Origin of the sequence: Rhodococcus sp. NPDC056506, assembly GCF_042794945.1 — a bacterium.
Classification (GTDB): Bacteria; Actinomycetota; Actinomycetes; order Mycobacteriales; family Mycobacteriaceae; genus Rhodococcus_F.
On record NZ_JBHTSW010000036.1, the window covers coordinates 8,791 to 60,948 of the forward strand.

Sequence of the window (52,158 nt, forward strand, 5' to 3'; positions counted from 1 at the left end):
CACCCCCGCCGGGTGGGTTTCCGGCGCCGCACCTCCCCCGCCCCCCCACCACCCCCCCCCACCCCCCGGCGGGGGGGGCCGCTTCTTTTCAGAGCTGGTACTTCTTCAGGGCTGGTGAAGGCGATCAGCTGTGGTAAGGCTCCGCGCTCAGCAGCGTGACCTTCATGGTGCTGCCGTTGGGCAGGTTGTACTCACGCGTGTCGCCGACCTTGGCTTCGAGCAATGCGCCGCCCAGCGGTGAGTTCGGGGAGTAAACCTCGAGCTTGGCGTCACGTGCGCCTTCTTCGCGAGTAGCGATGAGGAACGTCTCGGTGTCACTCTCGTCGCCGTCGTAGTAGACCTTGACTACGGATCCGGGCAGTGCAACACCGGACTGCGTGGGGGCTTCGCCGACCTTGGCGCTGTTCAGCAGCTCCTGGAGCTGGCGAATGCGGGCTTCCTGCTGACCCTGCTCTTCGCGGGCAGCGTGGTAGCCGCCGTTCTCTTTCAGGTCGCCCTCTTCGCGACGCTCGTTGATCTCGGCGGCGATGACAGGGCGATTGGCGATGAGCTGGTCGAGTTCGTTCTTGAGCCTGTCATGTGATTCCTGGGTAAGCCAGGTCACCTGGGTCTCGGTCATCTCGATCACTCCCTAGTAGTTGGAGCCGGGGGCTCCCTCGACGATCGCTGCAACAGCAGCGAACAACGACGCAGAAGCACCACCAGGGGTGCAGCCTTGCCGTCAAACCTTGCGTCAATGCAGCAATACACGGTTCCACCCGGAACCGTGTATCGGGCAATTCTATCACGCATGACTACCCGCCCTGTCCGGCGCCAAACGTCCGGCAGGGTGGGTGCGTCCGAGGTCAGCTCTTGGTCAGGTACTCCGGAACGTCGAAGCTGCAGCCGTAGACATCGGCCATGCCTGGCGGCTGGGACGTCTTGACCTCGGTGTTGAACTCGAGGGTCTGATGTTCCGAAGGCGGGACGTAGACCTCGCGTCGACCGGTTTCGGAGCCGTCCTTCGAGCGGGCGCGCACGATGCACATCGCTTCACGTGACGAATCGTCACGGGTGACGGTGAAGCGGATCTTCACCGTGGCGTCGTTGGCGATGTCGAACGAGATGGTCTCGGTCTCGATTTCCTTGACTGCGAATTTTCCGTACGCGTAGTACGCGATTCCGCCGCCGACGACGATGACGAGAGCGGTCAGAGCCCACACCATCCACTTGCGGGGACTGCCCGTGCGAGTAGTGCTCGGGTACCGATCTTGGGGAAGCGGTTTGCTCATCACTCTGCTCTCGAAGACTCGAGTTCACGTGTCGTGCAGCAACTGACTGCGCCCCACCGAACTACTGAAGGGGTCACGGCTGCGCCAGGAACTCTCGGGTGGAACTATAGAGGACGTGTCCCGTCGCGCCGTCGGTAGGTTTGACGGCAGTCGGTACGTTTGACGGCAAAGGCTCGGAGCAATTCGAGCGGTACAAAGCGTGTTGGTCGAAGACTGCCGGCGACGGCAATAGGTGAAGTTGAGGTGAACGAACACGTGAGCGGATTCCGGCTCATGGCCGTCCATGCCCATCCCGACGACGAGTCGAGCAAGGGTGCGGCCACCACCGCCCGTTATGCAGCCGAAGGCCACGAAGTGATGGTCCTGACGCTCACCGGGGGTGAGCGTGGCGACATTCTCAACCCGGCCATGGACGTTCCCGGCGTCCGCGATCGAATCAGCGAAGTCCGCCAGGAGGAGATGGCCGAGGCCGCTCGCATCCTGGGCGTGAAGCAGCGCTGGCTCGGTTTCGTCGATTCCGGACTCCCCGAGGGTGACCCTCTTCCGCCGTTGCCCGAAGGATGCTTCGCCCTCGTTCCGCTCGAAGAGTCCACGCGCGCTCTGGTCAAGGTGATTCGCGAATTCCGTCCCCACGTCGTCACGACGTACGACGAGAACGGCGGATACCCACATCCGGACCACATCCGGTGCCACGAGGTGTCGATGGCTGCGTACGAAGCCGCCGCCGATCCCGAGTACTTCCCCGAGGACGGTCAGCCGTGGGAGATCAAGAAGCTCTACTACTCGCACGGATTCATCCGTAAGCGCCTCGAACTCTTCCAGGAGGAGTACGAGCGCCGGGGTGAGCCGTTCCCGATGGCGGACTGGCTCAAGAAGTGGAAGACCGAGCGTGGCGACATGATGGTTCGGGTGACCACTCAGGTCACGTGCGGCGATTACTTTCCTCAGCGTGACGACGCTCTGCGTGCGCACGCGACGCAGATCGATCCCAACGGTTCGTTCTTCGCTGTGCCGCTCGACATTCAGCAGAAGATCTGGCCCACCGAGGAATTCGAGCTCGCCAAGACGCGGGTCACCACGTCCATTCCGGAAACCGACCTGTTCGCAGGTCTCGAAGAGGACGCTCAGAAGTGAATGCTCTGTCCGCCGAGGTAGTTCTCGGCACCACACAATTTCTTGCTCAGACCCCGAGTAATCCATCGGGTCCGGAGTTCGGAAAGTCGTCTCCGGTCGGATTGCTGGTCATTCTGGCGCTGCTCATCGGTGTGATCCTGTTGGTTCGGTCGATGAATCGCCAGCTCAAGAAGCTGCCGGAAACCTTCGAACCGGATCATCCCGAACTCGATCAGCAGGCGGACGAAGGCACCGATCGGGGAGCGATCACAGCTCCGAGCCCGGCGGAACCGAACGTCTCTACCGAGAAGAAGCCGAAGCAAGAATCCTGAGACGGACGAGGTAGCGACGATGGACCCACGGATGCGGAACAACCTGGGTGGGTCCTCGAGTCCTTACCTGCGTCAGCACGCCGACAATCCGGTCCACTGGCAACAGTGGGGCGAAGAGGCGATGGAGTGGGCGCGCGAGCGCAACGTGCCGATCCTCCTCTCGATCGGGTACTCGGCGTGCCACTGGTGCCACGTCATGGCGCACGAGTCGTTCGAGAACGACGAGATCGCGGCGATCATGAACGCGAACTTCGTCTGTGTGAAGGTGGACCGCGAAGAACGTCCGGACATCGACGCCGTCTACATGAATGCGACGGTTGCGATGACCGGCCAGGGCGGCTGGCCGATGACCTGTTTCCTGACTCCCGACGGTTCACCGTTCTACTGCGGTACGTATTACCCGCCGACGCCTCGCGGCGGAATGCCCTCGTTTACACAGCTTCTCGAAGCGATAGCCGACACCTTCACGAATCGGCGCGACGAGGTCGACAACGCGGCACAGTCGATCGTCACGGAACTTCAGCGCGCGTCCGGCGGAATCCCGTACGGCGGCGCGCCCGTCGATGCGGAGCTGCTGGATGCGGCGGGTCTGTCGATCCTCGGCGACGAGGACATTCCGCGCGGGGGATTCGGCGGGGCACCGAAGTTTCCGCCGTCGGCACTTCTGGAGGGAATGCTCCGACAGTTCGAGCGCACAGGTTCGAACGAGATTCTCGGAGGCATCGAGCGCACCGCCGAAGCAATGGCACGTGGCGGCATCTACGACCAGTTGGGTGGCGGTTTCTCGCGGTACTCGGTCGATGCCGAGTGGGTGGTTCCGCACTTCGAGAAGATGCTCTACGACAATGCGCTGCTCCTGCGGTTCTACGCGCATTGGGCGCGGCGAACCGGATCGGACCTGGCCACTCGCGTCACCGCGGAGACCGCAGGGTTCCTGCTTGCCGATCTGGTGACCGAGAACGGTTGCTTCGCTTCGGCTCTCGATGCCGACACCGACGGCGTCGAAGGCCTCACGTACGTATGGACGCCGGCGCAACTGGTCGAGATTCTCGGCGAGGACGACGGGCAGTGGGCGTCGGAGTTGTTCCGGGTCACCGATACCGGAACCTTCGAAGAGGGTGCGTCGGTATTGCAGTTGCTCCATGACCCCGACGACTGGTCGCGCTGGCAGAAGGTCTCCGACGCTCTCCGTGCCGTCCGGGCTCAGCGTCCACAGCCTGGCCGCGACGACAAAGTGGTGACTGCCTGGAACGGGCTGACCGTCACGGCTTTGACGGAAGCGGGCCTTGCCCTGGACCGGCCCGACTGGATCGACGCGGCAGCCGAGTGCGCCGGCGCTCTTCTCGACCTTCACCTGGTAGACGGTCATCTGCGCCGTGCTTCCCTCGGCGGGACCGTCGGCACCCCGACGGCAGTGCTCGAGGATTACGCAGCGTTTGCGACGGGCCTCCTGGCTCTCTACCAGGCAACGGGAACTGCGCGATGGCTTGATGCGGCGCAGCAGTTGCTCGACGTCACTCTCGATCATTTCGCCGATCCGGCCGAGCCGGGAAGCTGGTTCGACACAGCCGATTTCGCGGAGTCTCTCGTCACCCGGCCCCGAGACCCGTTGGACGGCGCGACGCCTTCCGGTGCGTCGAGCGTCGCCGAGGCACTGTTGACCGCAGCGGCGTTGACCGACGCCGAGCGCTCCTCTCGTTACGCCCAGGCCGCGGCGGACGCGATGGCGAGGGCCACGCTGGCGCTCGAGCGTGCGCCGCGCTCGGCGGGACACTGGCTCGCGGTGGCGGAAGCGTCGTTGCGTGGTCCGATACAGGTGGCCGTCGTCGGTGAAGGATCCCTGTTGGCCGCTGCCCGCCGGCTTGCCCCGGGTGGTGCAGTGGTGGTGGGCGGATCGCCGGATTCTTCACCGCTGCTTGCCGATCGACCCCTTGTCGACGGTGGTGAAGCCGCGTACATCTGCCGGGGATTCGTGTGCGATCGGCCGGTGACGACGGTGGTGGAGTTGGCGAGTCAGTTGAACACGACGAGCCATACCGCGATGTAGTGGCAGATCGCCGCGACGACCGTCGCGGCATGGAAGAACTCGTGGTGACCGAACGTCGTGGGCCACGGGTTGGGCCATTTCGTCGCGTACAGAATTGCGCCGACGCTGTAGAAGATTCCGCCGACTAGCAGCAGGACCATCGGGGCGACGCCGACCTGGTGTGTCAGTTCGCCGACCACTGGGACGATCGCCCAGCCGAGGAGCAGGTAGAGGGGAACTCCCACCCATTTCGGGGCGGTGGGCCAGAGCATCTTGAGCGCGACGCCGGCGAGCGCGCCCGTCCACACGATCGCAAGAATGATCTTGCCGGTGTGGGTGGGGAGTCCGAGCATGGCGAACGGTGTGTAGCTGCCGGCTATGAAGAGAAAGATCATCGAATGGTCCGCACGCTTCATCCACGTACGGCCCTTGACGGTCTGCCACTGAATGCGGTGATACGTCGCGCTGATGCCGAAGAGGCCGCAGATCGTGATGCTGTAGATCGCGGTCGCCCAGGCCGCCTTGGCGCCTACCTGAGCGCCGGCCACGGACACGAGAACGATGCCCGCCACGACGGAGACACCGAGCGCCCACAGGTGGATCCAACCGCGCATGCGTGGTTTGACCGGAAGCTCGTCGAGCCCGAATGCCGTCATGTGCAACCCCTCTCGTTCCGTGCTGTTGCGAACAAGGTAACCTACGGTACCGTAGGTTACGCACCAGTAGCATAACCTACCTGCGGGTTTTCGACGTGTACAAAAAGCGTGACGGCGCTCGCATGTGGCTGTCACTGCCGGGCGTAGTCTTTGACACCATGGTGATGTCACGGTGAATCTGCGCGGACTGCTGTACAGCATCTACGAGCGACGGCTCCTCAGTCATCTCGACGGTCTCGCGCACCCCCGGCACGTAGCCGTGATGTGTGACGGAAACCGGCGATGGGCTCGCGAGAACGGCTTCACCGATGTCAGTCACGGGCACCGCATGGGCGCACTCAAGATCGCCGAATTGTTGGAATGGTGCGACGCCGCCGGAATCGAGATGGCAACTATCTATCTGCTCTCGACCGAGAACCTGCGCCGCGAACCGGAAGAGTTGGACACACTCCTCGAGATCATCACCGACGTCGTCGAAGAGATCTCCGGGCCCGGCAAGAACTGGAGCGTGCAGATCGTCGGTGCCCTCGATCTTCTGCCCCCCGAGCAGTCCAGGCGATTGCGGGAAGCTGCAGCCGGAACAAGTGGCCGAACCGGAACGCATGTCAACGTCGCGATCGGATACGGCGGGCGGCAGGAGATCGCCGACGCCGTCCAATCGCTCCTACGCGACAAGATCGGTGAAGGTCTGAGCGGAGACGAACTGATCCAGGCCGTCACGGTCGACGGCATCGACGGTCACCTCTACACGTCGGGGCAGCCCGATCCGGATCTGGTGATCCGCACCTCCGGCGAGCAGCGGCTCTCCGGATTCCTGTTGTGGCAGAGCGCCTATTCGGAGATCTGGTTCACCGAGGCGTACTGGCCCGAGTTCCGCCGAGTCGACTTTCTGCGGGCCCTGCGTGACTACGCGGCGCGCCACCGCCGGTTCGGCGCCTGAGTCGTCTCAGAGCTTGCGCAGTCGTAGCCGGTTGATCGTGTGATCGGCGTCCTTGCGCAGCACCAGGGTTGCGCGAGGGCGGGTGGGGAGAATGTTCTCCACCAGGTTCGGGTGATTGATCGAGTTCCAGATCTCCTTCGCCGCGATGGTCGCGTCACGGTCGGAGAGGCCGGAGTAGTGGTGAAAGTGAGCGTTCGGATCGGCGAACGACGTCTTGCGTAGTGCGAGGAACCGCTCGATGTACCAGGCTTCGATGTCCTCGATGCGGGCGTCGACGTAGATCGAGAAGTCGAACAGATCGGAGACCATCAGACGTGGGCCGGTCTGCAGGACGTTGAGGCCCTCGATGATGAGGATGTCCGGCTGGCGGATCAGATGGTACTGGCCCGGGATGATGTCGTACGACGTGTGCGAATACACCGGCGCCGCTACTTCTTCCGCGCCGGACTTGACTTCCGTGACGAAGCGCAACAGCTTGCGGCGATCGTAGCTTTCGGGAAAACCCTTGCGGTGCATGATGCCTCGACGCTGGAGTTCCTTGGTCGGATACAGGAATCCGTCCGTGGTGACGAGGTCGACGCGTGGGTGGTGATCCCAGCGGGCCAGGAGAGCTTGCAGCACACGAGCTGTCGTGGATTTTCCGACCGCAACCGAACCGGCGACACCGATGACGAAGGGCACCTGGCGATCGGGATGCTTCTCACCGAGGAACGTGGCGGTGGCCGCGAACAGTCGTTGGCGCGCCGCCACCTGCAGGTGGATCAGACGTGCGAGGGGGAGATAGACCTCGGCGACCTCTTCGAGATCGATCTGCTCGCCGAGACCGCGCAGGCCGTACAACTCGTCCTCGGTCAACACCAGCGGCGTCGACTTACGCAGTGTCCGCCACTGCTTGCGGTCGAACTCGACGTAGGGACTCGACTCGTTGGTACGCGCCATCAGCCCAGCTCACCGGCGCGTAGTGAACCCGGAGCCCGGCGGACGAAACAGCTATGCGAGCAAGCCAGGCGCGAGTGCGCACGATCCGAGTGCATAGTCGGATTGTGCTCGGTGCCACGTCCGGGACTTTCGCCGGGTGGCATTCCGGAGCGAGCGGCTAGGCTCGGTCGTTATGGATCCAGACACACTTGTTCGCCAATATCTGCTGCTCGGACTGGGTTTCGACCGTCTCGAAGACGGATTCGTCGATGCGTTCACCGGTGACCCGGCGTTGCGGAAGCAGGTCGAGAGCGCCCCGAAGCCCGATCCGCGCGAACTTGCCCGCACGGCACGTCAATTGCGGGGCGAACTGGCCGGAAGTGGTCTGAACGCCGAGCGCGCTCACTTCATCGACGTTCACTTGCGCGCCCTCGAATGCTCCGGGCGCAAGTTCGCGGGTGAGGACATCGGCTTCGTGGACGAGGTGGAGGCGTACTTCGACGTACGAATCGCCAAGGGAAACGAGGACGCCTACAGCGACGCTCACCGGTTGATGGGTGACGTTCTCCCCGGTCCGGGACCGTTGGCGCAGCGGGTGCAGGCGCATCGCAAGGCCGACGAGATCCCCCCAGCAAGACTGAACGAGTGCGTCGAGGCAATGTCGAGTGCGCTGCGCGATCTGGTCCGCGGCACGTTCGGGCTTCCCGCGTCGGAAACCGTCGAATACGAAGTGGTGGGGGACAAGCCGTGGTCCGGCTTCAACTACTACCTCGGTGACTACCGCTCCAAGGTTGCGATCAACTCGGACCTGCCGCAGTTCATGGCCAACTTGCCGCGGCTGATCGCGCACGAGTCCTACCCCGGCCATCACACCGAGCATTGCCGCAAGGAAGCCGGCCTGGTCGGGACCGGCCAACTCGAGCAGACGCTGTTCCTGGTCAACACGCCGCAGTGCATCATGGCCGAAGGACTCGCGGATCTGGCGCTCGAAGCGATAGTCGGCCCGGACTGGGGTTTGTGGGCGCAGGAGATCTACGCCGATCTCGGATTGTCTTTCGACGGGGAGAAGGCGCAACGGCTCTCCACCGCGTCGGGGCAATTGCTGAGCGTTCGTCAGGATGCTGCACTGATGTTGCACGACGAGGGCCGCAGCCTCGACGACGTGGCGCTCTTCCTCGAACGGTGGTCGCTGTCGACGCCGGAACGCGCGCGGCAGTCGCTCAAGTTCCTGTCTTCACCGCTGTGGCGGGCCTACACCAGCACGTATGTCGAGGGATACCGGTTGCTCGGGGGCTGGCTGGACGAGGTGCCGGTAGGCGCAGAGCGCACCGAACGCTTCCGCAGGCTGCTCGACGAGCCGCTGGTTCCCAGCTCTCTGCGTGCTGCCTAGTGCCGGGTGGAGACGGCGGGAGCGAACTTCGTAGACTGGACGCATTCGTTTCCGCATCCAGCTTGGAGATTCTTCGATGACCGCTGTGCCCGGCTCCGACGTCAACTCTGCATCACTCGCCGAACTCGACCCCGAAGTCGCCGAGGCGATGGCTGGTGAATTGGCTCGTCAGCGCGACACGCTCGAGATGATCGCGTCGGAGAACTTCGTTCCCCGCTCGGTTCTGCAGGCTCAGGGCAGCGTCCTGACCAACAAGTACGCCGAGGGCTACCCGGGACGTCGTTACTACGGCGGTTGCGAGCACGTCGACGTCATCGAGGATCTGGCGCGCAACCGTGCGAAGGAACTCTTCGGCGCGGAGTTCGCGAACGTTCAGCCGCACTCGGGCGCACAGGCCAATGCTGCTGTCCTGATGGCACTGATGAACCCGGGTGAGAAGCTGCTCGGCCTCGACCTTGCACACGGTGGCCACCTCACGCACGGCATGAAGCTCAACTTCTCCGGCAAGTTGTACGACGTCGCGTCCTACGGCGTCAGCAAGGAAGACCACCGCATCGACATGGACGAGGTGCGCTCGATCGCCCTCGCCGAGAAGCCGAAGGTCATTGTCGCCGGCTGGTCCGCGTACCCGCGTCAGCAGGACTTCGCGGCCTTCCGTGCGATCGCGGACGAGGTCGGGGCGTACCTGTGGGTCGACATGGCTCACTTCGCCGGATTGGTTGCAGCAGGCCTGCACCCGTCGCCCGTCCCGTACGCGGACGTCGTCTCCTCGACCGTCCACAAGACCCTCGGTGGACCGCGTTCCGGTCTGATCCTGGCGAAGAAGGAGTGGGCCAAGAAGCTCAACTCCGCTGTCTTCCCCGGTCAGCAGGGCGGACCGCTCATGCATGCCATCGCGGCCAAGGCCGTCACCTTCAAGATCGCTGCGGGAGAAGAGTTCAAGGATCGTCAGGCACGCACGCTTTCCGGTGCGCGCATTCTCGCCGAGCGTCTGGGGAACAAGGACGTCGCAGATCAGGGCATCAGCGTCCTGACCGGTGGCACCGACGTCCACCTCGTTCTCGTGGACCTGCGTAACTCGCAGCTCGACGGCCAGCAGGGTGAGGATCTTCTGCACGAAATCGGCATCACGGTCAACCGCAACGCTGTTCCGTTCGATCCCCGCCCGCCGATGACCACCTCCGGTCTGCGTATCGGTACCGCAGCGTTGGCCACCCGCGGATTCGGCGATGCCGAGTTCACCGAGGTCGCCGACATCATCGGTACCGCTCTGGCCGGCAACGCGGATCTGCCGGCGCTGCGAGCGCGCGTCGCAAAGCTCGCCCTCGACCTTCCGCTGTACGACGGTCTCGAGAACTGGGGCCTGCTCAGCAAGAACGTCTAGGAATTTCTTCACCGACGGCCCGGTCCCTTTCGAGGGGCCGGGCCGTCGGTGTTCATGGATTTGCGGTTCATGGACTTGTGGCATCGGTCACATGACCGATGGTGGCGGAGTTCGGCGCTTCCTAGCCTGAGAGCATCACCCCTCCGGCGAAGGAAATCCCATGACCGAACAGAATCTGCATTGGCTCTCCGCTACCGAGATGGCGGCGGAGGTCGCGTCGAACAGTCTCTCGCCCAACGAGATTGCCGAAGCGATGATCCAGCGCGTCGACGCCGTCAATCCGTCGATCAACGCGATAGTGCAGTTCGATCGCGAGCAGGTCACGCGCGACGCGGCCGAACTCTCCCGGCAGCAGGAATCGGGCGAGAAGCTCGGCCCGCTGCACGGTGTTCCGTTCACGATCAAGGATCTGACGGCCGTGGACGGGCTGCCGACCACGTTCGGGATGAAGCCGATGGCCGACAACATCGCGACGGGAAATGCCGTCGTGGTGGACAGGCTGCGCGGCGCGGGCGGACTGTTCCTGGGAAAGACGAACACTCCCGAAAGCGGCTACTACGGTGGCACGGACAACCACCTGTACGGGCCGACGCACAACCCGTGGAAGCTCGGCAACAGCGCGGGCGGGTCCAGTGGCGGTGCGTCGGCTGCTGTGGCTGCCGGCCTCGGGCCACTCGCCGAGGGCAGTGACGGCGCCGGATCGGTGCGAATCCCCTCGGCTCTCTGCGGGGTTGTCGGGCTCAAGCCGACCACCGGTGTCATCCCGCAGACCATCCTGGCCGGTCGGTTCTACAACTGGGCGTACCACGGTCCGATCACCAGGACGGTTGCCGACAACGCGCTCATGCTCGACATCATGGCCGGGCCGCACAATGCGGATCCGCTCTCGATCGAGCGTGCCGAGACCTCGTACGTCGAAGCGGCGAAGGGTGACGTGAAGGGACTTCGTGTTGCGTGGTCGACGAATCTCGGTCTCGGCCATGTTGATCCGGAGGTGCTGGCGGTGTGTCTCGACGCGTTGTCGGCATTCGAGGAATTGGGTGCCCGGATCACCGAGGCGACCCCGCAGTGGGGAAATCCGTCGGAGTCGATGTGGAACGGTATCTGGGTTCCGGGTTTCGCTTCGGAGTACGACTTGCTCGACTGGGAGAACCTACGAGGCGAGGTCGACGACAATCTTATCGAGATCATGCACGAGGCTGAGCGGCTCACCGGTGTCGACGTCGGGCGGGCCGACGCCTTCCGCGGCGTCATGTGGGACACGTGGACCACGTTCATGAACGACTACGACGTACTGGTTTCGCCGACCTTGGCGTCGGCCACGTTCCCGCTCAGCCAGTTCGCACCGTCGTGGCTCGAGGGAGCGTCGCTGCGTGAGCAGTTGCTCGATTGGCTCTTCACCTACCCGTACAACATGCTCAACAACCCGGCGATCACCGTGCCTGCCGGATTCACCGCCGACGGCCGACCTGTGGGGCTGCAGATCGCCGCACGCCACCGTCAGGACGCATTGGTCCTGCGGACGGCTGCGAACTTCGAGGCGGTGCGTCCGTGGGCCGACAAGAAGCCTGCCGATTCGCTGGTGGTGGCCTAGCTCACACAATTGACTAGATTGGTGTGATGACGTCTGTACTTCCCGATCGCGGCGCGCGACCAGACATGTTCGCGCCGCGATCGCCGGCGGCCGGGGCCTACGGCATTCTCGGCCTGTGCGCCGAAGAACTCCGAGCACGCGGGCTCGAGTACGCGGCAGCAGCGGTCACGTACCGAGATCCGTCCACCGGACGGCATCGGGCCCTGGCGAGTTCCGGATACAACACACGGGTGCTCGAGTTCCTTCTCGACGACTTCGTCGCCGATCGAGACCTGTTCGGCATAATTCGCGAGGCTTCGGGCGTTCCGGTGTTCTGGCAGGACGTGCCACGCTTCGAGCAGGTCGAGTTGGTCACCGATGTTCTGCGGCCGTCCGGGTATGCCGAGGGAGCATCGGTCGCGTTGGGGTTTACCGGCCGTGAGGTGACCGGAATGCTGCACATGAGCTTCGCGGATTCGGGCGTCGTCGATCGTGTGCGAGAGGTGGTGGCGGCGTCGAGTACAGCCTGCTCCCGGGTCGTAGGGGACCAGGTGGCGCTCGATCGCGTCCACCTGAGCCCGCGGGAGATTCAGGTTCTGCAATTGGTGGCCAAGGGCGCGGGCAATGTCGAGATCGCCGAAGAGCTGTTCGTCAGCCGACGCACTGTCGCCACCCATCTCGAGAACATCTTCGTCAAGACCGGAACCAATTCGCGGGTTCAGGCAGCGGTGCGCGCCGCCAAGTGGGGTCTGATCGAGTCCTGAGTGACTCCGAATCACACGTGTGGCATTTTGTTACCTGGCGTTCACCAGATGTGCGGCTCGTTCCGTGGCGCGAGTGTCCGATCCGCAGTACCGTCGGCAGTAACGAGTAACCAGAAGTTACTTGTGCGGGAGGTTCTGATCGTGACTGAAACACTCAGTACGAGAGGGCCGGCGCCCGGCCCTTGTTTCAGCTGACACTGCGTCACCTGACACCAGAGCCGTCCGGCCCAGCGAGCTGAGTTTGCGCGGGTGCCGCGTAGACCTAGGAGCCCAACGTGACTGCATCACGCTCCGTCTCTGCCCACTCGGCCCGGGCTGATCTATCAGCCGGGAATCATTCGGGAGATGCACTTCGCACGTACGTCTTGGATACCTCGGTACTACTGTCCGATCCATGGGCTGTCACTCGATTCGCCGAACACCACGTGGTGCTCCCACTGGTCGTGATCAGCGAACTCGAAGGCAAACGACACCACCACGAACTGGGATGGTTCGCCCGAGAATCGCTCCGCATGCTCGACGATCTTCGGATCGAATACAGCCGACTGGACCGTCCGGTGCCGATCGGCACCGAGAACGGGACACTGCAGGTTGAACTCAATCACACCGACCCTGCGGTCCTGCCCGTCGGATTCCGCACGGACAGTAACGATTCGAGGATTCTGGCGTGTGCGCTGAACCTTGCGGCGGAGGGCAAGGACGTAGTCCTCGTCAGCAAGGACATTCCGCTTCGTGTGAAGGCAGGCGCGGTGGGGCTACCCGCCGACGAGTACCACGCTCACGACGTCGTGCCCTCCGGATGGACGGGCATGACCGAACTGGACGTCGCCTCGACGGACATCGACGAGCTGTTCAACGAGGGATTCCTGGACCTCGACGAAGCGCGAGATCTGCCGTGCCACACGGGTCTTCGCCTGTTGGGTGGTTCGTCGAGCGCGCTCGGACGGGTGACTCCGGACAAGCGCATCCAGTTGGTGCGCGGTGAGCGCGAGGCGTTCGGGTTACACGGCCGCTCCGCCGAGCAGCGCATTGCGCTCGATCTCCTCATGGACGAGAGTATCGGCATCATCTCTCTCGGTGGTAAGGCAGGCACCGGTAAGTCGGCCTTGGCTCTGACGGCAGGTTTGGAAGCCGTTCTCGAGCGCCGCACTCAGCGGAAGGTTGTCGTCTTCCGTCCGCTGTATGCCGTTGGCGGACAAGAACTCGGCTACCTTCCCGGTAGTGAGAGCGAGAAGATGGGCCCGTGGGCTCAGGCCGTCTTCGACACTCTCGACGGGTTGGCCTCGCCCGAGGTCCTCGAGGAGGTTCTCGCCCGCGGAATGCTGGAAGTGCTGCCGCTGACGCACATTCGCGGTCGGTCGCTACACGATTCGTTCGTGATTGTCGACGAAGCGCAGTCCCTCGAACGAAATGTTCTGCTGACAGTGCTTTCTCGTCTGGGAACCGGGTCGCGAGTGGTTCTCACGCACGACGTCGCGCAGCGAGACAACCTGCGAGTAGGCAGGCACGACGGAGTTGCGGCCGTCATCGAAAAGCTCAAGGGGCACCCGCTTTTCGCGCACATCACACTCACTCGCAGTGAGCGTTCGCCGATCGCCGAGTTGGTGACCGACATGCTCGAGGAGTTCGGTCCCACTTCCTGAGAGGCGATCTCCCCGTGCGGACTTCGGTCTGCACGGGGAGTCCAGGTTTGAGTAGTTCAGTCCTGCAGCGGTCCCAGTTCGTTGTCGAGAACTTCCTGCACCACACGCATCGCCGCCAGTCCGGCCGGAGCGCCGCAGTACGCGCTCGCGTGGATCACGGTTTCGACGATCTCGGTGCGCGTCAAGCCGTTTCGCAGTGCCCCGCGTACGTGGCCTTTGAGTTCGTTCTCGGCGCGCAGTGCGATCAGCATCCCGAGATTGATCAGACTGCGACTGCGGCGATCCAGTCCCGGGCGCGTCCACACCGAACCCCAGACGTTGGCCGTCACGAAGTTCTGCAGTTCTTCGCTGTCGGTGCCGCGGGTGCGCTCGAAGGCAGCGTCGACAAAATCGGCGCCCATGACTTCGGTTCGCACAGCCAAGCCGGCATCGAAGGAGTCAGGCGTGGTGTTCTCGGGCATCGAAGGTTCGCTCGCTTTCGGCAGGTTTTTTCAGGCCGGAGCAAGCCTACTTCGTGACCCGTTCCCGACTACTGCGCGGCCGACCGCGGTCACCACACCCCACGCGACGTCTCGCAGACTGAAATAGTCTCGCCAGACGGAGATCTTGCCGTCGCGCAGTTCGAAGGTTCCGCACACCCAGAATTCGATGCGCAGCGGACCGACAGTCAGGATGTCGGTGCGTTCGGTGAGCACCGTGGACTCGTCGCCGACGATGTGGTGCATCTCCGCCTCGAATTTCAGTGAAGGCTTGGTGACCAGACGGAGCGCTCGCACGACGGTCTTCTTGCCTCGCAGTGTGGGGAGCGAGACGTTTTGCCACACGATGTCGTCTGTCATCAATTCGGCTGCGGTGTCCACGTCGAAATCGGTGAGGGCTGCGAACATTGCGTTCACCGTGGCTGTCGAACTACTCATGGGGTGTCCTTGGCTGATTTATTCGGCCGGTGTTGCCCGGATGAAGGTACCGAGATGATCGTGATCGAAGTACTCCAAGGTTAGCGAGTTTCCGTCGAAGGTGGCCTTCGAGACAGTCCCGGCCGGTGCGTTTTCGCCGCTGAGGGGGAACGTGAAGGTGTTTCCGTCCCAGTGCGTCAGCGGGTACGTCACGGACGCGGGTCCCATGGTCAAGGTCAGCGCACCGTTCTGCTGCGTCACGAGCGCGGGGCCCCAGTAGGCGTTGCCGTAGTCGCCGGTTACTTGGTCTGTCGGTGGAGCAGGAACAGGGGAGGTCGGCAGCGTCTTCCCGGCGAGTTCGCCCTCGGGATCGGCTTGTGAGGCAAACGACGCTTCGTACAGCGGGCGCCACTCACGAGTGATCTTTCCGAACTGCACCAGATCGGCGAACTCGGCGGTCAGGGTCTCCGCGACACCGGTGGGAGTGCCGTTGGTGAGAACGACGATGCCGACGTCAGCGGAAGGAATCGTCACGAAATTCGTCCCGGCCCCGACCAGGAAGGCTCCGGAGTGGCTGGCTGTGACACGGCCGGCGGCGCTGTCGGAAACGTTGAACCCGTAGCCGTAGAAGCCGGAGCGCTCACCGATTTCCTGCGCGTGCCGCGAGACGATCTCCGGGTTGACCGCAGGCACGAGCGCATCCGTCTCAACGACCTGCTGCCCCTGATACCGACCGCCGGCCAGCACCATGTCCAACCACTTGGCCATGTCGTTCACCGACGAGCTGACACCGCCGGCGGGGGATTGAGCGTCAGCGTCCCGGACCGGTCCTACCGAGTACTTCCCGTCCTCGAGGATGTGGCCGACTGTTCGATTTTCTCGGGCCTGGTAATCGGAGAACCGCGAAGACGTCGACGTCATCCCGAGCGGACCGTAGATCGTGTTCTGTGACAGCGTTTCCCAATCGGTGCCTGCCGCAGCAGCAACGGCCTCCGCGCCGGCAGTGACGCCGAAGTTCGTGTACTCGTAGGTGATTCGGAACGGATTGAGCGGCAGTTGGCGGAGCTTCTCGAGCACCTGGGCCCGGTCGTAGCCCAGGTCCTCGAGTCCGTCACCGGCGTGGTCCGGTAGTCCAGACCGATGTGTGTAGAGATCGGAGATCGTGAGGTGGTCGGTCACCCACGGATCGGCAAGCGCAAACCCCGGCAGTTTCGAGATCACCGGAGTGTCCCAGTCGACGGTCCCGATTCCGACTTCGTGGGCGACCACCGTGGCCCCCACCGATTTCGACACCGACGCCAGTTGGAACACTGTGTCGGCATCGACGGTGGCGCTCTTCCCCAACTCACGAACCCCGAATCCCTTTGCATACACAGTCTTGCCGCCGTGCACCACGGCCACCGCCATGCCGGGAACACCAGAACTTGCCATGAGATCGTTCGCGAGGCCGTCGAGCTTCCCGACGGCGTCGTCGATCTGCCCGTCCGGGATCGGGACCCCGGCATCGAGGCCCGGGCTGGCGTCGCTGACGACCGGCCCGGGCGCCGAGGTCGTGTCGGAATCGGACGAGCACCCGGCGAGCAGGGCGACTGTGAGTACGACAGGAACCGCAGCCGCTGACAGTCGAGAGCTGTTTCTGCTGGTGATGGACACGAGAATCTCCCTAGCGGGGTGTCGTCGGTACCACTCGGTTGATTCAGTATCGGGAATTGTTGGGCTGATAGTGGGACAAATCGGAAAACCGCGTGGCTACTTCGGCGCCTTGGTTGTCAGGCTGGCGAGAATCGAACCTTCGGTAACCGGTTTCCAGGGGAGCAACAACGCGACCAGCAGTGCGGTGATCAGTGCTGCTCCCACCGTGAAGTACGACGCGATGGCGAAGCCTTCCAGGCACGCGGTCTTCATCGTGAGGATCAGACTTTCCTTCTGTTGCTCGAAGAGCGGGCTGATGTCGCGGGAGCGGATCTCGATGACGCTGAGCACCGACTCGCGAGCGAAGCCCTTTTCCTGGGCGGACATCACGGCGTCGGGGATGGCGTCGACGATCGGGGCCACCTTGGATGTGTAGTACGACGCGACGATCGAGCCGATGACGGCGACGCCCAGTGTCCCGCCGAGTTCACGCGTCGTGTCGTTGACTGCCGATCCTGCGCCCGCTTCGTCGAGGGGGACCGAGGACATGATGGAGTCGGTCGCCGGGCCCTGGACAATCGCGAGGCCGAGACCCATGAGCACCATCGAGATCACGACGGGTCCGAGATAGGGGGTCTCGACCGTCGTCTGGCCCGCCAGGAACATGCCGCCGCTGAGGACGAGGAGGCCGAACACCATCACTGCTGTTGTGCCGAGTTTCTGTGCCGCCAAGGTGGCGACCGGGGCGCCCACAGCGACGGCGGCAGCGAAAGGCAAAGAGTGGATGCCGAATTCGAGCGGTGAGTACTCCCGAACGCCCTGGAAGTACTGCGTGATCAAGAACAGGAATCCGAACATGCTGAAGTAGCTGACCGCAATGGCCAAGGCGGGGAACGAGAAACGTCGGATCCGGAAGAGATTCATGTTCAGGATCGGCGCGTCGGTGCGTAGTTCCCAGAAGACGAATGCGGCCAACAGCACTGTCGCAGAAAGGTATCCCGTGATGCTGAACATCGACACCCACCCGCGGTGCGGTGCGTCGATGATGGTCCACACCAGAACTACGATGCCGAGGAGCGAGAGAATTGTTCCGACGAAGTCGAATCGGCCGACGTGGAACGCCTTCGACTCCGGAACAACCAGCAGCACGCCCACGATGACCAACAAAGCGGCCGGAACGTTCATCCAGAACACCGAGTGCCAGGAGAAGTGCTCGAGCAGCCAACCGCCTGCCGTCGGACCGATGGCAATCGCAAAGCCGGCCATTGCGGTCCAGGCTGCGATGGCGATGGCTCGTTCTCTGGCGTCGGTGAAGATGTTCGTGATCATGGCCAAGGTAGCCGGAAAGACAGCGGCGGCAAAGACACCCATGGCGGCTCGCGCCATGATCACCTGTTCGAGGTTGGAAGCCAAAGCCCCGACGAGCGACATTGCACCGACGCCGATCAGGCCGATGATCATCACTCGGCGGCGTCCGAAGCGGTCACCCAGGTGGCCGAAGGTCAGAAGGAACCCGGCGAAGGTCAACGTGTACGCGTCGACGATCCACTGCAGATCGCTGACGCTGGCGAACAGGTCGACGCTCATCGTCGGCAGCGCCACGTTGACCACCGTGTTGTCCAGCACGACAAGGAGTTCGGCGAGGCAGATGAAGATCAGCGCAGTGAAGCGACGGGATTTTGTCATCATGGGCGCCGAGGGCGCCGGTGCAAGTGTGTGAGACATGTTTGTACGCCATCTCTGCTCCTGCGCGAACGGCAGCAGCGGTTGGAAGAATGAGGGTAGGTCAGCTCGGGGCTGAGACCAGGGCCTTGAGGTGAGCGCCGATGCGATCGAGAGGCGCCGTGGTGTGCTGAGCTTTTGCCATCAGGGTTGCGCCTTCGATCGACGCGATGACGACGGTTGCCCACTGTGCTGCAGTCTCGGACGGCTGTCCCTGCTGCCAGAAGAACGATGTGAGAAGCGATTCCCACGAGGTGAAGGATTCGCCCGCAGCAGTTAGCGCCGCCGGCGTCGACGCGCCCTCCACCGCCGCGGCTGCGACAGGACAGGAAGAGGTGAAATCGCTCTCTACCAAGCTGTTTCGGAAGATGGTGACAACCGCGTCGATGATCTCCGGTGGGGAAGACTGGGCGATCATCGAACTGATTGCTGCGCTGATGCCCCGGCCGAAGTACGCGACGGCTTCACCGGCCAACTGCCCTTTGCCCTCGGGGAAGTAGTGGTACACCGACCCGCGGGGTGCGCCGGATCGTTCGACGATCTCGGTGAGCGAGGTTGTGGCGATCCCGTGTTCGCGGAAGGCGTTGATGGCGCCGACCAGCATCAGAGTGCGGGAATCGGAGTCGGCCATCCCGTCATCGTATGCAATCGCGGTGCTGCTCGATTGTTGCGGTGTCACTGATTCTTGCGGTGTCGCTGATTGTTGCGGTGTCACTGATTCCTTCGATACGCCCCACTTGCGACGCGCTGCGGTGATCGGACAACGCGTCTGCGGGCCGGTCATGGCGACGAGGCGTCTCGAGGTGCGTTCATCTCTGCCTCCCAGTATGTCGATCGGTATAGGAACGAATCTGAGACTAGATGTAACCGGCAGACACAGTCAAGTGTTGTATGCAGGTAGCGCGCACTGATGGAGATACTTGCTGGCAAAACTCTGCGAACAGTGGTTATATCGTGCGGTATAGAGCTGCTGCATGGAGTACCAGCTCCGGAGGAGAGGAAAACGACATGCCGGTTCCGACGTCCGTTGCACGAAAAAGAAGAATCGAAGTCGCAGTCGGGAAGTACTTCGCCAATCCGCTGGTCACCGGATTGAACCGGATCGGTCTGATGCCGTCGTTGATGACCGAGATCGAAACGGTCGGACGCCGAACCGGTCTGACCCGCCGAGTACCGGTCGCGATCACCTACGACGGCGACGAGGCGTGGGTCATCGCGCAGCACGGCATCGACTCGGGTTGGGGAGCCAACATCTCTGCGACGCCGGAGGTTCGGATCCGTCGTCGCGGCGAGTGGGTGGATGGTCAGGCTCAGATCATGCCGGACGACGACGTGCCGGCGCGGGTGAAGACTTTCGCGTCGGGGAAGCTCAGATCAGCACTGACTGCGTCTGCGTTCCGCGGGTTGCAGACCGATCCGGTGAGCGTTCGGATCAGGCTCTTGCCCGACCCGTCAACAGATTGAATCAACGGGAGTTGAAATGGTCGGTACGGAATGACCCGGTGCGTTGTCGTCGTTGACGAATGCAGCGGTGGTGCAATCACCCCTGCACACGACGAAGGAGCAGGATCATGCGTATCGGAATCATCGGAGCCGGTCAGATCGGTGGCACGCTCACACGCAGGCTCGCTGCGCTCGGTCACGACGTACGCGTCTCGAACTCGCGCACACCGGACACTCTTGCCGAGTTGGAAGCCGAGACGGGTGCGAAGGCAGTCCGCAGCACCGAGGCCGCCGAGGGTGCCGAACTGGTCATCGTGAGCATTCCTCAGAAAAACGTGGTCGATCTACCGGCGGGGATCCTCAGCGGCGCGGTCGCCGGTGCGCCGGTTATCGAGACCAACAACTACTACCCGCAGCAGCGTGACGGTTTGATCTCCGCCATCGAGAGCGGGCAGACCGAAAGCGCATGGGTGCAGGAGCACCTGGGTGTGCCGGTGTTCAAGGCATTCAACGGAATCTGGTGGAAGCATCTCCTCGAGAAGGGGCTTCCCGAAGGTGCTGAGGGGCGCATTGCGCTACCCATCGCCGGCGACGACGACGTGAACAAGCAGGCCGTGTTCGATCTGATCAATCAGTTGGGCTTCGATCCCGTCGATGCCGGAACGATCGAGGACTCCTGGCGTCAGCAGCCGGGAACCCCGGTGTACGGCAAGGACTTCGATCGTGAAGCGACGCTGAAGGCGTTGGCCGAGGCGAGCCCCGAGCGTACCGACGAGTGGCGGGCAACCACCACGGTGTAGGGCAAAAGAGTGGCGGTTTCCACTTCGGAAACCGCCACCCTAGGGACCATTTTCAGTCCTTGACCTTCGCCATCGCCAGAACGTCGAGACGCTTGTCGAGTTCTTCCTCGCTCAGCTTGTCCGGGACGAGTCCGCGCTCGATGACGACCTGGCGGATCGTCTTCTTCTCCTTGAGTGCCTGCTTCGCGACAGCGGCGGCTTCCTCGTAACCGATCGCCGAGTTGAGCGGCGTCACGATCGACGGCGACGATTCGGCGAGTGTCTTGAGGTGCTCCTCGTGCGCGACAAGTCCACTCACGCACTTGTCCGCGAACAGTCGAGAGACGTTGGCCAGCAAGGTGAACGACTCCAACAAGTTGCGGGCCATGACCGGGATGTAGACGTTGAGTTCGAAAGCTCCGGCAGCGCCACCCCATGCGATGGCGGCGTCGTTTCCGATCACCTGAGCCGCAACCTGTGTGGTTGCCTCCGGCAGGACAGGGTTCACCTTGCCGGGCATGATCGAGCTACCCGGCTGTAGGTCGGGTAGTGCGATCTCGCCGAGCCCGGTCAGCGGACCCGATCCCATCCACCGAATGTCGTTGGCAATCTTCGTCAGCGAGACAGCGATAGTGCGCAGCGCGCCCGACGCCTCGACCAGTCCGTCGCGCGCAGCTTGCGCTTCGAAACTGTTCTTCGCCGGAGTCAGCGCGTCGACACCCGTCGACTTGACCAGCTCGGCAACAACTTTGGGGCCGAATCCATCCGGAGCATTAAGGCCGGTACCGACTGCCGTTCCGCCGATCGGCAATTCGCCGAGGCGGGGGAGTGTTGCGTTGACGCGCTCGATGCCGGCCTCGATCTGACGCGCGTAGCCGCCGAACTCCTGACCGAGCGTGACCGGCACAGCGTCCATGAGGTGGGTGCGTCCGGACTTGACGACGGTCTTCCACTCGGTCGCCTTCGCGGCAAGTGCGGCATGCAGATGTTCCAGTGCCGGAACCAGATCGGTGACCGCCGCTTCGGTGGCGGCGACGTGCGTGGCGGTGGGGAACGTGTCGTTCGAGGACTGCGACATGTTGACGTGGTCGTTGGGATGTACGTCCACGCCGGCGGCTTTCGCGATGGACGCGATGACCTCGTTGGCGTTCATGTTCGAACTGGTTCCCGAGCCGGTCTGGAAGACGTCGATGGGGAACTGATCGTCGTGCTTGCCTTCGGCGATCTCGTTCGCGGCGGCGATGATTGCGTCGGCCTTGTCCGCGTCGAGCAGACCGAGGTCTTTGTTGACTTGCGCGCACGCTGCTTTCAGCAAGCCCATTGCGCGGATCTGGGTGCGCTCGAGGGGGCGCCCGCTGATCGGGAAGTTCTCGACCGCGCGCTGGGTCTGTGCTCGCCACAGTGCGTCGATGGGCACCCGAACTTCGCCCATGGTGTCGTGTTCGATTCGGAACTGTTGATCGTTGCTCTCCGTCATGGCTCCACATTGCCACTTTTGGAGAGCGGGCAGGGGACTACGCCCCGTGAGCGGTTGAGGAGTGCAGGGACTCCCCAACCACTCACGGGGCGGAGCCCATCAGAACGTCGGGGGAACCGCGCCCTCTTCGCCGTCGAAGTCGACGGAGCTGTACTCACGGAGCTTCTCGAGACGGTGGTACGCGTCGATCATGCGAACGGTGCCGGACTTGCTGCGCATCACGATGGACTGCGTGCTGGCGCCGCCGCCGTAGTAGCGGACGCCGCGCAGGAGGTCACCGTCGGTGACGCCGGTGGCGCAGAAGAAGACGTTCTCGCCCGAGACGAGATCTTCGGTGGTCAGGATCCGATCGAGATCGTGACCGGCGTCGATGGCCTTCTGGCGCTCTTCGTCGTCGGTGGGTGCGAGCTTGCCCTGCAGCGATCCACCCATGCAGCGCATGGCTGCTGCGGCGATGATGCCCTCAGGCGTTCCGCCGATGCCGACGAGCATGTCGGTGCCGGACTCGGGACGCGCTGCGGCGATGGCGCCGGCAACGTCACCGTCGGAGATCAGACGGATACGAGCGCCGGTGTCGCGCACGTCCTGGATCAGCTGGTTGTGACGCGGGCGGTCCAGGATGCAGATCGTGATGTCGGAGACCGACGCCTTCTTGACCTTGGCGACGCGCTTGATGTTCTCGGCGATCGGCGCGCTGATGTCGATGACATCTGCAGCGTCCGGTCCGACAGCGATCTTCTCCATGTAGAACACGGCCGACGGATCGAACATCGCGCCGCGCTCGGCAACAGCCAGAACGGAGATGGCGTTGGGCATGCCCTTGGACATCAAGGTGGTGCCATCGACCGGGTCGACGGCGAAGTCACAGTCGGGACCGTCGCCGTTTCCGACCTCTTCGCCGTTGAACAGCATCGGCGCTTCGTCCTTCTCGCCTTCGCCGATGACGACGATGCCGCGCATCGAGACGGAGGAGACGAGCTGACGCATTGCGTCGACGGCTGCTCCGTCGCCGCCTTCCTTGTCGCCGCGGCCTACCCAGCGGCCGGCAGCCATAGCACCGGCTTCGGTGACTCGGACCAGTTCGAGTGCGAGGTTACGGTCCGGGGTCTCACGATGAGTGCTGCTGGCCGTCATGTGCGGTGCCTCCTGGCGCGGTCGCGGTCGACGGGGTGTGTCGACGCAGTGGTTTCTTCAGGCGTCATTGTCCCAGATGGGAGCGGCTACGTGCGCTGTCGGGTCGCTGCACGGACGTTTTGTCGCGCTGGAGGGGGACCGGGAATCGTATCCAGAGCGGAGTACCTGGATACTGGGGGTGTGGCATCGAAGAAACCCCGCATTCTCGAAGACAACAAAGACATGGTCTGGTCTCTCGTACCGTTGGTGCTGTTCTGCATCATCATTGCGGGCATCGCCAGCCAGTGCACGTTCAGTCCTGGAGGCCCGACGCAGGGGCCGATCCCGAGCGTCGACGTGGACGCAGCTCTGAACTACGACGCGAAGGAACTCGGATTTCCCATCCGTAATCCCGGTGTTCCGGACGGGTGGACCCCGAACTCCGGCAGTCGCAAGATCATTTCCGGCGATGGCGGCGGTGATTCGAGCACTGTGGGATTCATCACGACCAGCGGTCGCTACATTCAGCTGACGCAGAGCAACGCCGAGGAATTCCCGTTGGTGTCACACGTTGCCGGTGGACAGCGATTTGCGACCGGAGTCGAGACCGTCGGTGCCGATACGTGGAATGTCTTCGGCGGCGAAGGCGTCGAGTCGATCTGGGTCACGGACGTCGGAGATGTTCGCTTGCTACTCACCGGCGCGGCAACGCCGGAAGAGTTCCGGACTCTTGCCGAGAAGGTCGGCGCAGCGCAGCCGATCACCCCTTAGGGTTTTGCGGTCGGAGCGGGCCTTACTCGTCCGCTTCGGCCAGAGCCTTTTCGACGCGGGCCCTGGCGCCGGCCAAATGCTCCTCACAGCGCTTGGCCAACGCCTCGCCGCGCTCCCACAGGGAGAGTGACGCGTCGAGGTCCAGGCCACCTTGTTCGAGAATCTTCACGACGCTCACCAGTTCGTCGCGGGCGGCTTCGTAGCCGAGTTCGTTGATGTCGGTGTCGGTGGCGTTGCTCATTTTTCTCTTCCCATCACTGCGGCGCGAACGGCGCCGTCTGCAAGTCGAACGCGAATCTGGGTTCCGGGTGGTGCATCCTCGACCGAGCGCAGAACCTCCGGATCACCGTCGGGGACAACACGTTGCACGACGGCGTACCCGCGGGCCAACGTCGCGGCAGGGCCCAGAGTGGTGAGCCGGGCACGCAGATGCTCGATAGTTCGGGACTCCGAGTCGATCAGCCGAGTTACGTCGCGTCGTCCCGCGGCTTGGAGCCTGTCGACCTCTTCGGCGCGGCGATCCACCGCCAACAGCGGTGAGGCCATGACCGGTCGAGTACGCAACTGCTCGATCAGATGAGACTCACGCTTGACCCAGCTGCGCAGCGCCGCAGCGCTGCGGTCACGCAGATCCGAAACCAGGGCAGCTTCCGCAACCGCGTCAGGTACGACGCGTTTGGCCGCGTCAGTAGGCGTGGCCGCGCGCAGGTCGGCGACGTGGTCACTGAGCGGACTGTCCGGCTCGTGGCCGATGGCACTGACGATCGGCGTCGTACAGGCCACGATGGCGCGGCACAGCGCTTCGTCGGAGAACGGCAGAAGATCTTCGACGCTACCGCCGCCGCGAGCGAGGATGATGACGTCGACTACCGGGTTGGCGTCGAGCTCCTTCAGCGCTTCGATGATCTGGGGAACAGCAGTCGGGCCCTGCACCGCGGTGTTACGCACCGCGATGGCCACTGCGGGCCAACGACGATGGGCGACCGAGACGACGTCCTTCTCGGCAGCGCTGGCTCGGCCGGTGATGAGGCCGATCGTGCCGGGCAGAAACGGAAGCGGCCGTTTGAGTCTCGGATCGAACAAGCCCTCGGCGGCGAGCAAGGCGCGCAGTCTCTCGATACGCGCCAGCAGCTCCCCGATGCCCACGGCGCGAATCTCGGTGACGCGCAACGACACAGTTCCTCGTCCGGTGTAGAACGAGAGCTTGCCGAACATCACGACACGCGAGCCTTCGGTCAACGGCACCGGCGAATTGTGCAGCAACTGTGGTGAGCACGTGATCGAGAGCGACATGTCTGCCGACGGATCGCGCAGGACGAGAAAAGCCGTTCGGGTGCCGGGGCGTGCATTGATCTGGGTGATCTGACCTTCGACCCAGATACTGCCGAGCCGATCGATCCAGCCGGCAACCTTCGCGGAAACCGTGCGGACCGGCCACGGCTGCTCAGCGCTACTGGCGCCGGACGAACGCTGCGATGAAGCGGGGGGCGTTGCGGAAGTCACTTTGCCTTGGCTGTGGTGATGCGGTTGGCGAGCATGGTCTGGAACGGTGCGCGGGCGAGCGTCGCATTCTCGTAGTCCAGGACGGCGGTCAGCTCGTCGATGCTGAGCGTCCGGATGCGCGCACGGAGCTGTGCGAGTGTGAGGTTGGGGTAGTCGAGTTCGGTGACGATCTCGGGCTCTTCGGCAGGCTTGTCCGACGTAACTGCGGTGGATTCGGACTCGGCGCCGGGTGCGGGCTCCTCGATTGGGGCGGTCGGCTCGAGCGAGTAGAGCGCGAAGCGTCCGGCGTTGGTCGGGGTGTCAGCCGAGGTCGATCCGGTGGAAGACGATCCGGTGGAAGACGCCGAGTCAGCAGGCGCGTCGGCGTCCTCGTCGAACACTGCCCACTCGGGCTGTTCGTCCTCGGAAGACCAGTTGATCAGGGCAAACGCCTGATCGCCCTTGATAGCCAACGAGGTGATCGACTGCTGCACACGCATGCTTGTCTGAAGCATCTGGCTCACGGCGGTCATCGGCAGGGCGACGGCGGTGGTGGGCAACTTCTTTGCCTCTTCCATCGCGGTGACGGCGAGTCCCGCGGCAACGCGCGCCACGAACGGTGGTCGGATCATTCCCACAGCTTGCCGCAAAGCACCGACAATCGGTAGCCGACTTGCCTGTGACGGCCGTACTCGTTCACTTCGCACCCCTCGAACGGCGCGCGAAACGAGGTGTTCATGTTTGCCGGAGTGTCTCACGTTCGAGGTGCCAGTAGGCTGGTCACATGTCTTCGGCTGTTCCTCTCAATCTCGGTATCGCGCACTCGGCTGATTCGCCGTCCACCCGCAAGGGCAGCGCCAAGCGCGTGCTCCTCGCCGAGCCTCGCGGCTACTGCGCCGGCGTCGACCGCGCGGTCGAGACCGTCGAGAAGGCGCTCGAGAAGCACGGCGCACCCATCTACGTGCGCAAGGAGATCGTCCACAATCGCCACGTCGTCGAGACGCTTGAAGATCAGGGCGTGATCTTCGTCGACGAAACCGACGAGGTTCCCGAGGGATCGTTGCTCGTGTTCTCGGCGCACGGTGTGTCGCCGGCCGTCCACGACTCGGCTGCCGAGCGGAACTTGCGCACGATCGACGCGACGTGCCCCCTGGTGACGAAGGTGCACCAGGAAGCCAAGCGATTTGCTCGCGACGACTACGACATCCTGCTCATCGGCCACGAAGGTCACGAGGAGGTCGAAGGCACCGCAGGTGAGGCTCCCGATCACGTCACCATCGTCGACGGCCCGGATTCGGTCGACGCGGTTACGGTTCGCGACGAGTCGAAGGTCATCTGGCTTTCCCAGACCACCCTGAGCGTCGACGAGACGATGCAGACCGTCGCACGCCTGCGTGAGCGTTTCCCGAATCTGCAGGACCCGCCGTCCGACGACATTTGCTACGCCACGCAGAACCGTCAGGTCGCGGTCAAGGCGATGGCTCCCGAGTGCGATCTCGTGATCGTGGTGGGTTCGCGGAACTCGTCCAACTCGGTTCGCCTGGTCGAGGTCGCACTCGGTGCGGGCGCTGCCGCGTCGTACCTGGTCGACTACGCCCGTGAGGTCGATCTCGCGTGGCTCGAGGGAGTCCAGACAGTCGGCATCACGTCGGGTGCTTCGGTGCCCGAGGTGCTCGTGCGCGGTGTGATCGAACTTCTTGCCGAGCACGGTTACAACGACGTTCAGCCCGTCACCACAGCCAACGAGACTCTGGTGTTCGCCCTTCCCCGTGAATTGCGAGCAGCGCGCACGTCGTAGAACGACAAAAATGCGGGGCACCTTCCAGATGGAAGGTGCCCCGCATTTTTTGATTCAAGGTGCAGCTGCGTTTCAGGACTCGTCGCGATCGCGGTACCGAACTCGCGGCGGCGGATAGGCCGGAAGATCGACTCCGGGTGGGCGGCGGCGAGGGGGCAGCGGCGGCGATACGTCGTCACCCGAGGCGAAGAAGGGCTCCATCCGCTCCTCACGCCGGGGCGCAGCGGAGGGCTCGGGCGCTCGGCGGCGACCGTACGACGGGTAGTCGTCGTCTGCTGCCGGTCTGCTGTCCGGCTGAGGGCGACGCGTAGGCGGTTGATGCGTGCGATCGACCCTGGGTGGCAGTGGGCTTCTCCGGGGCGGCAGCGGGCGCTCGTCCTGGATCGGCTCGCGCCTGGGGGTGCTTCGGTAAGCGGGCTGTTCGTCCACCTCGGGGGCGCGGCGACGAGGGGGCTCGGAGACGGGTGCGTCGGTCACTCGGCGACGACGCCCGGTCTCGGGCGCGGGGTCGCGAGTGGCAGCTGGGGAGGTGTCCCGAGCCGCAGACGCTGATGTTGCCGAACGGCGGGAGCGGGTCGAGCGCGCAGGCCCGGTGGGGCGCTGATTGAGCAGAAAGTATCGGAAGCCACCGATGATCAGCACGACCACGGTTGCGGCCAACATGATCGGAAAGCGGTTGACCAACGGGTACGCGATATTGATCGCGATGTCGCGCAATGCGGTGCTGTTGTCCTTACCGATGAGCGTGTGCCCGATCGGCACCGCGGCGAAGAGCAGCAGGGGCGGTTGGGCCATCGCGGTGAACAATGCCTTGTTCGAAGCGGCAACCACGGCAAAGAGACAGCCCAGGAAGTAGAACGTCGAGAACACCGCGGTGAGCTCGCCGCCACCTCCGGTGGCATCGATCAGTACGCCGACGGCGGTGACACCGGCAGCAAGCAGGATCACTCCCCACCAGGGCAGGCCGGGGACGGTCACGATGAGCGATCGCTTGTCCAGCGGTACCCCGGAGCGAGCACGTTGGGTTGCAGACACATAACGACATTAGCGGTTCTTGCGTTGTCGGCCGTGTTTGTGCGGGTCGTGGCTGGCGCATTTATCGACGCGATGGCGCGATGGTTTCGGGTTCTTCGTCAAACGAACCGGACGGATTGTGTGCAGGGTCACCGGACGCTCGTGGGTTGGGGCACACCGTCGAAACCGTCAGCGTGGGAGATCGGTGGTGTCGGTGGGCTGCTCTACCGTCGGATTCATGAAGATTCTGCACACCTCCGATTGGCACATAGGTCGCACCTTTCACGGCGTCGATCTGTTGGCCGATCAGGCGAGTGTGCTCGGTTCCATCGCAGATTCCGTCCGCGAACACGGCGTCGACGTCGTGGTCGTGCCGGGGGACATCTACGACCGCTCGATTCCCAGTTCTGATGCGGTCACCGTGTGTAATCGAGGCTTCGAGGCAATTCGGGCGGCCGGGGCGGTCATCGTCGCGACGTCCGGTAATCACGATTCCGCGGTGCGGCTCGGGGCCGGGGCATCCTTTGCCGCTGCCGGCGGATTGCACTTGATCACCCGCGTCGGCCAGATCGGTACTCCGGTGATGCTGAGCGATCAGTTCGGGCCTGTCGCGTTTTACGGGATTCCGTATCTCGAGCCGGAGATCACGCGCCTCGAGTTGGACGTGCCCCGGGCTCGTACTCATTCCGACATCCTCGGAGCGGCAATGTCGCGTGTTCGGCGAGATCTCGCCGAGCGAACGGCGGTCGACCCGTCTACTCGATCGGTATTGCTCGCTCATGCCTTTGTCGTGGGCGGTGAGGCCTCGGAATCGGAACGCTCCATTTCGGTCGGCGGAGTGGAGACCGTCGCAGTGGGCGAGTTCGACGGCGTCGACTACGTCGCCCTCGGACACCTGCATTCTCCGCAGATGCTCTCGGAGAGTGTTCGATACTCGGGTTCACCGTTGCCGTATTCGTTCGGTGAGCGCAGCCACCGCAAGGCTGCGCTCCTGATCGAGCTCGACGCAACCGGTCTGTCATCGGTGCAGCGCCTCGATCTCCCGGTGATTCGGGGTCTGAGCCAGGTGGCTGGAACGCTCGAGGAACTTCTCACCGAGTCGAGGTATGCCGATTCCGAGCAGTGCTATCTCTCCGCATTGCTTACCGACCCGGCCCGTCCCGTCGATGCCATGCGGCAGCTCCAGGCCCGTTTTCCCTTTGCCGTTCATCTCGAATGGCAAAGGCCGGAAGGACAATCGGATCTCAAGTACCGCGATGCGGTACGGGGTCGAACCGACATGGAGATCGCCCGCGGTTTTGTCTCGGCAGTGCGTAGTGACCCGTCCGAGCGCGAGGTCACGTTGATGGCCGAAGCGCTCAGCGCTGCCGCGCGCGCCGAGGAGTCCACGGTCGAACTGGGTGAAACCGCGTGAGACTGCACAAACTCGAAGTCAGCTCTTTCGGGCCATTTGCCGACACGGTCGAGGTCGACTTCGACCGTTTGGGTGCAGACGGGCTGTTCCTCCTTCACGGCGACACCGGGGCAGGCAAGACCACGATCCTCGACGCGGTTGCGTTTGCGCTGTACGGGCGAGTGCCGGGTGCGCGCAACGAGGGCAAGCGATTGCTGTCCGATCACGCGCCCGCCGGCTCGGTGCCGCGCGTGGAACTGGAGGCGACCATCAGTGGTCGCAGAATCAAACTTGTTCGCAGTCCTGAGTATTCGCGTCCGAAGAAGCGCGGGACCGGTTCGATCACCGAGAATGCCAAGGCCACACTGACGTGGTTGGACGGCCACGGCGAAAACCTCTCGCGCATCCCTGACATCGGTGACGAGATCAATCGCCTCATAGGCATGAGCGCTGATCAGTTCTTCCAGGTGGTGCTCTTGCCGCAGGGTGAGTTCGCCAAATTTCTACGTGCCGAAAGCGACGAGCGAGGCAAACTGCTCGAGCGGCTGTTCGACACCAAACGTTTCGTCTCCGTGGAGGCATGGTTCGACGCCAAACGGAAGGCAAGTGCCACCGCACTCGCGGCCAGGGAGCAATCCGTGCGACTGCTGCTTGCCAAGGTCGAGACTGCCGCTGGGCTGGAGGTAGGCGCCGAAGCACACCCACTGGAATGGTCGCGCAAACTCCTCGCCGAGGCTCAGGACACCCGCGACGCAAGTCTCGCGGAGCTGGTGACCGCGAAAGATGCAGCAGCCGAGGCCAATCGAATTTTTGCGGCGGCGCAGCGAACCGCCGACCTGGTCGCTCGCCGCAATCGTGCAACCGGTGAACTCGCGGCATTCAACACCGGCGCCGCGCACCGATCTGCGATCGCCGCCGAACTCGAGACTGCCAAGCGCGCACTGCCGGTGGCCACCATCGCCGGCGACGTAGAAGCTGCCAGCGTGGCCCTTGCCGCATCGCTCGAATCGATGAACACCGCGATGTCGACCTACACCGCACTCGGCGGGCCGGACATTTTCGAGCCGGAAGTGTGGCCGCCCACCGGCGATGAGCGTCAACGCGTCGTAGCTCGAATCCGGACGTGGCGTGACGAGATCGTTCGGCTGGACGCGCTGGCGGAGGACGCTCGCAGTGCCGATGCGACAGAAGCCGAGATCGAGAAACTCGGAGTTCGGCGAAACTCCCTGTCCGAGCGCCTCGATGCCATTGTGCGTGAACGGACTCAACTGCCAGAGCTGGTGCGCGCGGCCGGCCAACGACTGGACGAAGCGCAACGCGCGCATGCCACCCTGCCCGGCCTCGAGGCTGCACTCGCGAAGGCGTCGGATGCTGCGACAGCGGCCCATGAAAGCGTTTCTCTGCGTGCGCAAGCCGAGAAGATTCGTGTGCAGGTGTTAGATGCACGTGACGCGCATCAGGGTGCTCGTGGGCGCTGGCTCGATCTTGTGCAGAAGCGTATCGAGGGCATGGCAGCGGAGTTGGCGAGTTCACTCGCGCCCGGTGATGCATGCCAGGTGTGTGGTTCGCGTGAACACCCTGCGTTGGCGCAGTCGGATGTCGTCACGGTCACCGAGCTCGATCTCGAGACCGCGTCGGCAGCCGAGCGCGCAGCCGAGAAAGCTCTGAGCAAAATCGTCGACCGTCAGGGAACCGTCGAGCGTGACATCGATCGGGTGATTGCGCGCGGCGGCGACGGTGATGTCGAAGAACTCGACAGGCTTCGCGCTGCGGCGCAGAACTCCGTCGACGAGGCAACGCGGGCTTCCGGGCAGGTAGAAGCGCTGGCCGAAAAGCTCGCGCAACTCAACGAGCGTGACGGCGAGCTGCAACAGGAATCCGCTTCTCTGACGGCCGAATTGGCGGTACTGACCGAGCGCATCTCGGCTCTGTCGGCCACGGTCGAGCAGATTCGGGCGGCGATCGTTGCTGCGGTGGGAGACGATTCGTCCATCGCGGCTCGGCGCTCGCGGTTCGAAGGGCTGGCGTCCGCTGCCACGTCTGCGTCCGAAGCGCGGGATCATGCCGTCCGTGCGCAGGTGCGATCGGCAGAATTGTCGACCAAGCTGGCCGATGCGGCGGCCACTGCCGGATTCGATTCGGTCGACGCTGCCATCGAGGGCGTCCGCTCGCCTGCCAGAATCGCGGCGATCGAAACGGAACTCGCCAAAGCGCGTGACCTCGAGGTGGCCGCTCGGACAGTCCTCGACGATCCTGACGTCGTCGCGGTAGGCGCGGTCGAGACCGTCGACGTGGACGGTCCTCGTGAGCGCGCTCTTCAGTGCGCAGAAGTAGTGAACTTGGCTGTTGCGGCCGCATCCCTGGCAGAGAACCGTGTGTCGGATCTCGAACGGTTCAGTGGACAACTCGAGAAGGCATACGAAGCGGTTGCGCCCGAGCGGGAACTGCACGACGAACTCGCTGCCCTCGCCGACGTGATCGCCGGCAAAGGCCAGAACAGTCGCAAGATGTCGCTGCGCGCCTACGTACTTGCCTCGCGGCTGGAAGAGATTGCCGTGTCGGCATCGGTTCGGCTGCAGCGGATGTCCGGGGGACGATACGAATTCGTCCACAGTGACGAGGCCGGAACTCGGGGTCGCCGCGGCGGTCTGGGACTCGACATCCGTGACGACTTCACGGGCGTCGTGCGCTCGGCGAAGACGCTCTCCGGCGGTGAATCGTTCTTGGCATCATTGTCTTTGGCGCTCGGACTCGCCGATGTAGTTGCCGCGGAGTCCGGTGGAATCGTTCTCGACACGATGTTCATCGACGAAGGATTCGGAACGCTCGACGCGGACACCCTGGACTCGGTGATGGCTGTGCTGGACGAGCTCCGTGATGGTGGACGCGTGGTGGGAATCGTCAGTCACGTGGACGAGATGCGGCAGCGAATCCCGAGTCGCCTGCACGTCATTCGGGGACGTGCAGGCTCCTCGGTGATGGTGATCGCGGGCTGATCAGGCCTTTTCGTTCTCTACCTCTGACTCGGCTTCGTCATCCTGCTCTTCGAGGACGTCCGAGGCGTCGCCGGCAGGCATCGGCTCGTTGTCACTTGCGCGTTCGTCGATCTGCTCGCCGATGTACCGGATGACCACCGCAGCCACGGCGGCGACCGGTACTGCCAGGAAAGCGCCGACAATGCCGTACAACGAGCTACCGGCAGCCACGGCAAGCAGCACGATGACGGCGTGGAGTTTCATCGACTTGCTCTGCAGTACAGGCTGAAGGACGTTTCCTTCGATCTGCTGAACCGCCAGGATGATGATGAGCACGATGATGGCGGTGGTGAGACCGTTGGCCACCAGGGCAACCAAGACCGCGAGGGCGCCCGCGACAAACGCACCGACGATCGGGATGAAGCCACCGATGAACGTGAGAATTGCCAGCACCGGTGCCAACGGGACGCCGAGGATCAGCAATCCGGCACCGATGAAGACCGCGTCGATCAAGCTCACCAGCGCTTGAGTCCTGATGAATCCGCCGAGCGTGTCCCACATGCGAGTGAGGACCTCTTCGAGGTGCCTACCGGCACGGCCGCCGCCGACAGCGTGCAGCCACGGGATGAACCTCGGTCCGTCCTTGATGAAGAAGAACGCGAGAATCAGGACCAAACCGAGCGTGACCAACAACGAGCTTGCCGTGCTCACACCGCTGAAAACGCCTGAAGCGATAGCAGTTCCACTTTCCTGCACCTTGGTGATGACGGCGTGGACAGCGTTGTCGATCTGGTCGTCCTTGAGATTCAACGGCGGACCCTGGAGCCAGTCCTGAACCTGGTTGATACCCTCGGTGGTCTTGTTCGCGAGCTCGGGGGCCTGGCTGACCACTGACGGAACGATGCCTGCGATCACTCCGGCCAGGATGCCGATCGAGAGCACCAGGGTGATGCCGGCTGCCGCGGCCGGTGGCATACCGCGCTTGATCATGCCGCGGGTCGGTGGCCACATGACTGTCGCAACAACGATCGCCAAAGCCACCGGCAGGACGATGACCCAGAGCTTTTCGATCAGCCAACCGAAAATCCAGGCACCCAGCGAAATCGACGCCAACACCAACGACCACTTCGCGAGCCACATACCCCCTTGCCCGATGATCTCGCCGCGGTCGCGCTTTCGCACCCCTGCGGACGTCCCCTTGTCTTGCTCGCTCACTGATCGTCCTTTCCGTCGGCGCAGGGATCTCCTCGCCGATGTGAGAATCCGGTGATCTAGCTGAGCTGATCGTAACGACTGCATGCGATAACTCGTGTGTTGCGCTGCAATACTGTGTTTTGAAGCATGCCGACCGGACTAACATTTCCGTCATGAGAATCGCAGCAGCAGTCGGGGCAGCAGCAATCGTCGTTCTCGGGCTCACCGCGTGTAGCACCGAGGATCAGGACAACGCACAGAACAAGATCAGCGAGGCAGTCACGAGCGGGCAACAGGCGCTCGAGACGGCGAAGCAGTCAGCCGGCAACGCCATCGATCAGGGCAAGACGGCGCTGTTCGTCGCCACGTTCCGTGGGGCATACGCACCGTTGGCGGAGAACCGCGACGACGCGGACATCGAGGAGATCTTGACGACCACGTGCACCGAGGTCGCCAACGGCACGGACGAGGCGAAGGTCAAGGCCAAGATCACCGACCTGGCCGAGAACAACGGCAACAAGCCCACCGACGAGCAGGCTGGCCACATTTACGAACTCGCGAAGGCCACCTGCCCCTGACCGGATTCAGCAGCAGCGGGCGCCTGGATTGGCGTCGGCTGCTGCGTGTCGGCGTCGCCAGAACTCCCGTTCGCTGATCACCGGTGAGTCGGCGTGGTGGCGTCGGGTGTGCTCGACGTAGCGCTGATAGTCGAGATCACCCATCACCGAGCGAACCCACCACAGCGTTCCGCGGAACGCTGTGGTGAGTTTTGCCGTCATAGTCGCCGTCGTCATGGTCAGTGCCCACCTCCGTGCGCGGCTCCGGGCGCGCGGACCTTCCCGGCTTTGATCAGCTCGTCCCATTCCTTCTGGATTTCCTTCTCGGCGGGCGTCGGAATGAAGCTGGCGGGACCGAAGATCTTCGACGGTTCTTCCGGGGACTCGGTGGTCGGCAGACCGCCGGCTCGGATTGCCTTGGCGCATACGATGATCCCGGCGATGACGACGACAATCACCAGTGACGCGAAGACGATCGACAGCGTGCCCTGGATGAAGGTGTTGCGGATGACGGCATCGATGGCCTCCGGAGTCTTCGCGGAACCGTGCGCCGTCTCACCGGCAGCCTTCGCATCCTTGAACACGTTGTGCTGAGCCCAGTAACCGATCGCGGGGTTGTCGGAGAAGATCTTCTGGTACGACGCGGTCATGGTCACGACCAGGTCCCAGACCAGCGGCACGCCGGGAATCCAGGCCCATTTGAACAGGCCCTTCTTCATGACGATCGTCATGACCACCGTCAGTGCGATCGCGGCGAGTAGCTGGTTGGCGATGCCGAAGAGTGGGAAGAGCGTGTTGATTCCGCCGAGCGGATCGGTGACACCCATGAGCAGGATCGCGCCCCACGCAGCGACCACGATCAGCGAGCACAGCCACGCGCCGATGCGCCACGACGGGTCCTTGAACTTCTTTGCCGGACCGCCGAAGTTGCCGAGCGAGTCTGAGAGCATGAACCGAGCGACGCGCGTGCCGGCATCGATCGTGGTGAGGATGAAGAGCGCCTCGAACATGATCGCGAAGTGGTACCAGAACGATTTCAGCGAGTCACCGCCGAACACGTCGCTGAGCACTTCGGACATGCCGAATGCGAGCGTCGGGGCACCGCCGGTTCTCGAGATGATCGATTCTTCGCCGACGGCCTCGGCTGCCTGAGTCAGCACGTCCGGTGTGATGGGTGCGGTGCCGAGGGGCAGGTTGTTGACGTACTCGGCTGCGGTTTCGGGGGTACCGCCGGTCAGCGCCGCGGGAGCGTTGAGTGCGAAGTACAGATGCTGATCGAGGATGCAGGCGGTGACCAGAGCCATGATCGCAACAAATGATTCGGTCAGCATGCCGCCGTACCCGATCATCTTGGTCTGGCTTTCTTTTTCGAGCAGCTTCGGTGTCGTGCCCGAGGCGATCAGCGCGTGGAATCCCGAGAGAGCGCCACAGGCAATGGTGATGAACAGGAACGGGAACAGTGAACCGGCAAAGGCCGGGCCTTCGCCGTTGGAGGCGAACGGCGTCACTGCCGGCATGTTCAGCGCGGGTCGTGCGACCAGAATTCCGATGGCCAGCAGTGCGATGGTGCCGACCTTCATGAACGTCGACAAATAGTCACGCGGCGCCAGGAGCAGCCACACCGGCAGCACCGAAGCGGCAAATCCGTACGCGATCATCAGCCACGCGATGGTGACCTTGGAGAGCGTGAACCAGTCTGCACCCCAACCGGTATCGGCAACCCAACCACCGGAGACGATGGCCAGCAGGAGGAGGACGACGCCGATCAGGGAGACCTCGGAGACCTTGCCCGGGCGTAGATACCGTAGGTACACGCCCATGAACAGGGCGATAGGGATGGTCATCGCGATCGAGAACACTCCCCACGGGGACTCGGCGAGCGCATTGACGACGACGAGGCCCAGCACCGCGATAAGGATGATCATGATGACGAACACACCGATCAATGCGGCGACACCGCCGACGAGGCCGAGTTCCTCGCGGGCCATCTGACCGAGGCTGCGCCCGCGTCGCTTGGACGAGATCCACAGGACCATGAAGTCCTGCACCGCCCCGGCGAACACGACGCCGACGATGATCCAGATCGTTCCCGGCAGATATCCCATCTGCGCGGCCAAGACAGGCCCGACCAGTGGACCGGCACCGGCGATTGCCGCGAAGTGGTGACCGAACAGCACCCGACGATCGGTCGGCATGTAGTCGGCGCCGTTCTCCATGATCTCGGCGGGAGTGGCGACGTCGTCGCGGGGTTTGACGATTTTGCGTTCGATCAACCGGGCATAGAAACGGTAGGCAATCAGATAGGTACAGATTGCGGCCAACACGAACCACACGGCACTGATGTGTTCACTGCGGACAATCGCGATCATGTACCAGGCGCCCGCGCCGACCAGTCCGAGAACGAGAAAGACGACGCGCGCAGTCGTGGAAATGGGTGTTTTGTCGATGACACCGACAGGTGGCAGGTCAGGATCGGTTTTCAGGTACTCGACATTTGGTTCCGGCGCAGTCGTCAAGCTCATCGTCGAACTCCGTCCACTAGTGCACGTGTGGCCGCCGTCACAGCGGACCATCTGTCACTGTAGGACCAGAAGGGCGAATCCGCGCGATCTGAGGCGCGGGAGTCGACCGGCGTCAGAATCGGTGAGCGTCGGCGTCGATCCAATCGGTGAGCCAGCTCTGCGGCGGGGACTCGAGCAGTTCTCCCGGCATCAGCCAGTCGAACAGGTCGGCATAGGTTCGGGTGGTGAGACCGTCGACGCGGCGGTTGAGCATTCCCGGTTGCAGTTGGTCGAAGGAATCGATGCCCATCGACGCGATCATCTGTTGAGCGCTGGCGACAGTTGCCTTCTGGAAGCGGTAGACGCGCTCGCTCTTGTCGGGGATGTCGAGTGCGCGGGTGCGTGCCGGATCCTGAGTGGCAACGCCGACCGGGCAGCGGTTGGTGTGGCACATCTGGGCCTGAATGCAGCCCACTGCGAACATCATTGCGCGAGCCGCCATCGTGAAGTCTGCGCCCTGGATGATGCGTTTGACGATGTCGGAACCGCTCGCCACCTTTCCGGAGGCGCCGACTTTCACGAGGGGGCGCAGACCAGTTCCCACCAAGGCGTTGTGCACCAGCATCAGGCCCTCGGTCAACGGCATGCCCATGTGGTCCTCGAACTCCACCGGACCTGCGCCGGTGCCGCCTTCGGAACCGTCGACGATGATGAAGTCGGGCGTGATGCCGCGCTCGATCATCGCTTTGCAGATGCCGAGGAATTCACGACGCGAGCCGACACACAGTTTCATCCCGACCGGCTTGCCTCCCGACAGTTTTCGCAGGGTCGCGATGAAATCGACCAGTTCGACCGGGGTGTTGAACGCGGTGTGCGAGGGTGGTGAGATCACGGTCTGGCCGACGGGTACCCCTCGGGTTTCGGCGATTTCGGGGGAGACCTTGACTCCGGGAAGCACGCCACCCAAGCCGGGTTTGGCACCTTGTGAGAGCTTGACCGAAATTGCTTTCACTTGATCGGAGCCGGCGCGCTCGGCAAAACGGTCAGGATCGAATCGGCCGTCCTCGGTTCGGCATCCGAAGTATCCCGAGGCGATTTCCCAGATCAGATCGCCACCGTGTTTGCGGTGATACGGACTGATCGCGCCCTCTCCGGTGTCGTGGGCGAAGCCGCCTTTCGCGGCGCCGGCATTGAGGGCCTCGATTGCGTTGGCGGACAACGATCCAAAGCTCATCGCGGAGACGTTCAGGAGAGCGATGTCGTACGGCTTCGTGCAATCGCGTCCGCCGAGGCGAACTCGCGGAACCGTGTCGGGGGCAGTCCGTGCTCGAATCGAATGCGTCATGAACTCATAGCCGATCGCATTGACGTCACGCTCGGTTCCGAAGGGCTCTTCCGCCAGTGTCCCCTTGGCGCGCTCGTAAACCAGATCTCGCGTTTCCCGATCGAATGGCATTCCGTCGGTGGATGATTCGACGAAGTATTGTTGGATCTCCGGTCGAATCTTCTCGAGCAGGAATCGCGCGTGCCCCAAGACCGGATAGTTACGGAGGATGCTGTGGGACCTCTGAGTGAGGTCGTAGGTGCCCATGGCCGCCAGCGCGAGAGTGACGACAGCGATCACCCACCATCCGGGCGAGACGAAAATTGCGAGGGCGGCAGAGCCGAGACCCACCATCCATATCAAGAGCACGATCAGCATCCGAGTCACCTCGAGAGCGTAGGCGCTCACTGTGACACGGCAGCGGTAAGTCTCCACTAGGTTCTGCGTTAGAGAACCGAATCCGACTCTTTGGGGGAATGATGACCGAACCGCAATATCCGACCGACCCGCAGGATCCGAAGGAGCAGCAATATCCGTCGGGCCAGCAGTATTCAGCCGGGCAGCAATATTCAGCAGGCCAGGAGTATCCGGGCCAGCAGTACCCGACTGACCCGCAGTATTCAGCGGGGCAGCAGTACCCGGCCGGTCAGCAGTACAGCGCGGCCCAGCAGTACGGCGCTGCTCCCACGTACGCGGCGCCGCAGTACGGTCCGCCGAAGTCCAACGCCGGGTGGGCCGTCGCGTCGATTCTTTTCTTCTGGCCTATCGCGTTCGCCGCGTTCAACCACCTTCACGACATCTACCCGAAGTGGGCGATGGGCGATCACCAGGGCGCGCAGTACGCATCCGAGCGGGTGAAGAAGCTCGGGCAGATCTCGCTCCTGATAGCCGTCATTTGCTGGGTGCTGTTCATCGCGTTTTACGTGATCTTCCTGGTTGCGATCGTGTCGTCCGTGGACTCGTATACCTACAACTGATCACCTGCGGCGACGTGACGGTGGGGCGAGTACCCGTCGCGTCGCCGCGAGGCCGTAGAATCCACAGACCGTGAGCCTTACCCTCGGAATCGTCGGACTGCCCAACGTCGGCAAGTCCACCCTTTTCAATGCACTGACCAACAACGACGTGTTGGCAGCGAACTACCCGTTCGCGACCATCGAACCAAACGTCGGCCTGGTCGAGCTGCCCGATCCGCGGCTGCAGAAGCTCGCCGAGATCTTCGGCTCCGAGCGCATCCTCCCCGCGACCGTGTCGTTCGTCGACATCGCCGGAATCGTCAAGGGTGCCTCCGAGGGCGCAGGCCTGGGTAACAAGTTCCTGGCCAACATCCGTGAAGCTGACGCCATCTGCCAGGTAGTGCGCGTCTTCGCCGACGACGACGTCATCCACGTCGACGGCAAGGTCGACCCGGCCTCGGACATCGAGGTCATCGAGACCGAGCTCGTGATCGCCGACATGCAGACTCTCGAGAAGGCTCTCCCGCGTCTGGACAAGGAAGCTCGCAAGAACAAGGAGCTCAAGCCGGCCCACGACGAGGCACTCAAGGCTCAGGCCTTTCTCAACGAGGGCACGACGCTCTTCAGCGTCAAGGACAAGCTCGACTTCTCGTTGCTGCGCGAGCTGAGCCTGCTCACCACCAAGCCTTTCCTGTACGTCTTCAACGCCGACGAGTCGGTGCTCACCGACGCAGCGAAGGTTGCGGAATTGCGCGCTTCCGTCGCACCGGCCGATGCCGTGTTCCTCGACGCGAAGGTCGAGCAGGAACTGCTCGAGCTGGACGAGGAAGATCGCCAGGAAATGCTCGACTCGATCGGTCAGACCGAGCCCGGCCTGCACGCCCTCGCGCGCACCGGCTTCCACACCCTCGGACTGCAGACCTACCTGACGGCTGGTCCGAAGGAAGCTCGCGCCTGGACCATCCACAAGGGTGACACCGCGCCCCAGGCTGCCGGCGTCATTCACACCGACTTCGAGCGTGGCTTCATCAAGGCTGAAATCGTGTCCTTCGACGACCTCGTCGAGGCGGGTTCCATGGCCGCAGCCAAGGCTGCAGGCAAGGTCCGCATGGAGGGCAAGGAATACGTCATGGCCGACGGCGATGTGGTGGAGTTCCGCTTCAACGTCTAATCCGCGGCTTCTGGTCCTACCCCACTGGCATCTCGCTGAGCGTCCGACGTGTGACAAACCGCCGCGCTCTCCCCGTCAACGGGTCGGTGAATTCGAGTTCCCTCGCGAGCAATTGGAGTGGGAGGGAATGATCGTCCGGGGCGTCGGGAAGCAGGTCGGGGTATCGCCGGTCGCCCAGGATCCCGGCGCCGAGAGCTGCCAAATGCACCCGCAACTGGTGCATCCGTCCGGAGTGTGGACGTAGAACCGTGTGCAGCACAGCACGTCCGGAGGCACTCACGCCCGTCCCTCGCGCCTCGATCATGGTCTCGGAGTTAGGTTCACGGCTGTCGTCGACGAGGACCCGCAACTCGCCGCGTCGAGCTTCGATGTGGTTGCGGTAGACGAGGGGACCGTCGGATTCGGCGAACCCCGATGCATCCTGGCCCCACCGGGGCGGTCGCGCCGACACCGCCTCGTAGACCTTCGTGACCTGACGCTTCTCGAACAAAGACTGGTACGCGCCGCGCGTCGCGGGGCGAGCCGAGAACATCACCACGCCCGCGGTGCCGCGGTCGAGCCGATGGATCGGGGTCAGATCGGGGTTGTCGAGGCGGACCCGTAGGCGGACGAGCGCCGACTCGCGCAGGTAGCGCCCGCTGGGGGTGGTCGGGAGAAAATGTGGTTTGTCGATGACGACGAGGTCGTCGTCGACGTGCAGGATTTCCTCGTGGAACGGCACCGGGTCCTCTGCCGGCAACTCTCGGTAGTACCAGACGAACCGGTGCGCGCTGAGTTCTGTGCTCCGGCGGATCGAGGTGCCGTCGATATCCACGAACTCGCCGTCCTCGAACCGCCGATACAGGTTTTCGGCGTCCAGATGGTCGAACTTGGCCACGACGTACTCAGCGATTGTCGCCCACGGCCCAGAGGGCGGGATGCGTAGGCGCGTCGGGCCTACCCCGTTCTTGACGGGCAGCGGTGGGGACATGGACACGCAGGTCATCATCCCATCGACCGCTGGTCAGCGGTGATTCGGCGTGGCCTCTACGGAGACGTCCCCGCGGGGACGCGGAACCGAACTCGCAGCGGTGGTCGGCCTAGATCGTCGAGTCGAAAATCAGTAGCGCGGACGACTGGCGGGTCCGTATGGTTCGGCAGAGAAAGATCGCAGTCGAAAAGCGCTGCGGTCCATACCTTCTGTAGCTCAATTGGTGAGAGCACCCGACTGTGACTCGGGCGACGGCGGATCGTAACCGCCCAGAGGGACTCAGTTCAGATACGGCTGAGGTGAGGCCTCTAGGCGCAGAGACCGGCAGCCCTTTGCCTGCAGAGTTGTCGAACGAGCCTCAGTCGGTATTCCCTGAATCGCCGAACAGCATTCCAGTCACCCGCCATTTCCGCGTCGGCAAGTAGGTATTCGCAGTTGTCCAACTGATCTTTCAAAGACATCATCAGAATTCACCTCCGATCACCCGAGCAAGTACCTGTCCAGGATGCGGCCGACGGGACCCCGGGGACATCGGCCGTAGTACCTGTTCAGGTACCTGCTTCGGCGCGCGGTGGAGGCTACTTCTTGACCGCAGGCGCAGGTAGCGGCATACCGCGCTCTGCCAGAACGGCTCGGAGACGGTCGGGGTAATCGGTGATGATTCCGTTGACACCGAGGTCGATCAGGGCGTGCATGGTGGCGGGATCATCGACGGTCCACGGGATGACCTTCACGCCACGCGCATGTGCGCTCGCGATCATGTCGGCTGTCGGATAGAGGGTGAAACCGGGATCCCCGACCTTTCCACCCTGCGGAGTTCCTTGGACAGGGGAGTAGGCGGAGGCACCGAAGGTTGCTACCGCCGCGATGCCGTCGCCACCGAAATCATCGATGTCCAGGCCGCCGAGCCACGGTGACGCTCCGTCCTTGCCTACCTGGAGAAAGTCGCCGTTAGTGAGCGCAACAACGGGGAGATTCGGTGCGAGTTGACGGGTGAGCATGAGTGAGCCCCAGTCGAAGCTCTGAATGGTGACGCTGTCCAACAATCCGGCTGCCCGGATCGTGTCGAGAACAACAGAGACGAACTGCTCACGCGGGGCGGTCTCGTGAGGTGCTCCCGCTTCCACCTTGGTCTCGATGTTGAGCTTGATTCCGGGTGCGTTGTACGACTTCACCAGGGCGAGCACTTCTTCGAGCGTCTGCATTTTCGCTCCCGGAACATTCTGCTGCTCAGGGTATCCGGCAAGGGGGAGAGTGCCGCAGTCCATGGTCTTGATCTGCTGCAGGCTCAGCGTGTTGACGAATTTGCCGACGTACGGGAACTCCGGGTCGCCGGTAGTGGCCGGCTCGGTGTCGAGGCATTTCTTGTTCGAGATCTTCCGATCGTGTGTGACGACAGCGATCCCGTCCTCGGTGATCTGGGTATCGAGTTCCAGTGTGCTGACGCCCATTTCGAGGGCATTGGCGAACGCAGCCAGGCTGCTCTCGGTGTACAGGCCGAGTCCGCCGCGGTGGGCTTGGACGTCGAACGTCGAAACCGGCTGGGGCGCTGAACTACCGAACGAACCGGACCAGTCGAGACTGCCGGTTGGCGATGCCGAGGCCGGGGTCGCCAGCGCGACGAGGGGGAGTGCGACGGTCACGGCGGCGCACGACAATATTCTGCTCAGTTGCATGAAAGGAACGTAGAGGCGTCGAATGGCTCACCGGGGTTCGTTAGGTAAACTAACGGTAAAGGTCAGGCCGCGTGAATGCGCTGCTCGACTCCGCTCGCTTGGACCTTCATCCACGACGCCAGAAGCTCACATCCGGTCAGTCCACTGGCGTCGAGAGGTTCGATCGCGTAGCTGATGTGTCTACCGCCGCGAGGGTTCTTCAGCTGAAAGCGGTTCAGGTTCAACTTCGTCGGCAGATAGCCGAGTACTTCGAGGAACGCGGTGCGAATGCGTCGTAGATCGGTACGCCACTGCTTGGGGCTGAAACGAGTCTTCTGCGCGTTCTGGAAGGCGTTGCTACGAAGGAGTTCCCACACCTTGCGTACCCACACCCGCGCCTGCGAGAAGGACATCCAGCGTGTCAAGTCTGCGATGTCGCGAATGTAGCTGTCGTCGCTGGCATTACAGATCATGTCCTGCGGGTGCCCGATCCACTTGACCGGAATCCACGGCTGGACTTCGGGTCCGTCGCCGGCAACTCCGTGTCCCTCACAACCTTCGATGACGCCGGCCGGTTGTTGTGGATCGGAGATCAGTCCGACTCCGATGATGTTGGCGCCCTTCAGCGTCGGAGAAGTCAATGTCGGAAGAGCCGAGCGGATCACGGTGCATCCCTGTGAGTATCCGATCAGTATCACGGGGCCGTCTGTCTGCGCGATTTCGGCGGTGAGGGCTTTCACACCCATCGCGGTGCTGTGCCGAAAGCTCAGGCCGCCGTCGGCGACCGGACCGTACGACGCAGGATAAGCGACCCAGCGAGAATCGAATCTGCTGTCGAGTTCGTCGGTGACGGCGCTGAGGAGTCCGAGCACGCGGGCGCTGTCGTCGCCGACGTGGGATTCGCCGGTGCCGCCAACTGCAAGAACGGTTACCTCAGCCATGTCAGAGATCATCCACGTCGATTCTGAGAGGTCTGCATCCAAACGCTGAGAAGAGACTGGCAATCCGTTGTGCTGCGAAATCGTTATAGAGCGAGCACCATTTACTCATGACGACGCCGAATCGTTCATCCAGACGAAAAGTGTCCGTGGTCGGTGCGGGAAGCGTCGGCACCGCAATTGCGTATGCGTGCCTGATACGCGGATCGGCCGACGCGCTCGCCCTCTACGACACCAACAGCGCAAAGGTCCGGGCGGAAGTTCTCGATCTCAACCACGGCACCCAGTTCACACCGCCGTGCACTGTCGACGGAGGCGATGACGTCTCGGTCACCGCGGGATCCGACTTGGTCGTCGTCACTGCGGGCGCCAAACAGCATCCCGGTCAGTCGCGGCTCGAACTTGCCGCGGTGAACGTCACGATTGCGCAGACACTGACCGAACAACTGTTGGCGGTGTCGCCGGACGCAGTTCTTCTCTTCGTCACCAACCCGGTCGATGTGGCGACCTACGCAGCGATCCAGGCCGCGGGACCATCGTACGGCGGCCGAATCTTCGGATCGGGAACGGTGCTGGACACGGCCCGATTGCGATTCCTGATGGCAACCGAACTCGGAGTCGCAGTCGAGAACGTCCACGCCTTCATCGTCGGCGAGCACGGGGACTCCGAGATTCCGCTCTGGTCGAGCGCGACCATCGGTGGAGTGTCGGCAACCTCGTTCGTGGGACCGTCGGGCGGCATACTCGGCCCCGACCTACGTGCGAATGTCGCGAAGTCGGTGGTCGAGAGTGCTTACGAGATCATCGAAGGAAAAGGTGCCACCAACCTCGCCATCGGATTGTCGAGCGCGTTCATCGTGGAAGTCGTGTTGCGGGACGAACAACGGGTGCTGCCGGTATCGACTTTGCAGACCGGCGTCCACGGACTCGAGCACGTTTGCCTGTCGTTGCCCACGATGGTCGGTCGCGAAGGTGCCGGTCGAGTCCTCGAAGTACCGCTTTCAGAAAAGGAGGCTTCGGGGCTCCGATCTTCCGCCCGTACATTGCAAGAGGTGCAGCAATCTCTGGGATTGTGAATATCTGTTGTCCTCGATATCCGACATATAGGATCAAAAAATGATCAGCTTCCTGATTCGCGCCGCGATCTTCCTGGGTTCTGCCGCTGTCGGGCTTCTTGTTGCGTCGTTGATTCTTTCGGGCTTCTCGGCGCCTACATCCGGATTCATCGTTGCCGTCGTGATCTTTGCGATTGCGCAGTCGGTCCTGGCACCGTTCATCGCGACGGTGGCAAAGCGACATGCACCGGCATTTCTCGGCGGAATCGGATTGGTGTCGACATTCGTCGCTCTGTTGGTGGCGTCGCTCTTCTCCAATCTGTCGATCTCCGGTGTCTCGACGTGGATTCTGGGAACCGTCGTCGTGTGGCTGGTAACCGCAGTTGCGACGCTGGTTCTTCCGTTGTTGTTCGTGCGTAAGAAAGTTCAGGAGAAGAAGGCACAGTGACGCGCCCGAACATCGGTATGGACTACACAGTCCTGGACTGCCCGGATCCGGCTGCATTGGCCAACTTCTACGCCCAGGTCCTCGAGTGGAAAAGTGTTCGCGACGAGGATGATTGGCACGTGATCGAAGGACCCGGCGGAGAGCGACTCGCGTTTCAGCTCGCTCCGGATTTCGTTCCGGTGGACTGGCCGACAACCGGCGTCGGGATCCATCTGGATTTGCTCGTGGATTCTCTCGACCCCGCGGAGGCTTGGGTGATTGGCCTTGGTGCGCAGCGGGTGACCGACATTCCGGAGCATCAGACTTTCCGCGTCTACCGCGACCCGGTCGGTCACTATTTCTGCCTGTGCCTGAGGAACTGAGTGTCGACTCGCTCCGATCTCGTCGACCGTGGATAATTCCGAACACTTGTCACGCCCGAGAATTGGAGATCGACGATGGCTTCGCAGAATTCCGACGAATTCCTGGTAGAACGTACGACGATCGTCAAGGCAGAAGCTTCGGTCGTCTTTGCATTGATCAACGATTTCCATCAGTGGACTCAGTGGTCGCCGTGGGAAGGTCTCGACCCGGCGATGCAGCGCACGTACGCGGGTCCTGACGCGGGCGTCGGGGCTTCGTATGCTTGGGCCGGAAACAAGAAGGCGGGCTCCGGTTCGATGGTGATCACCGAATCCGTCCCGAACGAACGCGTAGTTTTGGACCTGGCCTTCCTCAAGCCCTTCAAGGCGCAGAACGTCACCACCTTTCTCATCTCTCCCAATGCCGGCGTCTCTCCGAATGCCGGTGAAGTTCAGGTGACGTGGAAGATGACCGGAAAGAAGAATCTGTTCTTCAAGATCTTCGGTTTCATCTTCAGCATGGACAAGCTCGTCGGTAAGGATTTCGAGAAGGGCTTGTCCCAGCTGAAAGCTGCTGCAGAAAAGAGCTGACAAGCCGGTGGTACCGTCTCCCGGTGTTACGGATGACGCCCACCGACGCCCAAACCTTCTGGATTTCGGAGAAGATCCCCAACGATCAGCTGCTGCTCTACTGCTTCGACGGGCAGAGCCAGTCCATGGACGAGCTACGACGCTCGGTGGTGGAAAGAGCGTCGCTCATCCCGGATCTCAATGTTCGGATACGCGAATCACCGTGGCACCTCGACTATCCGCTCTGGGAGCCAATGCCGGTCGATGCCTCGTTGGTGAGAGTGCGTGAGCTGCCCGAAAACTCGTGGCTCTCGTGCATTCACAGCATCGAGAAGCTACTCGAAAACCACGTCGACCCACGCGAGTCGCCGTGGACGCTGCACCTGTTTCACTGCGTCACCGGGGCGCCGCGTTGTAGCGGCCCGGCGCTGATCGCAGTTCTGCAGGTCGCTCATTCCTTGGCCGACGGCAAACGGGCGTCGGCGATTGCTCGCCAGTTGTTCTCGCCGCAACCGCCCGCAAAGCAGAAGACGGACGAGCGACGCAGTGGATCAGCCGAGATTCTGGGCCGCGCCGCCCTGCGCCTGCCGGGTCAACTCGTTTCACTGTTCCGCGACGGCCGAGCGGGGCACAAAGCGCAGTTGCAACTGCAGGCGGATACCGAATCGGGAGTTGTTGCGCCGCAAGCGGCAAGCCGTCCCAAGGTGCGCTCCAACATCCCTCCCGGACCTCACCGGCTGGTCCGCATGGTCGTGCGGGACAGCGCAGATTTCCGCGGCGACGGCGTGTCCGTCACAGTCGGAGCGATGACCGCGATCTCGGTGGCGATGGCGAACTACCTCACCGAACGAGACGGCTCGGTACCGCCCGAATTGGGAGCTGAGGTGACCATCGCCAAGGCCGGTACACCCACGGCGCGCAACCACTTCCGCAATGCGGGTGTCGGACTGTTCCCGGATGTCGACGACCTCCGTGAGCGAGCCCAACGGATCAAGGAGTCGATGGACGAGCGTCGTGCACGTGCGTCCCATCCATCCAGCGCAGCTTCGGATCTCGCGCTGAACGCAGTTCCCGGACCGCTCGTCCGTTGGGGCGTGCAGCAATACGATTTCACGGCAGTGCCCGACGAGGTCACCGGAAACACCGTCGTGTCGAGCGTCGCGCGCGGTGATGCGGATCTGGTGCTCGGCGGCGGCGTCGTTCGGTTCACAGCGGGCTTCCCGAGTTTGTCGCCGGTCATGTCGTTGACCCACGGCGTACACGGAATCGGGGACACGGTGACGATCAGCATCACCAGCAGTCCGGCCTCGATTCCGGACATCGATGTGTACGAGCAGATGATGCACGACGCGATCGACGAGGTGCGCGAAGCACTGTCGTGACGGCCTGATGTACTGGCTGCATGGGATTCACGCGCGCCGAACTGGAATCGTTCCGAGACGCCGAGATCGAGGATCTGATCGGGCCGGATTGTCGGCTGTTGTTCGTCGGTATCAATCCGGGACTGTGGACGGCGGCGACCGGCGCGCATTTCGCCAGGCCGGGCAATCGGTTTTATCCGGCGCTGCTGCGGGCAGGCATCATCGAGCGTGCGATCGATCCTTCCGCGGGTATGTCGGACGCTGATACGCAGCACCTGATCGATCGGGGAGTGGGCATTACCAATTTGGCGGTACGCGCGACGGCCAGAGCAGACGAGTTGACGGCGGAGGAACTTGCTGCCGGGGGACTGCGGGTGCGGGAGGTTGTGCGTGCGACAAAACCGAAAGTGGTTGCCTTTGCCGGAATCACCGCCTATCGAACTGCTTTCGGTGACAAACGAGCCAAGGCGGGGCGGCAGGATCAGGCTTTCGAGGGGGCAGCACTGTGGATTGTGCCCAATCCCAGCGGTCTGAATGCACACGAGACTGTGGAGACCCTGGCCGCCAAATACCGTTCTGCTGCAGCTGAAGCCGGAATTGTCTGACAAGAACTCTCAGTTCCGTTCGCCTGGAACGAAGTACGGGATAGAGTGGCCGTATGTCTGTTCTTTACAACATCTTTGTAGTGATTCATCTACTCGGTATGGCTGCCCTGGTCGGTAGCTACTTCACCGTCCTCAAGGCTCCTTCGATCACCGAGGTCATGGTGTGGGGTGCCAGGATGCAGTTCGTGTCCGGCCTGATCATCGTCGGGTTGGGCGAAGGCGCCCTGGACAAGAACTACATTCACGCGAAGATCGCTGTGAAACTTGTACTTTCACTGGTCATCGTGACGCTTGCCGAGATCACTCGGGCGAAGCAGAAGAAGGGACAGCCCAATCCGAATCTGGTGCACGTCGTCGGCGGGTTGTCGATCGTGACCGTTTTCGTGGCTGCGCTCTGGACCTGACCAAACACGAAGAAGAGCCCCGGCGATCGAAACCCGCCGGGGCTCTTTGCTGTTGACGTGTCTACAGACCCGGACGCTTGCCGATCGTCAGGGTCACTTCACCGGTGTGCGCAAAGAAGTCGTTGCCCTTGTCGTCGACGACGATGAAGGCGGGGAAGTCCTCGACGTCGATCTTCCAGACGGCTTCCATACCCAGTTCGGCGTACTCGAGGATGTCGACCTTCTTGATGCAGTCGAGGGCCAGACGAGCCGCGGGTCCACCGATCGACCCGAGGTAGAAACCGCCGTGCGAGTTGCAGGCGTCGGTGACCTGCTTGGAACGGTTTCCCTTGGCCAGCATGATCATCGAGCCACCGGCGGCCTGGAACTGCTCGACGTACGAGTCCATACGGCCGGCCGTGGTCGGGCCGAACGAACCGGACGCCATGCCGTCGGGCGTCTTGGCGGGGCCGGCGTAGTACACCGGGTGATCCTTGAGGTACTGCGGCATCTCTTCGCCTGCGTCGAGGCGTTCCTTGATCTTGGCGTGCGCGATGTCGCGTGCCACGACGAGCGGACCGGTCAAGGAGAGACGAGTCTTCACCGGGTGCTTGGAGAGCTCGGCGAGGATCTCCGACATCGGCTTGGTCAGATCGATCTTGACCGCAGCACCCTTGCCGGTACCCGAAATGCCATCTGTCTCTTCGTCGAGCTGAGCGTCCGTGACCTCGGGCAAGAAACGGCCCGGGTTGAATTCGAGCTGTTCCAGGAACACGCCCTCCGGGGTGATCTTGGCCTTCGCCTGTCGATCTGCCGAGCAGGACACCGCAATGGCGACGGGCAACGAAGCGCCGTGGCGGGGGAGTCGGACGACGCGGACGTCGTGGCAGAAGTACTTGCCGCCGAATTGTGCGCCGATACCGATCTTCTGCGTGAGCTCGAAGACCTTCTTCTCGAGCTCGTGATCGCGGAAGCCGCGACCCGTGATGGCGCCTTCGGTGGGCAATTCGTCGAGGTAGTGCGCCGACGCGTACTTCGCCGTCTTCATCGCGAACTCGGCCGAGGTACCGCCGACGACGATTGCGAGGTGGTACGGCGGGCAGGCTGCGGTGCCGAGTGAGCGGATCTTTGCCTCGAGGAACTGCATCATCGAGTCGGGGTTCAGGATCGCTTTGGTTTCCTGGTACAGGTAGGACTTGTTGGCGCTTCCGCCGCCCTTGGCCATGAAGAGGAACTTGTACGAGTTCTCGTGTCCGGCAGCAGTATCGGCGTACAGCTCGATCTGCGCGGGCAGGTTGTTGCCCGTGTTCTTCTCGTCCCACATCGTGATGGGCGCGTTCTGCGAGTAGCGCAGGTTCAGGCGCGTGTAGGCGTCGTAGACACCGCGGGCAATGGCCTTCTCGTCGTCGCCGGGGGTGAGCACGTGCTGCCCGCGCTTGCCCATGACGATGGCGGTTCCGGTGTCCTGGCACATCGGCAGAACACCGGCAGCGGCGATGTTGGCGTTCTTGAGAAGATCGAGCGCTACGAACTTGTCGTTGTTCGACGCTTCGGGATCGTCGAGGATGCTCGCCAGCTGCGTCAGGTGATCCGTGCGCAGGTAGTGAGAGATGTCGTGCAGCGCCGTTTCGGTCAGCAGACGCATCGCCTCCGGCTCGACCTGCAGGAAGGTACGGCCGTCCGGCCCCTCGACTGTCGACACCCCTTCGGTGGTGAGCAATCGGTACTCGGTGGTGTCATCACCGATCGGCAACAGGTCCTCATAGAGGAAGTCGGCCATCATCTCTCCTGAACAAGGGTGCGTGCGAAGGTCGCATTCAGGTTATCGTTGGGGGTTTCCTTCTCCGAATCGGGGCGGGTGTGAGCTGGAATTATCCGGATGCCACTGGCTCGATCAAGATACTTCGACCAGTTCGGAGAGCCCCACGCCGCGAAATTCGGCAAGTAATTCGGCTTGCTCGGTGACTGCTGCGCGGGCTGATCGTGACCACGTTTCCCACGGGGTGATCGCGACCTTCAGCTTCTTTCCGGACGCTCGTGGTCGCCACAGTCCGGTGATCTTGCCGCCGACCATCACCGTGCCCGGTCGCCCGAGGGTCGGCCATACCGTCTTCTGTGCGGCCGGATCGGGAACCAGGGTCTCCCGATCCTTGAGCTGTACATACGGATCGAAAGGCCCGAGTAGGCGCGTACTCGAATCGGAGGGGGAGCCGAGCAAGTCTTCGCGGTCCTGTTCGAGAATCCACCGCTTCTCGCCGTTCACCTCGATCTCCTCGGAATCGGTGGGCCAGTGGGCTTTGACGTCCTTGACCGGAGCATCGAGAAACGACGCGACGTGAGCAGGAGTCGCGGGGCCGTAGAAGCGCAGATACCCGCGAATCACGTCGAAGCGGGGATCGGCGTCAGAACCCGAGGCGGTGTAGGGGCGTCGACGCCAACCCGGAATGCGTTCGAGCACTGGGGGAGATGTGCCCGGCTGCAGCTCGAGGCCTGCCTGAAGCGCCGCGAGGCGGAACGGCATCTCGTACAGATGAGTGGCGTTGCACGGTCGGCAGAATCGCAAATAGGGCTCGGTCACTCGCGTGGTCAATTGCGCGGACATCTCGCCCTTGACGGTTGGTTTCGAGACGATGTCCCGCATCGCAGTAGCAACTGTTTGCAGGGCAGTCAGCGTCGCGATGCCGGCGGCCTTCAGCGGCCGGTTGGCGTCGTAAATGCGTTTGGCTGCATCGGCTTCACTGAACGGCGACGTGGCGACGGCGACGGCAGGCAGGTCGCGACGACGGTAATAGTGGGGAGCTCCGCGCAACGTCCAGGCAAGAGCGAGGTCAGTGGCGTCGACGCGTATGCCGCGGATCCTCAGTGCCCACGCGGCGCCGTCAGGCCCGGTGTTCTGAATCCCGAGGTCGAGAATGGCGCAATCGTTGTGATCGGCGTCACCGGAATGTGGCCTGTCGAGTTGATGGCGATGCCATCGGAAATTAGCTACCTGCGTGAGTGACGCTGCGCTAGACATGATTTCAGTTTACTGGTGGGTAACCGCAGGATTTGGGGCGGTTGATCGATGCGGCGGCAGAATCGGTCAAATTCGACCGATTGGCCGGAATTTTTTCAGTAGCAGACCTTATTAGTCGAAATAATCACCCCATTGTCAGAATCCTTTGCCAACTGGTCGTTCGTATGATTAATGTTACCCACGTCACGGATACATTACAGATGTGACGCAGCTGTCACAGCACTGTCGGGTGCTTTTTGGCAGCTGACCTCTGACCTCTCAAGGAGATTCACATGGGTTCAATGGAAGGAATTCTCGGCGCTGTTGTTCAGGGCCTGGGATCACTGTTCAGCGCTGACGGTCTGCTCAAGACCTTCATGGGATCGGTAGAGAGCATCTCCAAAGACCCCACCCCCTAATTCAGCGCGACTTTGCCACGCCCGCTCCGGGTGTAGTTACTTCAATTTCGACAAACTGCAGGAGGAAACTCATGGGATCTCTCGGTGAAGCCATCGGAAGCGTCAACAACCTCGGTCAGCGTCTCGTCGACGCACTGACCACGCTCAGCGGCGGCACGGTTACGCCCAAGTAAGCGTCGTCTGACGAGAAAGGCTCACGCACTCGGTGCG

50 protein-coding genes and 1 tRNA gene are annotated in these 52,158 nt (G+C 62.9%); 27 read left to right on the forward strand and 24 right to left on the reverse strand.

The genetic code is table 11. From position 1 onward, the window contains the following. Positions 1 to 124: 124 nt before the first annotated feature. Both greA and ACFQ6H_RS22945 read right to left on the reverse strand, forming a co-directional pair. Positions 125 to 619, reverse strand: coding sequence for a transcription elongation factor GreA (gene greA, locus ACFQ6H_RS22940; RefSeq protein ID WP_007726385.1), 495 nt, complete (start codon positions 617 to 619; stop codon positions 125 to 127). A 226-nt stretch (positions 620 to 845) separates the two neighbouring features. Next, positions 846 to 1,271 carry a DUF4307 domain-containing protein gene (locus tag ACFQ6H_RS22945; RefSeq protein ID WP_230814194.1) on the reverse strand — a complete coding sequence of 142 codons (426 nt, stop codon included), beginning with the start codon at positions 1,269 to 1,271 and terminating at the stop codon, positions 846 to 848. A gap of 255 nt (positions 1,272 to 1,526) precedes the next feature. Here ACFQ6H_RS22945 and mca point away from each other — a divergent pair, with 255 nt between their 5' ends. The 3 genes from mca to ACFQ6H_RS22960 are packed head-to-tail and all read left to right on the forward strand — an operon-like array spanning position 1,527 to position 4,763. Further along, positions 1,527 to 2,405 (forward strand): mycothiol conjugate amidase Mca, encoded by an 879-nt coding sequence (gene mca, locus ACFQ6H_RS22950; protein WP_378450041.1) that lies wholly within the window; start codon positions 1,527 to 1,529, stop codon positions 2,403 to 2,405. Next, a complete protein-coding gene (locus ACFQ6H_RS22955) occupies positions 2,402 to 2,716 on the forward strand; it encodes a hypothetical protein (RefSeq protein WP_007726381.1) in 315 nt (104 codons plus the stop codon). Before mca ends, ACFQ6H_RS22955 begins: the two co-directional genes overlap by 4 nt. Positions 2,717 to 2,735: 19 nt before the next feature. Next, the gene (locus ACFQ6H_RS22960) at positions 2,736 to 4,763 is read left to right on the forward strand and encodes a thioredoxin domain-containing protein (protein ID WP_378648794.1); all 2,028 of its coding nucleotides are present in this window, start codon (positions 2,736 to 2,738) and stop codon (positions 4,761 to 4,763) included. Here ACFQ6H_RS22960 and ACFQ6H_RS22965 read toward each other — a convergent pair. Then, the gene (locus tag ACFQ6H_RS22965; RefSeq protein ID WP_378648796.1) at positions 4,730 to 5,398 is read right to left on the reverse strand and encodes a hemolysin III family protein; all 669 of its coding nucleotides are present in this window, start codon (positions 5,396 to 5,398) and stop codon (positions 4,730 to 4,732) included. The genes ACFQ6H_RS22960 and ACFQ6H_RS22965 overlap by 34 nt on opposite strands. A 172-nt stretch (positions 5,399 to 5,570) precedes the next feature. Between ACFQ6H_RS22965 and ACFQ6H_RS22970 the strand changes: the two genes are divergently transcribed. Beyond that, positions 5,571 to 6,338: an isoprenyl transferase gene (locus ACFQ6H_RS22970; protein ID WP_214885238.1), complete on the forward strand. Its 768-nt coding sequence runs from the start codon at positions 5,571 to 5,573 to the stop codon at positions 6,336 to 6,338. A 6-nt stretch (positions 6,339 to 6,344) separates the two neighbouring features. Here ACFQ6H_RS22970 and coaA read toward each other — a convergent pair whose 3' ends face one another. Beyond that, positions 6,345 to 7,277: a type I pantothenate kinase gene (gene coaA, locus ACFQ6H_RS22975; protein WP_378539526.1), complete on the reverse strand. Its 933-nt coding sequence runs from the start codon at positions 7,275 to 7,277 to the stop codon at positions 6,345 to 6,347. 172 nt (positions 7,278 to 7,449) lie between these two features. Here coaA and ACFQ6H_RS22980 point away from each other — a divergent pair, with 172 nt between their 5' ends. The 5 genes from ACFQ6H_RS22980 to ACFQ6H_RS23000 all read left to right on the forward strand — a co-directional run bounded on the left by ACFQ6H_RS22980 (position 7,450) and on the right by ACFQ6H_RS23000 (position 14,010). Further along, positions 7,450 to 8,646: a DUF885 domain-containing protein gene (locus tag ACFQ6H_RS22980; protein WP_378648797.1), complete on the forward strand. Its 1,197-nt coding sequence runs from the start codon at positions 7,450 to 7,452 to the stop codon at positions 8,644 to 8,646. 76 nt (positions 8,647 to 8,722) lie between these two features. Further along, positions 8,723 to 10,030, forward strand: a complete 1,308-nt coding sequence (gene glyA / locus ACFQ6H_RS22985) for a serine hydroxymethyltransferase (protein WP_003945195.1) — start codon at positions 8,723 to 8,725, stop codon at positions 10,028 to 10,030. Positions 10,031 to 10,190: 160 nt separating this feature from the next. Then, entirely contained in the window at positions 10,191 to 11,624 is a 1,434-nt protein-coding gene (locus ACFQ6H_RS22990) for an amidase (RefSeq protein ID WP_378648810.1), read from the forward strand. A 26-nt stretch (positions 11,625 to 11,650) separates the two neighbouring features. Next, positions 11,651 to 12,367 (forward strand): LuxR C-terminal-related transcriptional regulator, encoded by a 717-nt coding sequence (locus ACFQ6H_RS22995; RefSeq protein WP_378648812.1) that lies wholly within the window; start codon positions 11,651 to 11,653, stop codon positions 12,365 to 12,367. A 275-nt stretch (positions 12,368 to 12,642) separates the two neighbouring features. Then, a complete protein-coding gene (locus tag ACFQ6H_RS23000; RefSeq protein WP_003945274.1) occupies positions 12,643 to 14,010 on the forward strand; it encodes a PhoH family protein in 1,368 nt (455 codons plus the stop codon). Positions 14,011 to 14,066: 56 nt separating this feature from the next. On the opposite strand, the gene ACFQ6H_RS23005 is transcribed toward ACFQ6H_RS23000, so the two are convergent. From ACFQ6H_RS23005 to ACFQ6H_RS23025, 5 genes are all read right to left on the reverse strand, one after another. Beyond that, positions 14,067 to 14,471, reverse strand: coding sequence for a carboxymuconolactone decarboxylase family protein (locus tag ACFQ6H_RS23005; protein WP_378549661.1), 405 nt, complete (start codon positions 14,469 to 14,471; stop codon positions 14,067 to 14,069). Positions 14,472 to 14,501: 30 nt separating this feature from the next. Further along, positions 14,502 to 14,927 carry a limonene-1,2-epoxide hydrolase family protein gene (locus tag ACFQ6H_RS23010; RefSeq protein ID WP_378549664.1) on the reverse strand — a complete coding sequence of 142 codons (426 nt, stop codon included), beginning with the start codon at positions 14,925 to 14,927 and terminating at the stop codon, positions 14,502 to 14,504. Positions 14,928 to 14,945: 18 nt separating this feature from the next. Beyond that, complete coding sequence (locus tag ACFQ6H_RS23015; RefSeq protein ID WP_378648814.1) at positions 14,946 to 16,559, reverse strand: serine hydrolase; 1,614 nt, start codon at positions 16,557 to 16,559, stop codon at positions 14,946 to 14,948. A gap of 96 nt (positions 16,560 to 16,655) precedes the next feature. Beyond that, positions 16,656 to 18,227, reverse strand: coding sequence for an MFS transporter (locus ACFQ6H_RS23020; protein ID WP_378648852.1), 1,572 nt, complete (start codon positions 18,225 to 18,227; stop codon positions 16,656 to 16,658). A 97-nt stretch (positions 18,228 to 18,324) separates the two neighbouring features. After that, on the reverse strand, positions 18,325 to 18,891 hold the full coding sequence (locus ACFQ6H_RS23025; RefSeq protein WP_378450034.1) for a TetR/AcrR family transcriptional regulator: 567 nt from the start codon (positions 18,889 to 18,891) through the stop codon (positions 18,325 to 18,327). 377 nt (positions 18,892 to 19,268) lie between these two features. Here ACFQ6H_RS23025 and ACFQ6H_RS23030 point away from each other — a divergent pair, with 377 nt between their 5' ends. Together ACFQ6H_RS23030 and ACFQ6H_RS23035 are read left to right on the forward strand one after the other, a co-directional pair. Then, on the forward strand, positions 19,269 to 19,724 hold the full coding sequence (locus ACFQ6H_RS23030; RefSeq protein WP_378648816.1) for a nitroreductase family deazaflavin-dependent oxidoreductase: 456 nt from the start codon (positions 19,269 to 19,271) through the stop codon (positions 19,722 to 19,724). Between the two features lie 59 nt (positions 19,725 to 19,783). Next, positions 19,784 to 20,503 carry an NADPH-dependent F420 reductase gene (locus ACFQ6H_RS23035; RefSeq protein ID WP_378648818.1) on the forward strand — a complete coding sequence of 240 codons (720 nt, stop codon included), beginning with the start codon at positions 19,784 to 19,786 and terminating at the stop codon, positions 20,501 to 20,503. A 52-nt stretch (positions 20,504 to 20,555) separates the two neighbouring features. Here ACFQ6H_RS23035 and ACFQ6H_RS23040 read toward each other — a convergent pair whose 3' ends face one another. Beyond that, positions 20,556 to 21,959 (reverse strand): class II fumarate hydratase, encoded by a 1,404-nt coding sequence (locus ACFQ6H_RS23040; protein ID WP_378648820.1) that lies wholly within the window; start codon positions 21,957 to 21,959, stop codon positions 20,556 to 20,558. Positions 21,960 to 22,058: 99 nt separating this feature from the next. Continuing rightward, a complete protein-coding gene (gene glpX / locus ACFQ6H_RS23045; protein ID WP_019744581.1) occupies positions 22,059 to 23,093 on the reverse strand; it encodes a class II fructose-bisphosphatase in 1,035 nt (344 codons plus the stop codon). A gap of 180 nt (positions 23,094 to 23,273) precedes the next feature. Here glpX and ACFQ6H_RS23050 point away from each other — a divergent pair, with 180 nt between their 5' ends. Next, on the forward strand, positions 23,274 to 23,843 hold the full coding sequence (locus tag ACFQ6H_RS23050) for a DUF4245 domain-containing protein (RefSeq protein ID WP_378549679.1): 570 nt from the start codon (positions 23,274 to 23,276) through the stop codon (positions 23,841 to 23,843). Positions 23,844 to 23,865: 22 nt separating this feature from the next. On the opposite strand, the gene ACFQ6H_RS23055 is transcribed toward ACFQ6H_RS23050, so the two are convergent. The 3 genes from ACFQ6H_RS23055 to ACFQ6H_RS23065 are packed head-to-tail and all read right to left on the reverse strand — an operon-like array spanning position 23,866 to position 25,957. Beyond that, positions 23,866 to 24,084 carry an exodeoxyribonuclease VII small subunit gene (locus ACFQ6H_RS23055; RefSeq protein WP_003945276.1) on the reverse strand — a complete coding sequence of 73 codons (219 nt, stop codon included), beginning with the start codon at positions 24,082 to 24,084 and terminating at the stop codon, positions 23,866 to 23,868. Further along, positions 24,081 to 25,346 (reverse strand): exodeoxyribonuclease VII large subunit, encoded by a 1,266-nt coding sequence (gene xseA / locus ACFQ6H_RS23060; RefSeq protein ID WP_378632415.1) that lies wholly within the window; start codon positions 25,344 to 25,346, stop codon positions 24,081 to 24,083. The genes ACFQ6H_RS23055 and xseA overlap by 4 nt, the downstream gene beginning before the upstream one ends. Continuing rightward, a complete protein-coding gene (locus ACFQ6H_RS23065) occupies positions 25,343 to 25,957 on the reverse strand; it encodes a lipid droplet-associated protein (RefSeq protein WP_378648822.1) in 615 nt (204 codons plus the stop codon). The genes xseA and ACFQ6H_RS23065 overlap by 4 nt, the downstream gene beginning before the upstream one ends. Before the next feature lie 152 nt (positions 25,958 to 26,109). Here ACFQ6H_RS23065 and ACFQ6H_RS23070 point away from each other — a divergent pair, with 152 nt between their 5' ends. Then, entirely contained in the window at positions 26,110 to 27,123 is a 1,014-nt protein-coding gene (locus ACFQ6H_RS23070; RefSeq protein WP_003945273.1) for a 4-hydroxy-3-methylbut-2-enyl diphosphate reductase, read from the forward strand. Positions 27,124 to 27,195: 72 nt separating this feature from the next. Here ACFQ6H_RS23070 and ACFQ6H_RS23075 read toward each other — a convergent pair whose 3' ends face one another. Beyond that, positions 27,196 to 28,158, reverse strand: coding sequence for a DUF6542 domain-containing protein (locus ACFQ6H_RS23075; RefSeq protein WP_378648824.1), 963 nt, complete (start codon positions 28,156 to 28,158; stop codon positions 27,196 to 27,198). A 217-nt stretch (positions 28,159 to 28,375) separates the two neighbouring features. Here ACFQ6H_RS23075 and ACFQ6H_RS23080 point away from each other — a divergent pair, with 217 nt between their 5' ends. Both ACFQ6H_RS23080 and ACFQ6H_RS23085 read left to right on the forward strand, forming a co-directional pair. Continuing rightward, positions 28,376 to 29,551, forward strand: a complete 1,176-nt coding sequence (locus tag ACFQ6H_RS23080) for an exonuclease SbcCD subunit D (protein ID WP_378648826.1) — start codon at positions 28,376 to 28,378, stop codon at positions 29,549 to 29,551. Further along, complete coding sequence (locus ACFQ6H_RS23085) at positions 29,548 to 32,526, forward strand: AAA family ATPase (protein WP_378648828.1); 2,979 nt, start codon at positions 29,548 to 29,550, stop codon at positions 32,524 to 32,526. Before ACFQ6H_RS23080 ends, ACFQ6H_RS23085 begins: the two co-directional genes overlap by 4 nt. Here the strand turns inward: ACFQ6H_RS23085 and ACFQ6H_RS23090 are convergent, their stop codons facing one another. Continuing rightward, complete coding sequence (locus ACFQ6H_RS23090; RefSeq protein ID WP_378539541.1) at positions 32,527 to 33,720, reverse strand: AI-2E family transporter; 1,194 nt, start codon at positions 33,718 to 33,720, stop codon at positions 32,527 to 32,529. It lies immediately after the preceding gene. 152 nt (positions 33,721 to 33,872) lie between these two features. Here ACFQ6H_RS23090 and ACFQ6H_RS23095 point away from each other — a divergent pair, with 152 nt between their 5' ends. Then, complete coding sequence (locus ACFQ6H_RS23095) at positions 33,873 to 34,277, forward strand: hypothetical protein (protein WP_378539542.1); 405 nt, start codon at positions 33,873 to 33,875, stop codon at positions 34,275 to 34,277. Between the two features lie 6 nt (positions 34,278 to 34,283). On the opposite strand, the gene ACFQ6H_RS23100 is transcribed toward ACFQ6H_RS23095, so the two are convergent. The 3 genes from ACFQ6H_RS23100 to ACFQ6H_RS23110 form a co-directional block, all read right to left on the reverse strand. Continuing rightward, positions 34,284 to 34,493, reverse strand: coding sequence for a YbdD/YjiX family protein (locus tag ACFQ6H_RS23100; protein WP_003945213.1), 210 nt, complete (start codon positions 34,491 to 34,493; stop codon positions 34,284 to 34,286). Between the two features lie 2 nt (positions 34,494 to 34,495). After that, positions 34,496 to 36,778: a carbon starvation CstA family protein gene (locus tag ACFQ6H_RS23105; protein WP_378648830.1), complete on the reverse strand. Its 2,283-nt coding sequence runs from the start codon at positions 36,776 to 36,778 to the stop codon at positions 34,496 to 34,498. A gap of 112 nt (positions 36,779 to 36,890) precedes the next feature. After that, complete coding sequence (locus ACFQ6H_RS23110; RefSeq protein ID WP_378539335.1) at positions 36,891 to 38,468, reverse strand: FMN-binding glutamate synthase family protein; 1,578 nt, start codon at positions 38,466 to 38,468, stop codon at positions 36,891 to 36,893. A gap of 92 nt (positions 38,469 to 38,560) precedes the next feature. Between ACFQ6H_RS23110 and ACFQ6H_RS23115 the strand changes: the two genes are divergently transcribed. Then, on the forward strand, positions 38,561 to 39,058 hold the full coding sequence (locus ACFQ6H_RS23115) for a CD225/dispanin family protein (protein ID WP_378648854.1): 498 nt from the start codon (positions 38,561 to 38,563) through the stop codon (positions 39,056 to 39,058). 70 nt (positions 39,059 to 39,128) lie between these two features. Continuing rightward, the gene (gene ychF / locus ACFQ6H_RS23120; RefSeq protein ID WP_019744568.1) at positions 39,129 to 40,208 is read left to right on the forward strand and encodes a redox-regulated ATPase YchF; all 1,080 of its coding nucleotides are present in this window, start codon (positions 39,129 to 39,131) and stop codon (positions 40,206 to 40,208) included. A 16-nt stretch (positions 40,209 to 40,224) separates the two neighbouring features. Here the strand turns inward: ychF and ACFQ6H_RS23125 are convergent, their stop codons facing one another. Continuing rightward, positions 40,225 to 41,196: a pseudouridine synthase gene (locus ACFQ6H_RS23125; RefSeq protein ID WP_378648832.1), complete on the reverse strand. Its 972-nt coding sequence runs from the start codon at positions 41,194 to 41,196 to the stop codon at positions 40,225 to 40,227. 187 nt (positions 41,197 to 41,383) lie between these two features. On the opposite strand from ACFQ6H_RS23125, the gene ACFQ6H_RS23130 reads away from it, so the two are divergent. After that, a tRNA-His gene (locus ACFQ6H_RS23130) sits at positions 41,384 to 41,456 on the forward strand. Positions 41,457 to 41,756: 300 nt separating this feature from the next. Here the strand turns inward: ACFQ6H_RS23130 and ACFQ6H_RS23135 are convergent. Together ACFQ6H_RS23135 and ACFQ6H_RS23140 are read right to left on the reverse strand one after the other, a co-directional pair. Beyond that, positions 41,757 to 42,854: a glycerophosphodiester phosphodiesterase family protein gene (locus tag ACFQ6H_RS23135; protein WP_378648834.1), complete on the reverse strand. Its 1,098-nt coding sequence runs from the start codon at positions 42,852 to 42,854 to the stop codon at positions 41,757 to 41,759. A gap of 62 nt (positions 42,855 to 42,916) precedes the next feature. Further along, the gene (locus tag ACFQ6H_RS23140; protein ID WP_378648836.1) at positions 42,917 to 43,774 is read right to left on the reverse strand and encodes a PE-PPE domain-containing protein; all 858 of its coding nucleotides are present in this window, start codon (positions 43,772 to 43,774) and stop codon (positions 42,917 to 42,919) included. A gap of 107 nt (positions 43,775 to 43,881) precedes the next feature. Between ACFQ6H_RS23140 and ACFQ6H_RS23145 the strand changes: the two genes are divergently transcribed. The 7 genes from ACFQ6H_RS23145 to ACFQ6H_RS23175 all read left to right on the forward strand — a co-directional run bounded on the left by ACFQ6H_RS23145 (position 43,882) and on the right by ACFQ6H_RS23175 (position 48,555). Further along, a complete protein-coding gene (locus ACFQ6H_RS23145) occupies positions 43,882 to 44,847 on the forward strand; it encodes an L-lactate dehydrogenase (RefSeq protein ID WP_378648838.1) in 966 nt (321 codons plus the stop codon). A gap of 40 nt (positions 44,848 to 44,887) precedes the next feature. Then, positions 44,888 to 45,274: a phage holin family protein gene (locus ACFQ6H_RS23150; RefSeq protein WP_003945275.1), complete on the forward strand. Its 387-nt coding sequence runs from the start codon at positions 44,888 to 44,890 to the stop codon at positions 45,272 to 45,274. After that, the gene (locus tag ACFQ6H_RS23155; protein ID WP_378648840.1) at positions 45,271 to 45,636 is read left to right on the forward strand and encodes a VOC family protein; all 366 of its coding nucleotides are present in this window, start codon (positions 45,271 to 45,273) and stop codon (positions 45,634 to 45,636) included. Before ACFQ6H_RS23150 ends, ACFQ6H_RS23155 begins: the two co-directional genes overlap by 4 nt. A gap of 75 nt (positions 45,637 to 45,711) precedes the next feature. Then, on the forward strand, positions 45,712 to 46,206 hold the full coding sequence (locus tag ACFQ6H_RS23160; protein WP_378539239.1) for an SRPBCC family protein: 495 nt from the start codon (positions 45,712 to 45,714) through the stop codon (positions 46,204 to 46,206). A gap of 32 nt (positions 46,207 to 46,238) precedes the next feature. Next, entirely contained in the window at positions 46,239 to 47,567 is a 1,329-nt protein-coding gene (locus tag ACFQ6H_RS23165) for a WS/DGAT domain-containing protein (RefSeq protein WP_378648842.1), read from the forward strand. 20 nt (positions 47,568 to 47,587) lie between these two features. After that, a complete protein-coding gene (locus ACFQ6H_RS23170; RefSeq protein ID WP_378539237.1) occupies positions 47,588 to 48,151 on the forward strand; it encodes a mismatch-specific DNA-glycosylase in 564 nt (187 codons plus the stop codon). A 53-nt stretch (positions 48,152 to 48,204) separates the two neighbouring features. Next, a complete protein-coding gene (locus ACFQ6H_RS23175; RefSeq protein ID WP_378648844.1) occupies positions 48,205 to 48,555 on the forward strand; it encodes a hypothetical protein in 351 nt (116 codons plus the stop codon). A gap of 61 nt (positions 48,556 to 48,616) precedes the next feature. Here the strand turns inward: ACFQ6H_RS23175 and ACFQ6H_RS23180 are convergent, their stop codons facing one another. Both ACFQ6H_RS23180 and ACFQ6H_RS23185 read right to left on the reverse strand, forming a co-directional pair. Then, complete coding sequence (locus ACFQ6H_RS23180; RefSeq protein ID WP_378449016.1) at positions 48,617 to 50,314, reverse strand: fumarate hydratase; 1,698 nt, start codon at positions 50,312 to 50,314, stop codon at positions 48,617 to 48,619. A gap of 114 nt (positions 50,315 to 50,428) precedes the next feature. After that, positions 50,429 to 51,550 (reverse strand): winged helix DNA-binding domain-containing protein, encoded by a 1,122-nt coding sequence (locus tag ACFQ6H_RS23185; RefSeq protein WP_378648846.1) that lies wholly within the window; start codon positions 51,548 to 51,550, stop codon positions 50,429 to 50,431. A gap of 272 nt (positions 51,551 to 51,822) precedes the next feature. Between ACFQ6H_RS23185 and ACFQ6H_RS23190 the strand changes: the two genes are divergently transcribed. Further along, a complete protein-coding gene (locus ACFQ6H_RS23190; protein ID WP_378648848.1) occupies positions 51,823 to 51,948 on the forward strand; it encodes a hypothetical protein in 126 nt (41 codons plus the stop codon). Positions 51,949 to 52,158: the final 210 nt, after the last annotated feature.

What these genes read in the sequence shown, in the direction of transcription:
- ACFQ6H_RS23160 (WP_378539239.1), top strand. Translation starts at nt 45,712, where the DNA reads ATGGCTTCGCAGAATTCCGACGAATTCCTGGTAGAACGTACGACGATC.
- ACFQ6H_RS23150 (WP_003945275.1), top strand. Translation starts at nt 44,888, where the DNA reads ATGATCAGCTTCCTGATTCGCGCCGCGATCTTCCTGGGTTCTGCCGCT.
- ACFQ6H_RS23190 (WP_378648848.1), top strand. Translation starts at nt 51,823, where the DNA reads ATGGGTTCAATGGAAGGAATTCTCGGCGCTGTTGTTCAGGGCCTGGGA.
- ACFQ6H_RS23055 (WP_003945276.1), bottom strand. Translation starts at nt 24,084, where the DNA reads ATGAGCAACGCCACCGACACCGACATCAACGAACTCGGCTACGAAGCC.
- glpX (WP_019744581.1), bottom strand. Translation starts at nt 23,093, where the DNA reads ATGACGGCCAGCAGCACTCATCGTGAGACCCCGGACCGTAACCTCGCA.
- ACFQ6H_RS23040 (WP_378648820.1), bottom strand. Translation starts at nt 21,959, where the DNA reads ATGACGGAGAGCAACGATCAACAGTTCCGAATCGAACACGACACCATG.
- ACFQ6H_RS23010 (WP_378549664.1), bottom strand. Translation starts at nt 14,927, where the DNA reads ATGAGTAGTTCGACAGCCACGGTGAACGCAATGTTCGCAGCCCTCACC.
- ACFQ6H_RS23180 (WP_378449016.1), bottom strand. Translation starts at nt 50,314, where the DNA reads ATGGCCGACTTCCTCTATGAGGACCTGTTGCCGATCGGTGATGACACC.
- ACFQ6H_RS22980 (WP_378648797.1), top strand. Translation starts at nt 7,450, where the DNA reads ATGGATCCAGACACACTTGTTCGCCAATATCTGCTGCTCGGACTGGGT.
- ACFQ6H_RS23105 (WP_378648830.1), bottom strand. Translation starts at nt 36,778, where the DNA reads ATGAGCTTGACGACTGCGCCGGAACCAAATGTCGAGTACCTGAAAACC.
- ACFQ6H_RS23095 (WP_378539542.1), top strand. Translation starts at nt 33,873, where the DNA reads ATGAGAATCGCAGCAGCAGTCGGGGCAGCAGCAATCGTCGTTCTCGGG.
- greA (WP_007726385.1), bottom strand. Translation starts at nt 619, where the DNA reads ATGACCGAGACCCAGGTGACCTGGCTTACCCAGGAATCACATGACAGG.
- ACFQ6H_RS22965 (WP_378648796.1), bottom strand. Translation starts at nt 5,398, where the DNA reads ATGACGGCATTCGGGCTCGACGAGCTTCCGGTCAAACCACGCATGCGC.
- coaA (WP_378539526.1), bottom strand. Translation starts at nt 7,277, where the DNA reads ATGGCGCGTACCAACGAGTCGAGTCCCTACGTCGAGTTCGACCGCAAG.
- ACFQ6H_RS22960 (WP_378648794.1), top strand. Translation starts at nt 2,736, where the DNA reads ATGGACCCACGGATGCGGAACAACCTGGGTGGGTCCTCGAGTCCTTAC.
- ACFQ6H_RS23145 (WP_378648838.1), top strand. Translation starts at nt 43,882, where the DNA reads ATGACGACGCCGAATCGTTCATCCAGACGAAAAGTGTCCGTGGTCGGT.
- ACFQ6H_RS23070 (WP_003945273.1), top strand. Translation starts at nt 26,110, where the DNA reads ATGTCTTCGGCTGTTCCTCTCAATCTCGGTATCGCGCACTCGGCTGAT.
- ACFQ6H_RS23140 (WP_378648836.1), bottom strand. Translation starts at nt 43,774, where the DNA reads ATGGCTGAGGTAACCGTTCTTGCAGTTGGCGGCACCGGCGAATCCCAC.
- ACFQ6H_RS23170 (WP_378539237.1), top strand. Translation starts at nt 47,588, where the DNA reads ATGGGATTCACGCGCGCCGAACTGGAATCGTTCCGAGACGCCGAGATC.
- ACFQ6H_RS22990 (WP_378648810.1), top strand. Translation starts at nt 10,191, where the DNA reads ATGACCGAACAGAATCTGCATTGGCTCTCCGCTACCGAGATGGCGGCG.
- ACFQ6H_RS23135 (WP_378648834.1), bottom strand. Translation starts at nt 42,854, where the DNA reads ATGCAACTGAGCAGAATATTGTCGTGCGCCGCCGTGACCGTCGCACTC.
- ACFQ6H_RS23125 (WP_378648832.1), bottom strand. Translation starts at nt 41,196, where the DNA reads ATGATGACCTGCGTGTCCATGTCCCCACCGCTGCCCGTCAAGAACGGG.
- glyA (WP_003945195.1), top strand. Translation starts at nt 8,723, where the DNA reads ATGACCGCTGTGCCCGGCTCCGACGTCAACTCTGCATCACTCGCCGAA.
- ACFQ6H_RS23115 (WP_378648854.1), top strand. Translation starts at nt 38,561, where the DNA reads ATGACCGAACCGCAATATCCGACCGACCCGCAGGATCCGAAGGAGCAG.
- ACFQ6H_RS23020 (WP_378648852.1), bottom strand. Translation starts at nt 18,227, where the DNA reads ATGATGACAAAATCCCGTCGCTTCACTGCGCTGATCTTCATCTGCCTC.
- ACFQ6H_RS23165 (WP_378648842.1), top strand. Translation starts at nt 46,239, where the DNA reads ATGACGCCCACCGACGCCCAAACCTTCTGGATTTCGGAGAAGATCCCC.
- ACFQ6H_RS23080 (WP_378648826.1), top strand. Translation starts at nt 28,376, where the DNA reads ATGAAGATTCTGCACACCTCCGATTGGCACATAGGTCGCACCTTTCAC.
- ACFQ6H_RS23100 (WP_003945213.1), bottom strand. Translation starts at nt 34,493, where the DNA reads ATGACGACGGCGACTATGACGGCAAAACTCACCACAGCGTTCCGCGGA.
- ACFQ6H_RS23005 (WP_378549661.1), bottom strand. Translation starts at nt 14,471, where the DNA reads ATGCCCGAGAACACCACGCCTGACTCCTTCGATGCCGGCTTGGCTGTG.
- ACFQ6H_RS23185 (WP_378648846.1), bottom strand. Translation starts at nt 51,550, where the DNA reads ATGTCTAGCGCAGCGTCACTCACGCAGGTAGCTAATTTCCGATGGCAT.
- ACFQ6H_RS23065 (WP_378648822.1), bottom strand. Translation starts at nt 25,957, where the DNA reads ATGATCCGACCACCGTTCGTGGCGCGCGTTGCCGCGGGACTCGCCGTC.
- ACFQ6H_RS23035 (WP_378648818.1), top strand. Translation starts at nt 19,784, where the DNA reads ATGCAGCGGTGGTGCAATCACCCCTGCACACGACGAAGGAGCAGGATC.
- ACFQ6H_RS23175 (WP_378648844.1), top strand. Translation starts at nt 48,205, where the DNA reads ATGTCTGTTCTTTACAACATCTTTGTAGTGATTCATCTACTCGGTATG.
- ACFQ6H_RS23025 (WP_378450034.1), bottom strand. Translation starts at nt 18,891, where the DNA reads ATGGCCGACTCCGATTCCCGCACTCTGATGCTGGTCGGCGCCATCAAC.
- ACFQ6H_RS22945 (WP_230814194.1), bottom strand. Translation starts at nt 1,271, where the DNA reads ATGAGCAAACCGCTTCCCCAAGATCGGTACCCGAGCACTACTCGCACG.
- ACFQ6H_RS22995 (WP_378648812.1), top strand. Translation starts at nt 11,651, where the DNA reads ATGACGTCTGTACTTCCCGATCGCGGCGCGCGACCAGACATGTTCGCG.
- ACFQ6H_RS23030 (WP_378648816.1), top strand. Translation starts at nt 19,269, where the DNA reads ATGCCGGTTCCGACGTCCGTTGCACGAAAAAGAAGAATCGAAGTCGCA.